This window comes from Zhongshania aliphaticivorans (assembly GCF_001586255.1).
Taxonomy (GTDB): domain Bacteria; phylum Pseudomonadota; class Gammaproteobacteria; order Pseudomonadales; family Spongiibacteraceae; genus Spongiibacter; species Spongiibacter aliphaticivorans.
The window spans coordinates 532,672-590,342 of record NZ_CP014544.1 but is presented as its reverse complement, the minus strand read 5'-3'; the positions used below and the strand labels follow the sequence as shown (position 1 = coordinate 590,342).

Below are 57,671 nucleotides of genomic sequence, written 5' to 3'. Positions count from 1 at the left end.
TTTCGGGCATTTGTAGGTCGCAATGTGCTGTTTACAGTGCTCAATTAGATCTGTTGACGTGTAGTTTTTACTCTGCGCAAGCATTACAACAGCGTGTACACGCTCGCCCCACTGAGAGTCGGGAACGCCAATCACGGCAACTTGCTGAATCCCTGGCATTGTTGATAATACATTTTCAACCTCTGCCGAATAGACATTTTCACCGCCCGTGACGATCATGTCTTTGATGCGGTCTACTATGAATAAGTAACCATCGTCGTCGATATAGCCTGCATCTCCAGTATGGAGCCAGCCATTTACGATAGTCTCTGCAGTTACTGACGGATTTCGCCAATAGCCCGCCATGACACTGGGGCCACGCGCGCAAACCTCGCCAACCTGGCCGGCGTCGAGTAAGGTGCCATCCTCTGCCTTAATTTCGATACTTACCGACGGTACTGCGCGACCAGCGGAGCGCAATAAGTACTTTTTATTTTCCGTTAATGAATGGTCAGAACCCACGAGAAGGCTTATAACCGGGGCCATCTCCGTCTGCCCAAAGGCTTGAATTAAACTGACATTAGGGTGCCCCTCTAAGACTTTCACCAAGAGCCCTTCAGGCATTGGCGAGGCACCGTAAAGCAGGTTATTAACCTGAGCAAAGCCGTGCTCTTGGAAGGCCGGGCTGTCCATAAGCAGTTGAATCATTGTAGGCACTAGCAGCAAATCTGTAATCGCATGCTGGGTGAGGCAACTCGCCACAGACTGAGGCTCAAACATGGGCACAATCACATGCTTGGCGCCGAGCATCGTATACGCAAAACACGAGGTTAGATCCGCAAGGTGAAACATTGGCGCGGCGTGCAGAGCAACGCTTGTACTATTTGCTTCAACGGCGGCAACCACGCACAGCGCACTGCTCATTAACGCAGCATGTTGCAACATAACGCCCTTGGGAAAACCAGTGGTGCCACCAGTGTAAAAGATGCCAGCGAGGTCATTATCATTGTTCGCTAAATCGAGGTATGGCTTAGATGAACTGAGTAAACCTTCCATCGACAGAGCCCAAACTGGGCAATCACCACCATCATCAATAAACACATAGCGAGTGACTGCGGCGCAAGAATGCCGAAGAGTCTCCACAACGGGTAGAAAAGCGCGGTCAAAAATTAGCGTCTGACTCTCTGAGTCCTTAATGGCAAAGTCTATTTCAGCCGCTGCCCAGCGCACATTAAGCGGCACTATTCGTGCCCCAAGGGCCGGAACGGAAAACAGACACTCGAAATAAGCCGCGCTGTTTAGCGCCAAAATCGCCACCTGCTGGTTTGCCTCAACACCTATATGCTTCAGCCCCCCCGCAAAATGCTGCACCCGGCTAAGGGTCTCCTGCCAAGTTCTTGATACCGATTGGAACTCCAACGCCGGAGAATCCCCATGCAGCTGCGCTGCCCGGTATAATATTTGCGTGATATGTGCAGTCATCTTATTTTGCCCCTAAACAAATTATCGGCGCCGCTATTTTCCTGCCGCACCGATACAAATTACAGGGCACAAAGTCTATCTCGATGCCTTACTCAGCTAATATTCGCCTTTGCAATCAGATATTTATCTTTATATATCAATCATGTAGTACTATTCCCGAATAGGTCTATGCTAAACCATTCAACTATTCGTAGGAGCATTCGCGTTTATGCGCCGCCAGCCGAAACAACAGCGATCGAAATTGATTGTTAGGGATATTGTGCAAGCCGCCCGAGAACATTTAAGCGAGCACGGACTTGACGGCTTCAACACCTCAGCCGTGGCCAACCGCACAGGGGTGAGCGTCGGGACGATGTACCAGTATTTTGAGAATAAAGAGCAGCTACTAGATGCTGTATCACTCGCCTTAGCAGAAGAGATTAAAGATCAACTTGACTTAGTGGCGAGCAGTGAAATGCTGAGCGGGTTTAGAGACTTTAGTCACGTCCTTATCTCCAGCGTTATTTTTTACGTCAATTCACAACCACTTCTTATACGTGCACTGCTAAGCTCCGATGGCGAGCGACGCCTGAGCATTGCCGCCGATAAAATAGAAGGGCATTTCACCGATTTATTTAGGAGCTATGCGCTTCAGCACCATGCAGAACTTCCCAACACCAACTTACCCTCTGCTGTATTCGTGGTGTTCACATCAATCCTTGCAGTTGCACTTAGAATGCAACTAGTGAGAAAACCTGGAATAGACCACGAAGCAGTAACATCAATGCTTGTCGAATCAGCGCTCGCCACCGTATTTGGCTCAAGCTATACAGCGCCATGAATTAAGCAATTTCACCCGTAAAGCACTGACGGAAAAGCTAAGCTGATGACAACATGTTTAGGCGGTGTTAATTTGATACCCGCTCTCCAGATATTGTCGCTTGAAATTCGCTAATTAACGATACAAATAGAAGCCTATTAATTTTCCCGAGATTATAAATATGTATTTATAGACAGGGCGGGATCACCCTAGGCATTCGCCACGGAGGGCCGGATTCATGAAAGTATTCACAGGCTCCATCCCAATGTCGAAACTGGCGCAGTTATTGCCCCTCCGGATCATCCGAAAAGTGAGTCTCACTATAATTTTTGTCCTTATAGTTTTTAGCTGCATCCAGCAGTGCATCCGAAGTAACAGGCGAATTCTCAAGGGCCGCGTGCATTTTCTCTGCACCCTGCAAAGTTAACTTTATGCTCGTTTTCTGCCCAATCACCTTCCGCGCCCTCGACACCGCCGCGTCTATGAGAAGCTGAGACATACTGCTACCTGACAGCTCCGCCGCAGACCGAATCAACATGTGAATATCTTCGTTCACTCTGACTACATACCGGGCATGTGACTTTTTAGTTTTCACGTTTTCTCCACTTTTCCCAGCAACATTCCCGAGACATTCCACAAACATGCCTACAACATCTATAGCTGGGCTCTGCGCCCACTACTTCTAGTTCACTTTCAAATGTAAGATACTTTTTACCGATCCTCTTGAGAGCTGAGAAAATTCCTCACAGCCGCTAGGTCGGCAATCGCGCAAGTCAGCAAACGAGATTTTGGTGGTGCTCCATTAAAAAAGGAATTGTCATTCGGCGTGCTTAGCCAGCTATCTGCGATTTGAGGATCGGGCAATAGGGTTTCCAATGATTTAAAGATACCCAGAATATAACTGACCCGGTCTATACGATCGTGCGTCATTTCAACCTTTTCTGGGTGCTCCCTCCAGCTATGCAGCGTCTGCTCTTCGACAAGCCCCAGAATAATCATTTGATCCTTTACACCGAACGACCACTTAGCCAATATTTCAAATATGACCGGCAGCACAATACCGCTGGCGTCTGGGTTAGATTGAAGTTCTAGGAATTTACCTGAAAGATTTGCTGTCACGGGCCCCTCCGACGTTGATATCCGCATATTTCCCATCATTCCCATATCCCCAATTGCTCCAAATCTAGGGATCTAAAATTTGGCGCCCACTCATTTAATGCCAAATCATTGCTGTCCCATAAATCTGACATAAAAAGGGCTTGAATCCCAACAAGTTGTTACAATGGATGTGCGACCAAACACTGTAAAAACAGGGAGATTCAAGCCTTGGCACATCATAACACGGTATTTTCTCAATTGTTAAAACTCGTATCGAGACATGAATTTGAGAATCTCGCCAAACAGCATCACGAGGGTCAAAAACTGCGCAAAATGTCGCGCTGGTCTCAGTTCGTCGCGCTGAGTTTGGCGCAATTTTCTGGCCGATCCAGCTTACGCGATATCGTCAGCAATCTGTCTGCCCAAGCGGCCAGGCTTTACCACCTCGGTACCGGTAATGTGTCGAGAAGCACTCTTTCCCGCGTGAATGAAAGTCAGCCCTATACGCTTTACGAAGCGCTGTTTCATAAACTGCTTTCTCGCTGCCAAGGCGTCGCGCCCAAACATGGATTTCGCTTTGGGAACAAACTGTATTCTCTCGATTCCACAACTATTGACCTGTGTCTTTCCGTGTTCCCTTGGGCAAAATTCCGTCGTGCCAAAGGAGCAGTAAAAGTGCATATTGGCCTAGATCATGACGGACTACTTCCCAGCTTTGTCAGCATTAGCGATGGCAAAAAGCACGATGTCACTGTCGGTCGCGTCCTTGAATTCCCTGCTGATAGCATTGTGGTAATGGATCGTGCCTATACCGATTACACATGGTTTAAGGCCCTGAATGACAAAGGAATATTTTTCGTTACTCGACAAAAACGTAATGCCACGTACCGTATTATCGAACGCCGCGAGGTCATTAAATCCAAAGGCCTGACATGTGATCAGACCATACTGATCACCGGGGCAAAGGCAAAGACTTGCCCAATTCCTTTGCGCCGGATCGGCTTCCGTGATGCTGAAACCGGCAAGCACTATGTGTTTCTGACCAACAACTTCCATCTTGCCGCCAAGACCATTGCTGATATCTACAAATCCCGCTGGAAAATTGAATTGTTCTTCAAATGCATCAAGCAAAACCTGAAAATCAAATCCTTTGTCGGCACGTCCAAGAACGCGGTCATGACCCAGATTTGGATTGCTATGTGCGCCTATCTACTGCTGGCTTGGATTAAGTTCAGTAGCCAAATTGATCGCAGCCTGCAGCAAATGATTCGCCTTTTGCAGCTCAATTTATTTGAGCGCAGAGAGTTGCTGCCTTTGCTAAGAGGTGATCCACCGGAGCCAATCGACAACAACATTCATCCGCAACTATGCTTGATGTGAATATTTATGGGACAGCAATGATGCCAAATATAAATCTTTCGGCTTATGAATTGGGATAGGCTCCATGCACATTGATCGCTCCATAAACCACAATTCAGCAACATCAAAGTCAAATTCAACGATATAGCAGCCAGAGTAGTAGTACCCTGAAGCTTCACCAGCGTCGAGGAGCATGTATCCCGGATCTATTTCAACGAAACCACTACTCGTGCCGGCCCTGTAGATGTGCCATATTAAATTATCAACTAACATCGTCACCTCCTTTTGTTTACGACGATATCAAGGTAACCCAATAAAATCGGCCGTCAAATTAGAGGACATGCTGTAGCTTCAGCCCGAATCGCGGCCCTTTGCGAGCCATATACCCTGATCACTAGACGAACTTAATATCCAAGAAGACAAACATCACACCAATTAGACAGGAGCCTCTCATTCATCACTTAATTTGGGAGTCTTGCTACTTTTTCTAACATACGGCGCTATTTCACCGCGCTCCATTTCATCTTTAGCTAGCAGTGCTTTTTCAATAAATGCATAGCTTAGATCTGGGTTATCAATGGCAATTCGGCCGATCTTGGCATCGTATTCAATTTGCTGTACCACGCTGCGACCACTTACCTTTGCTCGACTCGTCGACTCGCGAATAAAATTCTTGTCTAGTAGAATTTCTTTAGTCATATGCCACCTCAATATATCTCCGTTTCACCATCCAGATAGTCACAACAAAGCTTGTGAACTACGATCTAACGTAACACCCCTAAAATTAGCGTCAAATTAAACGACAACTTTTCGCAAGTCAGGTAGAGGTGAAGGCACTAAGGTGACCAAGCGAACCGGCCGCATTCATCTCCAATCATGGAGGCCATACCGTCGCTGCCGTTATCGGTATGGGTCTGCTTACCTATCCGCTGAAATTGATCTCAGATGTCTTTTCCCAGAATCTTAATTCTCTGTAGACGAATTGTAGTCGTAGAGTTCAAGGCAGCAAGGTGACCAAGCCCCATTGCCACGTCATTAACATGATGGGGTGCCAGATCTTCCTCGATCTTATTCGATTCATCTCGTAATTAACAATTCGAAAATTACTGAAATTTCATCGTAAACAGCTCGGTCACTCCTTAACTGTTAACTGTGTGTTCTAGCTCAGTTAGCGTGAGCCACTCCTTGACCGCTAGACGAGTTTAAGTTCAGGACACGGAGCGCCAGACCTCACTCCGACGCCTTTTATTCATTACTTGAACGGCTTAAAAGTAATTTTCGCTTCATTTTGTACCCTACAAGGTACAACTTTTCCTCCTGATTAAATAATTTCCGTTTTCTTGAGTTATAAATAGTGCATCGACTGAGTAACTGCATGTCGTTTATGTGGAAAGTAAGCAGTAATTTTTTATCAAATATTACATTAGCTATTTTAACTAGCGAAAAATGGAAACGGATATGAAAAAAACAGAATATTCTCTTGGCGAAAAATTTGAGCTCGAATCAGTAAAATTTCTGGGTCGCAAGCTAACAGAATTCGGGATCCCTTTCGCATACCTTTTTCCGCAAAGCTCCTTGGTTACTCATCTCAATGAAGACTGGGTTGCAACCGATGATGATGAAGATGTTGGCTCTCGAGTGCGGAAAAAATTTGCCGGCGAATTAAAATGCATATGTAACGCTGTTATAGAAAAATTTTACTCAGGAGTCGACGTCAGCGTGTCTACTCGAAACTTGACTGCCAAGAATTCTAAGATTAGTCGGAACCAGAGAACGTGTTTATTTTTAGTTGGTTCTGATGAGGCTGGAGAAATAGCGGAGAAGCTATCTCATGTCACTGGATTCGTCTGCGCCAGAGTCCAGCAAAGCCAGCCGGATTTATTCTTCAGAGATGAGTCAACCGGGCTCCTTGCCCCGGAAGTCGTATTTCTTACAGATCAGATTAATGAGCTACGTAAACGCATGTCCGGCATAAAAATCGCACATCCGTTTGGAATTGAAAATCTGAATTCGACTAATGCACCTACTGGATTTTATGATGAGTTTGACAACTTCGAATTTGATCTTCCTCCCGCAGAAAAAGTTTCCGGACTGGCGACAGTCGACGGTTTTCGAGAGTTTCGTAATACGGCGTATCTGAATATTTTTGATTCCGTTGGAATTGTAGAGGCATCCAAAGACTTTGTAATACAAGACACGAAACTTTTCAAGAAGCTCAACGACGCTAAGCATTTTGGCAAGAAAATTCGCTATATCGCCGATAAAGTTTTTGAGAAGCGGCCCGACAAACCAACCTTTACTCTCAAAGACATAGAAGTTCTTGGCTGAATTTACGTTCTACAAGTAATCAAGATGGTGGCCGTCAATTGACAGCCATCATCTTGTTGCAAGTCTCAGAACCCCAGACCAGCATTATCGAAACTGCAAGAAAACCCACCGCCATTTCATAAGAGTTTCTTACAACCCCATCACCGGTCGGCCCAATGATTATCGCTCCATAATCATAAATACCACCTCGTCTTTCTTCAACAGGACGTTTGAATACATCGAGTTGCACACTTTTTCCAGACTCAGAGACTCTTTCAATCGTTTTTACTTGAAATCCCTGTTCAACAAGAAAACTGGTCACTATCGGGTCATCTTCAGTGGCATACACATCATAGCGATTGCTTTCTATGCCGAGTATATCAAACGTGTGCTTTACGATTATACAGTGACGATCATGACTCATTTTTAGCTGTCTGTTCATTCCAAGCAAAAGTGGTAATTCGTCAACGGCAGGGCAGCCTGGTACCGGAAAGATCTCAAATTTTTCAGCTAGCTCTATAAAACGAACCCATGCAGAATCATTAATATAGTGCAGAATCGCATTAGGCGCTGTTTTTCCTTTAAACCACCCGTTCTCCCCACGTTTTTTAAAACGCATGACCTCATTGGCTTTGTCAAAATTCGCTTGGACTGAACATACAAAGTCAGGATGCAATGCGACTAGCTTCCCTGCACTTTGGTAAGATCTCCCTTGAGCAACGAGCCGAAGCAACCTGATAGTCGATAATAGTGTTGGATCTCGAAAAGAAATATCAGGTGCCTGGGGAAACTTCTCCATGTGAATTCGTTCAAATTCCGCCGTATTAAAAATACCATTGATAACAAGTGCTCGTTCAGTTCTGACGGGCGTGAGCGAATCGGCCCATTCGGTCATGAGGTGATTGTAGTTTTTAAGGCCAGACGATGCGCCACTGTGCCCCATCAATCTTGCCAAGCCTATCGATGACCTAATCGATCTACCTTGATGTTGCCCCAACACAACTCCCTGCAATGTATCCGCATCTATGTTTTTGCAAAGCTTACTCCCTGTAGGAGTTTCACATCCAAGCAGTATTGGGGCAATGTGGTTATAGAATGCATGGCGACAATGGTGGGGAGTTAAGGTCTTGCTTCCAGTAATTGTTCGCAAAATAACAGTAAGCGTTTCCTGGATTTCACGGCATGCTGCCCATTGATCAACGCGCCCGCCGCGTACCTCACAAAGCATAGGCGCATTCTTTTCCGTCCCCGCAATACTGTCGTAATTCGCCAACACTTTTTCGATGAGCTCTATTTCATGCGGCGTCAGATTGAATAGCAGCGGTACAGCGCGTCGACTGCTTTTTCGCTTCAGCTGGCGAATTCGGTTATCTCGAATAAGCACCCATGTAAAACTCTGCCACTGACACCAATCTTGGCGACGCAACCCCAAGGCTTCATTTCCTCGCAGCCCAAACCGGAATGTAAGTAGAAGCACAAACCCTAGAAATAATGCGAGTTGGCTATCTTCGCCATAAGCAGCGCGGATATATTCCTGGCAATCTAAGTATTCTTTCTCCGATATACACCCGGGGCTTACACTCCGGTGGTTATCTTCAGTGTCTATTTCAGACCAGTCTGGATTTTTTACTCCAAACTTCACTGCCCAACGATGGAAAGTCCTCAATCGCTCACTAAAATATCCGATTTTCCTTCCACGATCTCTGCGGGATTCCACCATATCATGATAGAGATCGGTAATCGCATCGGAATCCATTGAGAGTAGGTCACAGGAATAGGCTAAGCCCTGAAAAGCTAGCCGTAGACAGCTGAAGTAATCTTGTACGCTATTCATGGCGTAAGGCACATGGTGCTTACCCCGGCCTTTTCCTTTTTCTATGACGTGGCTTATCCAGTAGGCCACCATCAGGATTGACGTACTTACTTTCCCTCGGTAAGTATGACAAGAATTTTGGATTTCTTTAGCGATTTTTTTTGCCTTTTTCTTCTCATAGTTACTAAGAATGTTTGTCACTTCATTGTATAGCCCCTTTGCATTGCCTTGGAGAACTTGGGCGTCGCTCTCAATCGCTACTCTCTGATTAAACCTAAAGTCTTGAAATACGTCCGAGTTTGGTTCCACATTCGGTAGCGTGATGTATACCCCGTGTTGCAACCGAAATATATCCTGCCAATTTAAGCTCGTCGGTGGCACTCTTTCACTGAGCGCGCCAGCCACCATCCCAGGGAGTTCTATAAGGTTAGCTTGTCCAATAATTTTAGTAAGCTGCGTCAAAAACTCTTTCACTGAAAACGCTTCTTTCGCTATGTCTGGCGAAATGCACTTTTTTAACGCATTCAGTTCTGACGGGATTTGCAGAGAGTTTAGATCTGCTAGCCGTGAATTTGTGCAACCGAAATGAAGCAGGGATGCTGTTTTATAACTAATTTCATGGCGCTGGACCGGCGCATCATAATCACCGGTATCCCATTCCTCACTGTATTCAATAAAATATTTCTTCTTATGTTGGATGAGCCGGAAGTTCCGTCCGTTAAGTACATCCAATAACATACCGCGGTAGCTTAGCCTTTTATCGATGCATAGCAGTATCGTACCGACAATCAGCGCGGTAGTTTTATTTACCGAGCCCTTCTGAATGGTGATCGTCGCATGTTTTGCCCACTGTTTTGCGTTCTCATAGCGATCCAAATCTGCAGGCAAGCTTCCCGCAATCAGATTTCGCTCCTCTTCCCGCTTAAGGATTTTTTTCCTAATAGAGCGAGTGTGCTTACTGTCTCTTGATTTCAGGAATTGCTCAAGAACACGAAATCGAATACCGGCGTCAGGATGAGGCAGTCCATTTTCTCGCTTCAGCATGCGATTCCCGAGCTTTTCGATCTCCGTAGGATTTAGATCCTCAAGCTCTTTCTCGCCAATAAACAGTTTAATTTCTTGCTGTGCAATTCTCCGGGCATTTCTATACCTCTGGCGTCGGTACAGAGCTCTTTCTTTTAAGCCATAAATGCTTGGCTCAATATAGCTCCGCTTTTTTGCCCGTGAGCCTAAGTAGCTAGGTAACGCTGCCGGCGCACCTATAACATCAAAACCAAGTGAGTCATAAATGGCGTTATATGCCAGGCGGTACTGATCCGCATCATTGATCCAACACCTAGGCGAATAGTCCCCATAAGCCGCGCCTCCTCGTTCGGAGTGCCCCATCCAACCATCGATAACGTCGCAGGGCACACCAGCGCGGGCGAGTCGCTGCGAATATCGGTGCCGAAACAGGTTTGGTGGAAGTGACCAGCCAATAATGGGCAAGCCGAGGAGGTCGCCGTCAGATGTTTGATGCCAACTAAGTTGCTCATCCAAGAAGAAAAACAGCGGAAGGTCACCGCCCTTACGCTCCAGTAATGCTAGTAATTTTCCAGCCAGCTCAGGGCGCAAGGCTTCTAGATATTTTTGAAGTCGCACAAGATAATCAAGGTAAGCTGCCAGTAGCTTGGCCAATTGCTCGGGAAGCGGCACTATTCGCCCATTGTGACGAGCACCATCCGACTTATCATTAATGTATGCACAAAGATGTTTAAAGTTGAAGTGGTCGAGTAGTTCAAAAGGTGATTTCAAGTACCTGCTAGCAGTACCCGCATACAGCGCCAGCAAGCAATACTGAGTATACCTATTATGAAAGCTAACGAGATCCTGGTCTCCAGCTAACAAGGATTTTGCTTCAGTAATACCTTGAGATAATACCGATTCAATCGGGGCTAGCAAACTGCCAAGCATCAAGGTCGCTAAGTCGACATTGTCTGTGACCACGGGCAAATCGAGCCCTTTAGCAATGGTGCTTACATCCCAGTTGGCATAACCACATGCCGCAGGTAGTCCACTTTGCGGCAATGCAGTCACAATTCGAGCAAGATTATGGTCGCCAGTATTTTCGAAAACTCGCTGCGCTGCTACTTGGGCCAGTTTCCCGCTAGTCACCCTTGGAAACTGCTCTTTTGCTACCCCATCAAACCATGTAGTGATTTTGGTAGTAGGGTTAACTTCATTCCATAAGCTACCTAAAGTAGCTTTGCCCGCGGCTCGCTCTCTGGCGACCCTTCTCAAGGCCGATGTGATGTCTTGCGGGAGCTCTAAGCGGATGATTTCCGAATATGGGTGCACCTCCGCTTGTTCCTGCGGAGATTGTGGGCGCCACGCACTATGTCGACGCGGCGATTGTCGTTGAATATGACGATAATCAGGCGTAATTCGCCAGTCGTCCCCAGCAGTCGCATCGATCTCGATTCTTTGAGCATGGTAAAGCGAGCGCCCGACAAGAGTCCCAATTTTTGCGATCGCGGCGCCGAGGGACTGGACTAGCTCCTTGGAGCTAGCTATGTTTTCCAGCCATGCCTCAAATTGAAGTAATTCCGGCGGCAAGAGCTTATCCCAACTCCAGGGCAAATATTGAGATTCCTCGGCAGAATAGAGAAAGACAGACCGAGAAGTAAGTGCTTGCTCCTCATCAGTATCCGATGAGTCAACTTCCACGAGCGTGCTGTCTGGTTCGTCCTCGTCATTGTCAGCCGTACTTGGGAGGTTTTGTATTACCGGCAGTTCCGGGTCCAGGAGACCCAACGGCAGGCCCTCAATCCTGACTGAACCTAACTGCGGATAGATGCCTGGGGAATCGACGTCCACAGAAATGGGTAATGGGCTGCAATAGCCTCTGGCAATAGGAGAGATCGCGCCAAGGAATCGCTTATCAGAAACATTGGCGTGCGCGGAAAGCCCAGATGCAACCTTTTCTATCGCATAACTGAACCACTGAAACGTGTTTGGAAAGCCTTGAGTTTCATGCCGAGCGTGGGTGAGTAATTCATCAACCTTCTCCCACTTTGGATCAATCCTGTCTAGGGTAATATGGCGTGCCGCCCAGCTGATATTGCTATCGGAGATGCAGCCTTCCTCGGCAATGCGCATAGCTGCCTGAAGGATTAACCAAAGTCGAAGCCTTTGGCGGCTCTCGGCGATTTTGTCCTGATCGCTATGGGACCGGGGGTTCACGATCATAGCAAGCAGGTAATATCTGGAAGTCAGTGGGGAAAACTCAGACTTAGTGCCTTGTGCAGATTTTCCTTTGTGAGAAATGGATGAGTCAGCTTTGGGGATATGTTCGTTGGTATTGCTTAGCGATTTTGAGAATTCCCACAGGCGAGATACTATCGGTTTGTCTGCCCACTCTGCTAATATTGGCTCGGAGATTGGCTGGGTAAACTCGCTAGCAAAATTGTGTATTACTCGAGGATCCTCAGGTCTGCCAAGGCAAAAATAAGCGATCTCCAGCTCATCGTGAAAGCCGGCCTTGTTTGCCCAATCAGATATACCTTCATAGCGCGACGGCAGCCTGAAGGTCACGAGCTTTTCGTCGGTACTGTGCCGATCTTGAGTGTCTTCCTTCACCTTTAAATGCTCTTATTTCCACCGGATAAAATCTCCTGCACCCTTATAGCATAGCTAATAACGTCAAAATAGGTCAATTTAGTACATTTAATAAGTACGTATTTTGGAACTCTCATAACCACCACATTAAAAACGGCAAATCATATTTTGATTTGCCGTTTTTTTTCGCCTGTTGGTTTTAAACTTCGGCGACACTCTTGAGTTTAAACCTACTGCCAACAAGCGCCTCCATGCACTCAAATCAATAAAAGCTGAGACGATCTTGTCGCACTCATTCAACAATATAGGTCTAGTAGACCGCGCCCCTGATTCATAGCAAAACCCTACCGACAAGCAACGGGCTCTACCCCATTATCGGGGGATAGCACTCATTAAACCCTGTTTATAATCCCGTCCCATCCACAATGGGCTAGCACTCTTATCCTGTAATTTTCAAAGTTTCTAAAACCATACGCTCGCCTTGAAATTATTTCCATCTTGCTGTGGAAGCCCTCAGTTATTCCGTTACTTTTACTAAATCGCCACATGGCCACAATGGGCTTCAACCATGAGCGCAATGTGTTAGCTAGCGCTCGTAGCGGGCTCTCAGCGAGCTCTTCAAGCAATCTCATAAATACCGGCAACTTGATGCTGGCTTTCTTGCGCGTCAGGGTCTTGAGCAGCACAAACCGGATCAGCCGTTGTTTGGCTACATACAGTGCTTGCAGCACTGGGTAATCAGCCAAATACTGCATAAGGTTGGCGTGCTGCTCATCCCGCAAATTCCACTGATGACGGCGCATTAAACTGATCAAACCGCGGTTCTTTCTGCCCTCAGGATCATGCTGCTTCCAGACACTTAAAAAGTGCTGGTTAATAAGTCTGACCACATGGAATCGGTCAGCCACGATCGCGGCATTGGGAAAGTAGCGGCGGGCAATGCTGCGGTACGTTTCCGAGAGGTCCATCACCACAACCTGAACGCGCTCTCGTCCCTCAAGGGCCTTTAAATAGCGGCGCAAACTCAATTCTGATCGTCCTAGTTGAACATCAAACACTTTGTGATTCTTGAGGTCGGTAAGCGTAGTCGCATAACCCTTTTTACGGGTAAAGAAATGCTCATCAATCCCCAAGACGCGGGGGCAATATCGGCGATCCCCCTCGGAACGCTTCTGGTTAATATGGTGCTGATACCAACGCTCTACGGTCGCCGGGCTGATGAGGTGGGTTCGCGAGAGCTTGCGCTGGGTCACGCCGCCATCATGGGCCTCGAATACTTCCAGCCGATACGCTTCAGAAGCACGGTAACGCGGCCGAATACCCGTGAAAGAATGACGGAAATAACGTTTACACTCCTGACAATGGTACTTGGGTACTCGAAGGTGCAAGGTCATCACTTGATTCCCCTGACGAGTGTGTTTCACCGTCCTAAGATACGTGGCCTTAATCCTCAGGCCATTGCCCTGACAATGCTTACAAGGCGGCCTGTGCACAGGCTTTGCCCAGACTTCGATCCCTTTCCTGCGAACTACCCGTTCAATCTCAAGGCCAGGTATGCCTATAATTCTTCCTGCGTGGGACATCGGTATTCTCCATCAAACTGTTTCTTCGCAAATTCAGTTTAATGAATGCCGGTGTCCCCCGTTAATGATGAAGAGCCAAGCAACGCCAAGCCACCCCAAGAAATGAATTAGGTGGGCAGCCATATCACAATAGCGGAATTACCATAATCGCAAAGATAGATACGAATCATTTACCGCGTTATGAATTATATAATTTCGTTGGTATAGGATTTATGCGCAGCTCATGGGATTGAGGCGCACGTTTTCTGGAGCAAAAGAGTTGTGAGATCAAACCCACAAGAAGATGAGTAGCGGCAACGGGCGTTGCCGTAAATGCTCTAAATTATATAAATTAGCAGCGAACAATGAGTTTTAGATTATGTGGTGGTTCCAGCCGCTTACTGCCGCCACATAAGCCACACCTGCCTCGACACATCATTGATTTAGCTATTCGGGGCCAGCAGAATATATAAGAATACCTATTGGGGATTAGCCAAGTCCCACATTATTCTTTTGCAGCACCTGCTCAGCGCGGTAACTAGAGCGCACCATAACACCAGAAACCACTTCTAAAAATCCCTTCTCCAAACCTAATTGGCGGTAATTTTCAAACTCAGCAGGCGTTACATAGCGTGCAATCGGCAAATGATTTACCGTTGGCTGCAAGTACTGACCCAGCGTCAAAATATCGACATTAGCCCTTCGCAAATCATCCATTGTCTCTAGGATTTCTTGGTCGGTTTCACCCAGACCAAGCATTAAGCTCGTTTTGCTTAATACTTCTGGCTTGTAGCGTTTAGCATGTGCCAAGACATCGAGGGTTTGCTGATAGCCCGCTCGAGGATCACGCACCGGGTGGGTTAGGCGCCTTACCGTCTCAATATTCTGTGCAAACACTTCGATCCCAGAATCAACCACCGCTTCAACATCGCTTAATACCCCTTCAAAATCTGGGGTTAAGGCCTCAACAGCAGTATCGGGATTTAATTCTTTCACCCGCTTAACACAGGCAGCGTAGTGACCGGCACCGCCGTCAGCCAAATCATCGCGATTGACCGATGTCAGCACCACGTATTTAAGCTTCATCAGCTCGACGGATCGCGCCGTGCGCTCCGGCTCATCAGCGTCCAAAGCCCCTTTGGGGTTACCCGTGTTTACTGCGCAAAACCGGCAAGCTCGTGTACACACATCGCCCATTAACATAATGGTTGCCGTACCCGCGCTCCAACACTCCTGCAAATTTGGGCACTTTGCCTCTTCACAAACCGTCGCGAGTCTATTTTCGGAGACAATTGACGCCACTTTTTTATAAGCATCGCCGCCCGGAATTTTAACGCGCAGCCAATCAGGCTTTGCTAGCCGGGCTTGGGTTTGATTAGTCGCCTTAATACCATCCTTAATCGCCCTAACGCCTCTTTCGGTGGTGAATTTCTCACCACTGTAGATTCGTACAGACGGTATAATATCGCTATCTGACATCTAAATAACTCGCTATAAACAATAGACCGGACTGAAAATGGGATTAACCTAGGCTATTCCAGTGCAAGTATTTTAACATAAATAGCCACACAAGAAGTCAGCCGTAAAACACCGCTGCCTTGCTAGTATTCCAGCTAATAGCTCAGGACTTGCGGGAATAAGCCACCACTAACAATGTAAATACACTCTAAGATGGACCCAAAATAAGCCCCTAGCGTATTAGCACTTACCCCATATTACTTTCCATTTCGTCAACAAGCAGTATTTTGTCAATACTTCTGTCGAACAAGCTCTACTCATCTTCAATAACAATTTCTTGTATTTCAGGCACTTGCAATCTCGCCATCACCATTTCGAAATCAAACTTCTCATAAAACCAACGCCCCCTCTCCCGCTGGCGGTCCAGACTTACCGGTTCAAGACTGCGAATACGAGCACGTAATGTACGGTGAGAAATCATTGGGAACAACAGCAGACGAGGATTTGAGCATAGCCAAAATGCAACAAGAAGGCTTGAACTCGTCGGGCTTTCAGGGATTTTATTTACCCCACCAAGAACGCCGAGTGCAACACTTTCACGAAGTGTTAAATAACTATATGAATGCAGATTAATTAGTTATTTCTTAATTTTCCCATCTCAAAAGCAAAATGGCGGTATAAGTACATTTTACCGCCACAACGCTCCTCTATCACCAAGCTCTTACCTCGGTTAAAATTTTTAGCGCGGTAACCCAGTTACTGACTGGCTTGCCATTTTTATCGCCTGCCACGGTTTTAAATTATTATCCGCGCCTAGCAACCCTGCCCACGACCACATCACCAAACTACCAAACTCAAGATTTAAATAAGCTATACAGTACTTCTCGCCCCTGGGGAATATAATCGCTAAAGCTACAAAACCCATGAATTTGGCCCAGTACACAACGATACTCAACCGCGTTGCCCATGGCTTTAAGCTTTTCCGCATAAAGCCTCCCCTCGTCGCAGAGTGGGTCGTACTCAGCGGTAATAATCACCGCGGGCGGCAGGTTAGCTACCTCTGCGACCAGCAAATCGACGTATGGTGTATTTGTGTTTGCCTTAGTACCAAGGTAATTTTTCCAGAACCATTGCATTTGTTCGCGAGTCAAAAAGTAGCCTTTAGCAAATTTGTGCTGAGAGCCAGTGTCACAACCAGGCGATATTACTGGATACAGTAACAATTGCCTTTGTATTAACGGGCCCTGTCGGTCGCGAGCAAGCAAACACAAAACGGCGGCGAGATTAGCCCCAGCACTGTCACCGCAAACTGAAATGGCATTTACGTCAATGCCTAAGGTCTCCGCTTCTTGTTGCAACCACAGTAGTGCGCGATACGCATCTTCTGGGGCTGCAGGAAATTGCGCTTCTGGTGCTAAACGATAGTCCACCGAAATCACTACCGCTTTGCTGGCATTACACAACATCCGGCACATTCCGTCGTGACTATCCAAATCACACATCACGAAGCCGCCACCGTGAAAAAACAACACCGCGGGCAATAATGCAGCGTCATTTGCACCAGTACTCTCCGGATAATATATCCGCGCTCGCAGCGGATCATTTCGGCCAGGCTCGTTGTCTCTGGCGACGATTGGAATCAGAGTATTCACAACTTGATATACCGGCTCTACTTTACCAGCCACCGCCTTCACACCTTCGCGCATCAATGCGGGCGTGACGTCAGCCATAGGTAACTGAGGCTGACTATTCATGAATTCTAATAGGGCTTTCACTTCCGGGGCTAGCATCATCACTCCGTCATTCTTCTTGTTATATAAAACACTGGCTGTACTCGGTAGCTAATCGCAAAACACTTGCTCAAAACACGGATTACGCTCATTAACCATGGACTGGGCCTTAGAAATATACGCAGACTTAAAGTCAGGATGTGTAAATATCCAAAACGCGCCGCGTTCAATGGCATCAAAAACCAGTTCTGCCACATCACATGGCTGCATACCGTCGCGAATGCCATCACGTAAAAAATCGTTCAATTGCCCTGCTTTATGGAGAACGTTATCGTCGGCATCAATGAGATCCATAATATTGCTGGCTACCTGGGCAGGACATAGTACCGACACACCAATGTCAGCGCCCTGTGACTGCAAGTCATAAAGCAAAGTTTCCGACAACGACACCAGCGCATGCTTACTCGCACTGTACGGTCCCATCATTGGCGAGCTCAACAACCCCGCCAGCGATGACGTATTTACAATATGCGCTGGCGATGCCTGCGCCAGCATTCGCGGCACAAATTCATGTATGCCAAAGACCGCACCCATGAAATTGACGTTCATTACGGTCTGCCACTGCGCAACGCCGCACTCCCAACTCAGACCATTTATCATAATACCCGCGTTGTTGAACAACAGGTTTACACGGCCATAATGAGAATAGGCAAGATCGGCCAATGCTTTAACTTGGCTAGGGTCAGAGACATCACAAACCATAATTTGATGGTCAATATTGCGCTGTAGCAAATCGTGGCTCAGAGACTCGAGCCTAGGCAGACTAATATCTGCGGCAACAAAACGGATCGTTCTAGCCGCACAAACTTGAACTAAGGCCAAACCGATTCCACTGGCCGCGCCAGTGATAACAGCGACCTGCTGCTCTTCTATGTCCATTGATATCTACCCCGTCATTATGTTGCTAGTTTTCACAATGCAACAATGTGCCGATCTTAATCTCAATAATCATCGTCGAGATGGACTAGTACAAACCATCACGATAGGGATATGCTGTATTTTTGCTCTACAATCGCTGCAAACAATGGTGAATATAATAAGCGACCCTATCGACATGAGCTTAGACAACACCCCCGCATATGACTTATGCACCTTTAGCGGCCTTTTAGAGAGCATTTATAAAGGCTTAAACGAGACGCCACTGTGGCAGGGTTTTCTATGCAAATTACGTACGGAAATGAGCGCGAACATTTGTTTTCTTATCCTACGCAACCCCAACCCTGGGGATGCGGGCCTACTCCTGAGTGACGGCCTGCCGCCCGCGCTGTCGGGCAGCCCAAACAATGTCTACAGTGATGGACTGTATGCCATAGACCCTTTTGCAAACCTTCCCTCAGACCAAGTCACCACACTTGAAGAGTTTGTGCCGACCGAACAGCTTTTACGTAGCGAGTTTTATTTGCGCTGCATGCAACCTTTTGATTTATTACATATTCTAGGCGTAGACATGCAGCTCCCCGGCAGCTTGCGGGTGAGCCTACGCATAACTCGCTGCGCCAATGCACGCTCATTTACCGCAAAAGACAAAGAGAAAATTACATTACTGATTCCACATCTGCAGCAGGCAATACCCCTCTACGCCAGACTCCAGCAAATGGAAACCGAGAGGTCGCTTCTCGATCGTACCGTCTCCCAACTATCACTCGGTACGATCATTCTCGACGACGGCCGCCGCGTACTTCACTGCAACGCCGTCGCAGATCGCATTATCACGGAGAAAGACGGAATCTGCAGCAAAGACCGACAAATACTCATTACTCATAGCAGCGAAGCCAACCACTTTAGACAACTAATTAATAATGCAATTGACGCCCATAAACAAAGCAAACCCTACATCGTTCAAGCCATGGCCATTAGCCGTAAAGCTGGACGACTACCCTTAAATATAGTGGTTCGCTCAATGCCGCAAGTGAGTCAGCTTGACGGACAAACCGTGGCTTCGGTCGCTATTTTTATTAGTGACCCAGAATATAAATCTCACACTTCGGCGGAAATATTAGGTCAGCTTTACGGATTAACGCCAGCAGAATCGAGGCTCGCCATGGCCTTAGCAGATGGACATAGCCTAGAAGACGCCAGCAATAGTTTGCATATCAGCCGCAACACGGCCCGCGCCCATTTACGCGCAATCTTTGCCAAAACCGGTGTCACCCAACAAACCATGCTAGTTAGCTTACTATTGAAAAGCGTTGCGGCATTTCTGGCGTCGTCGCGTTAAATTCATATTTAATGCTATTTACTAAATATAGTTAATCTGGACGATTAAAGCCCTCTTAAAGCCACATAAGATCATACCTATAGCGCCTATCGGCTCAGTAAATTTAGGTATGAAGGGTGTCGTTAAAATGACCAAAAATAGCTGCAACACACAGCGTCGTTACGTAATCGTCGGCGCCGGCATGGCTGGCATTTTAGCAGCCATAAAATTACGCGAAGCAGGCAAAGATAATATTCGCGTGTACGAGAAGGCAGATCGCATCGGCGGCACGTGGCGCGAAAACACCTACCCAGGCCTGACCTGTGACGTACCCTCACACTCATATACCTACTCCTTTGAACCCAATTCGGAGTGGACTCGGCATTTACCACCAGGGGATGAGGTTCAAGCTTACTTTGAATCTGTAGTCAAAAAATATCAGCTTGAAGAAATTATATCTTTTAATGAAGAAATCACCGACTGCCAATTTAACAACGAGCAGTGGCAGATTTCTACCTCAAAAGGCAATACCGACTACGCCGATTTCGTCATTGCCGCTACGGGTGTACTACATCACCCACGCATCCCGGCCATAAAAGGAATGGAGAAATTCAAAGGAAAGTTATTTCACAGTGCACGCTGGGATCATTCTGCTGTACTAGATAATCAACGTATTGCTGTGGTTGGCACTGGCTCTACTGGTGTTCAGATCGTAACGGCACTCGCCGATCGAGCAGCCAATTTATGCCACTATCAACGCACTCCGCAATGGATAATGCCCGTAGTTAATGCCGAATTTAGCGAGGCAGAGAAGGCGCTTTTTCGGAATAATACCGCAGCGCTCAAACGCATTCAGAACGACCCAGAATTAGAAGTTAATATCGAGCGCTTTTCAGTCGCGATCACCGAACCCGATTCTGCAGCAATGCATGAAATAGAGAATATTGTTAGACAAAACTTAGAATCATCCGTAAGCGACCCCGAGCTCAGAGAACGTCTTCGGCCTGATTATCGCGCGGCCTGCAAGCGACTCATTTACTCCGAAACATTCTACCAAGCTGTACAAAAGTCCAATGTCGACATACTAACCGAAGGCGTGGAGGTCATCGAAGAGGACGGCATTCGCAGCCTCGACGGCACCCTAAGAGAATTCGATATTATCGTGCTTGCTACTGGTTTCCACGCCGACCGCTTTATGAGACCAATGCAAATTACCGGCGAAAACGGCATTACACTTGAACAAGCCTGGGCAGAGCGCCCAACGGCTTATATGTCGGTATCTATTCCTGGCTTCCCCAATCTATTTATGCTCAACGGCCCCAATGGCCCCGTTGGCAACTTCTCCCTCATTGAGATCGCCGAACAGCAATGGCATTACATTAGCCAACTGATGGCACCGGTGGAAAATGGTGAATATCGGAAAATTAGCGCCACCCAGACAGCCCTAGATAATTTCGACAAAGCACGGATCGCGGCCGCCAAAAAATCGATTTTTGGCTCTGGCTGCCAGAGTTGGTATTTGGATTCTCAAGGTGTACCCGCTACGTGGCCGTGGACCCGTGCGCAGTTTAAAGCCGCAATGCATAAGCCAGACTTTTCAGCGTTCCACATGATCTGAACGCTATTACGGAATCACAAAAATCGGGGATTTAGCATGAGGAACGTAGCTCTTATTACCGGCGCCTGTTCGGGTATCGGCCTAGCCACAGTAGATAGCTTACTCGCCAGCGGTGCCACCGTTATTGCCTGCGATATCATGTCCCCATCGAATTCGCTTTCCACATTATGGCAAGCCAACGGTATACATTTTTTCCAGCTCGACGTGGAAAATGAAGCAGCAATACGTGCCACGCTTACCCAAATTGCCGATGAGTTCGCCAGCATCGACACCCTTGTCAACTGCGCAGGAATCAGCGGTTGGGGCGGCGTAAGCGATATTGATATGGCGCAATGGCAAAAGGTATTAAGCGTTAACCTGACCGGCAGCATGCTGATGTGTAAATACGCACTACCGGTCATGCTCGCCCAAGGCCACGGCAATATCATTAATGTAGCGAGTATTTTTGGTCTAGAGGCCTGCGACAATAATGTTGCCTATAATGTATCCAAGGGCGGCATCATTCAATTAACTCGCAGTATTGCAGCGGACTATGCCAGCTGCGGTATCCGCTGCAACAGCGTGGCGCCTGGCTTGATTGAAACCGCCATGACCAAAGATATCGCCCTAGCCCCGCAACTCCATGAAAAATTTATTAGCTGGCATCTGCAAGGCCGCGCTGGCCGCGCCGACGAAGTAGCCAGTGTGATCGACTTTCTTGCATCTAGTGCAGCATCATTTGTAAACGGTCAAACCATCGCGGTTGACGGCGGATTTAGCGCTGGTCGCAAATTTGCAGCCCATCCCAAATAAGTCTATTGGGCGACCATAAGTGACCATTCTTTTTACTTATATCTTAAATAGTCCATTTCAACGATGTTTCACCTCTATCGCCATGACATAAAGATGTTATTAAAAAGACAGAAAAAAGATAAGCCGCCAAGGCCGCATTTAGCTATTCAGATTATAAAAACAACATTTTAGGAGTACATTATGTCATCACCGAAAAACTACAGTTACGCAGTAAGAGCGCTTATTATGGCCATAGCGGCCATTAATATTAGCTATGCCGAACAATCAAACAACAGCCTGGAACTAGAAGAGGTAATTGTAACCGCCCAAAAGAAAACTGAATCGCTACAAGATGCACCAATTTCCCTAATCGCATTTGGTAGTGAAAAACTCGAACAGCTTGGAATTAGTGATGTTGGCGATATACAAGGCGCGGTACCGAATTTATCCACCGCGCCACACCCCTCAAATCGCAACTCACTCACTGCTTTTATTCGCGGCGTCGGCAACGCTGACTTACAAATCACCAAAGACCCGGCGGTGGGTGTTTACCTCGATGGCGTCTATTTAGGTCGTTCTGCGGGCTTAACTGCCGATATCGCCGACGTGCAAGCGATCGAAGTATTACGGGGGCCCCAAGGCACCCTTTACGGACGCAATACCACCGGCGGTGCGATTTCAATTCGCAGCGCGCAAGCGGACGAGGAATTTAGTCTTAAACAAAAATTTAGCAAGGGAAATCGCGGTTACTGGCGCACATTAACGCAAGTCAATTTACCTATTACCGATACCGTCATGGTGCGTGCCGCGTTTAGCCGCAGCGCTGAAGACGGCTGGGTAGAAAACATCGGCACAGGTAAAGATTTTGGCGAACAACAAAAGCAAGCACTCCGTCTTGCTGTGCGCTGGTTGGTTAGTGACACACTGACCTTAGATTACGCCTTTGACCAATCTGAAATCAATGGTGGCCAACTCGCCTATCAGCTGACTCACATCACCAACCCAAATGGCGCTGGATTAGCTCCGTTTTCTCGTAATACACGTCAATCGGCACTGTCGGTTAATAATTTGGAAAAAAGCAGTGATGACGTTAGTGGCCATAGTCTAACGGCAAGCTGGTTTATTAGTGACGATCTCACAATTAAGTCCATTACAGCCTATCGTGACCTCGATGAGTTCGCCTACCAGGACTATTCTGCCAGCGCGCACCATTTCAGTGGCGGCGCATTCCCATCCATGGTCGCCAGCGGCGCTGAAATTCTCGACACTCGTACCGACAAGGTTCAAGATCAGATCTCGCAGGAAATCCAATTTCTAGGCACGCTATACGGCAAAATAGACTATGTAGCCGGCTTGTATTATTTCAAAGAGAAAGGCCGCGAAGACCAACTCGCTTCACTCAATCTTTTAGCACTGGGCGGATTCCCAGAAATAGCTGAAGAATATAATGAAGTAGACGCCAGTGCCGAATCCCTAGCCGCGTTCTCTCAATTTGAATACACGCCCGACCTGCTGGAGCAGCGGCTTCATTTGACCCTAGGTATGCGTTACACCAACGATAAGCGCGAAGCGAGTAAGTACGACAACTTATTCAACAACCTAAATGGCACCACAGTGAACGGCGAGCAGTCCTCCAGTAAATTCACCCCCAGCATCACCGTGGCCTATGACCTCAGCGACGACATAAATGCTTATGCCAAAATCGCCACGGCCTATCGGGCAGGTGGGTTTAATACTCGAGGCACAGAGTCACGCTTTGCCTCAGGCTTCGACCCGGAGGAATTACTCGCCTACGAAATTGGCAGCAAAGCCGAATTATTTAATCGCCGCGTACGTCTTAACCTTGCCGCCTTCTTATACGAATACACAGACTTACAAGTAGACCAAAGCGATCCTGTCAATATTATTGCAACCGACACATTTAACGCCGGTGAAGCAGAAATGTCAGGCGCAGAAATAGACTTAACTGCCGTATTGAGTCGCGACCTACTACTAAATGCTAGCTACGGCTATCTTGACGCCAATTACGAGTCCTTTATTCAATATGGGCAAGAGGTGTCAAACTCAAAAAATGTTCCGTCTGCGCCTCAGCATAGTTACAACATTAGCTTAGACTACGCTCGAACTGTTTCATTCGGCGAACTCAATGCCGCGCTGAACTACAGCTGGGAAGATGAATATTACTTCAGTTCGCAAGGTGTGGCCCGCAAAGACGACGTTGGGCTATTAGGCGCGACACTCGGCGTCCGCAATATCGCAATGGGCGATGGCGAACTTAGCGTACAACTATGGGGCAAAAACCTAGAAAACAAAAACTACGCTGCGCACGAAATCGACTGGGCTGCCAGCGGCTTCGTAACCACCATCTTTGGCGAACCTCGCAGTTTTGGGCTAGATGTAACATTGTCCTTCTAACAACTCACCAATAAAATAGCCAGCGCCACGCTGGTTGAGTATCCAGCAGGCTACAGTATTAGCCAAACCTGCTGATCATTATTCCCTGTATGTGGGTATATTTACGGCTCAGGGATATGGGAAGTGTCGCAACGCTGTTTGACTAACAGCCCACGCTGCGACTCTTCCTTTACAAACTCCGAGGCCAAATTAGCGGTTACTACCGCAGATAAGCAAGGTCTAAAGGAGATAAGCGAACAACTACTCCTGCGGAAGTCCCTCCGCCCTTGCCACTGTTCAATAGCAACAAATGCTTCGCCGCCCCGAAGCTCCGGTCAATCATGACATTTCCCGTGCTACTCACGCCAACTAAGAACAAGCTTAATTGGAATTAAGTTCTCTCAGGGCAAAAATGCAAAATATAGAAAATCGCTACTAATTCATAATTTCACGCGAGGTAATGCTGCTTAAATTTACCGGCGGTATTTACTTGTTAATTCTCATAACCAACGATTTGTCTCAAAAACAGCTGTACCGCTCGCCAACGGTTCACGAGCAGAGCGAGAAAGATCAATAGACACCCTACTAATTGTATTACTGACATACTCTCTTTGAACCACAAGGCCGCAATCAAGGCAGTCCACACCGGCTCAAGGACCATAATAACCACACCATTACTATATGGAGAAAGACTCTGAGCATATGTCTGTATATAAAATCGCATTGCAGTGCCAATCGTGGCAGAAAGCATTACCCACATCCAAACCATTGGAGATGCGACCAACTTCCCGATTTCCCAGCTTTCCGTAAACGCTGAAAAGATTCCCGTCACAATAGCGACAATCATCAGTACCAACGTTGTTAGTACGAGCACAGGAACTTGCGGCGTGTTTCGTATTAGTCCATCCCTGCCGGTCTGTGAAATGGGATTTGCGGCGCGGGCGTTAAGGTTGAAGTAAATTGCAAAGAAGCTTGCGGCTGCCAGCAAAAGCAACTGTGCGGCCTCCAATTTCAGCTCTTGATTAAGCGACAGTAGTGCTAAGCCGCAACAGGCTATCGGCAACGCCACCCAGGTACTTTGAGGAACAGCTTCTTTAAAAATTAGCCGCGCAATTACCGGCACAAGTACGACAGCTAAGCTAACTAAAAAGGCCGCCTCCCCTACATGGCTTGAGGCGGTGAGGCCGAGCACCCATAGGCTCATCGCCGCACCGAACACAACGCCGACCTTAGCGCAGCGCCACAGGCTAGCTATAGTCAGTACGCGCAATTGGCGCCGTGCTAACAGAGCCAGCAATATTGCAGCGATCAAAAATCGCGCCGACATAAACAATAACGGCGGCATAATCGCCACCGCTTCCTTGGAAAAAATCCAGCTAATGGCGGCAAGTAAAGTAACCGCTACGAATAGCAGATCAGCGGACATTGTGCCTTTAATGCCGCCGCGCATTTTTGTCATAATTTATTGTCTAGTCCCTATTAAAATAAGTGGTACGCTTGGGCGAGCCACTGAACGATACCAAAATGCCCCAGTTTGTAAAATCAAGCAATGACATTCCAGCAAGGATGACGCGATTTCTGATTTATATGACAAAACCTTACCACCGCTGAAATTAAAGGAAAATGCGGTTTTAAGTAACTCCACAACTGCAGGCCTTCCCCCCCCAAACGGAGGTGTTAAAGGCCTTGCCACCTCGTCATACTCGGTGTTGCTACAAACTGCATAGCGAATAAGAACTCGAAAGAGACCACGACATCAGGAGCAAATATGTCTATTACTGAGGCGGTTCACATCGGCGCAGACGAACTGCCGTTCATTGACATTGGCGATGGCAGTCTACTACGGGTATTACAAGTCAAGCGCGGCGAAGGCCTGTGGATAATCGAGAACATCTTCAAAGCAGGCTATGAAGTTGAAACCCACAAACACACTGGACCAGTGTGGGGCTACACCAGCTCCGGCGCGTGGAAGTACAAAGAGTACGACTACGTTAACCGTGCCGGTTCATTCCTTTATGAACCAGCGGGATCAATGCATACCCTGCAATGTATCGAGGACAATACTCGGGTGTGGTTTCAAATGTATGGCGCAAACCTTAATTTGGATGCCGACGGCAATATCACCTACGCTGTAGATGGGCAGATGACCCTCGACTTCTACCTCGCCATGTGCGAAGCCCAAGGCTTAGCAACGCCAAAAGTATTGGTGGAATAAGATGAATATTGATGTATACAGCCCAGACAGTTATCTAAAGGGGATTCCCCACAGCCAGTTTCAATGGCTGCGCGAAAATGCACCGGTGTATCGCCACCCTCATCCTGACGGCAGCAGCTACTGGGTGATTAGCAAGCACGCCGACGTCATGGCGGTGTCACGGGACTTCAAGACTTTCTCTGCCGAACGGGGTTTTGTGCTTATTGATGACCTGCCGGACAGCACCCTAGAAATGGCCCGCAACCAATTACTCGGGATGGATCCGCCGCGTCACGCCAAGCCTCGCCGCGCCGTCATTACCCGCTTTACATCGAGCCGACTCAAGGCACTTGAGCCACAAATACGCGCCATAGCCCAAGAGATTATGCGCTCAGCCCAAGGCCGTGACACCGTGGACTTCGTCGATGATTTGGCCGGCGATCTGCCCACCGCGGTCATCTGCGAGTTAATGGAAATCCCCCGGGACATGTGGCCGCAGATCCGGCGCTGGTCCGACATGCAAACTTCTGCCTCGGACCCCGACCTAGGCGGCACCGAGGAAGACGTTCTGCAGGCCAGCATCGAAATGGGCACCTACGGTTTTGAGCTGGCCTGTGAGCGCAAGGGCAAAGACGGCGACGATCTGATATCCCTGCTGATTAACCAAGAAGTCGACGGCGAGCTCATTTCTGAAGCGGAGTTCGCCAGCCTATTTGTGCAGATCGCTGTGGCAGGCAATGAAACCACCCGCGGCTTAATCAGCTCCGGCATGTACCAGCTCCTGCAGCAGCCTGAACTGTATCGGGAGCTCGAAGCCCAGCCAGAGAAATTGCCTAGTGCCGTAGAAGAAATGCTGCGCTGGACCTGTCCTTTGCACTACTTTCGCCGCACGGCGACCTGCGACACGGACATCGGCGGCACGGCGATTAAAGCAGAAGACAAAGTGGTCATGCTGTATAGCTCAGCCAACTTTGACGAAGCGGTTTTCGATCAGCCGATGCAATTCAACATTGAGCGCAAGCATAACCCTCACATGGCCTTCGGACACGGTATTCATCTCTGTCTTGGCGCAAACTTAGCACGGATGGAGGCAAGGATATTCTTTGAGGAGTTCTTCAAGCACTTCGCCAGTATCGAACTGTTGGGCGAACCCAGTTATATACGCTCAAACTCTATTCATGCCTTTAAAACGATGCCCGCGAAGCTGCTACCGCGTTAATGCGGTAGCCCAGCGAGCCAAAGCAGTACCATCACCCCCAGAGTAAAAATATTCTGCTAGGCTAATAACAATTTTGCTAAAGACGCTGCGCATTACTGCCAGTAGAACACCATTGCCACCTGAAGATTGGCGAGCAAAGCCATGGCCATCTCGCCCATAACCGACGCACCTATAGAAGTAATCACTGCTAACACGCTATAGTTAAGCAGAAACCAACTCACCAGCGCCTTAAAGGACATAAACCCATGACACTGGAAACCCCCACCACAGGCCTACAATTACGCTCGCTCGTTACCGACGACGGACACCTGAAATTACTTCTACAATCAGCCCCGATCCCTGAACCCGGCGAGAATGAAGTGGTGGTGCGAATTGAGGCAACACCAATCAACCCATCCGACCAAGCGACACTGATCATTCCCGCTGATGTCTCCACCGGCGAAACCACAGGAACGGGCGCTGACACGGTATATACCGCCAAATTACGCAAGGGTATCGAAAGCCGTGTAAAGCCACGTGTTGGCAAACCACTGCCCATCGGTAACGAGGGTGCTGGCACCGTTGTAAAAGCGGGCAGCAGCGACGCCGCACAAGCATTACTCGGCAAAACCGTTGCCGTTCTCGACGGCGCACTGTATTGCCAGTATCGAAAAGTAAATGTTATGCAATGCATGACACTGAACGAAGGCACGACAGCAAAGGCAGCCGCCTCCTGTTTTGTTAACCCGCTAACCTCGTTAGGATTTGTGGAAACCATGCGCATGGAGGGCTACAAAGCCATTATTCACACCGCTGCGGCATCAAATTTGGGGCAAATGCTCAACCGAATTTGCCAGGATGACGGCATCGACCTGATTAACATTGTTCGCAAAAAAGACCAAGCCGAGCTCCTCAAAGCGCAAGGCGCGAAGTATATATGCAACTCCAGTGATGATACTTTCATGGACGACCTTACCGCCGCGATTGAAGCAACCGGCGCATACATTGCGTTTGACGCCACCGGCGGCGGCGACCTTGGCAGCCGAATTCTAAGCTGCATGGAACGCGCGGCACTGAAAGATGTGGACTTGCCTGGACCGTACGGCTCTACCACCTTTAAACAGCTTTACATATACGGCGGCTTGGATATGTCGCCAACGATTATCAACCGCAACTTTGGCTTTAGCTGGGGAATTAACGCCTGGCTGCTCACCCCATTTTTGCAAAAGGTCGGCATGGAAAAAGGCATGGAACTGCGCAAACGCGTGGCGGATGAATTAGACACTACTTTTGCGAGCCACTACAGTGATGAAATCTCACTGGTCGACGCACTTAACAAAGATATTGTCACCGCTTACAGCCAGCAGGCGACAGGCAAGAAATTCCTAATCAATCCATCAAAATAACGGCGGCGACGGGAAATGCAATGGCGCTTTTCCCAAGACCAGCACCGAAACATGATCAGCATCCCTAGTCAGGTTTTATTAAAACCGCCTAGGGATCTGCGCTCATCCTTGAATATCCGAATAAACCTAGACTCGCACATAAGGCAGCGACGGCCCGCTACTGTAATCGCAATCCAAAAACTCCGTATAACAATAAATAACGAGAATACTGAACATGGATGCCGACAAACAAAGAAACGATAAAAATCAGGTATTAGATTCTAAGATCCCCGGCGCTGCGTACTATGCCCTCGGGGTCCTGACGATGGTGTATAGCTTTAATTTCATTGATCGCCAATTACTCGCCATCTTACAAGAGTCGATCAAAGCTGACCTAGGCTTAAAGGATGCTCATTTAGGCCTGCTGACAGGCTTCGCTTTTGCCGCCTTTTATGTCACTGCCGGGATTCCGATTGCACGCTGGGCAGACCGTGCCAACCGTCGCAATATAGTCGCACTCGCAGTATTTACCTGGAGTTTTATGACCAGTATTAGCGGCCTAGCGCAGAATTTTGCGCAGCTTTTACTTGCTCGAATTGGGGTTGGTGTCGGTGAGGCTGGCGGCAGCCCACCCTCCCACTCGATGATTTCAGATATCTTTCCACCCCAAAAGCGCGCAACAGCAATGGGGCTTTATTCCTCTGGCGTCAATATTGGCATTCTCTTTGGCTTTTTACTTGGTGGCTGGCTAAATGAATTTTTTGGCTGGCGCGTTGCCTTTGTCGTCGTGGGCCTGCCCGGCATACTGCTGGCGATTATCGTTAGATTCACTATTACAGAACCAATGCGAGGCCAATCTGAAGCGCGAACAGCAAGCGTAACGCAAGCACCACTCACTGAGGTGCTTTACGTGTTATGGAGTCGGCACTCATTTCGCTACCTCTCTATGGGCGCCGCGCTCAACGCCTTTGCAGGCTATGCAACGGCAAACTGGACCGCCTCATTTATGATTCGCAGTCATGGCATGACCACCGGCGAACTCGGCACTTGGTTAGCCCTGATACTGGGCTTAGGAGGCGCGATTGGCGTAATTGCTGGAGGCTATATCTCTGACAAACTCAGCAAGCGAGACAAGCGCTGGTATATGTGGATGCCCGTACTCGCGCTTGTCGTTGGCCTACCCTTTACCGCCGCCGCGTTTACCGTTGACGGAAAATACATGGCCTTAGCGTGCCTTATAATTCCCGGCATAATAATGAACAGCTATCTCGGCAATGTCATTGCCATGAGCCACGGTTTAGTGGGCTTGAGTATGCGAGCCACCGCGTCAGCCATTCTGTTTTTCATCATTAACATTATTGGTCTAGGGCTAGGGCCTTGGAGTGTAGGCTTACTCAGTGACTTACTCACACCAAGCTTTGGCGGCGCCGCACTAGGTATGGCACTGCTTTACATCGTGCCAGCAATAATGATGATGTCGGCCTTGTTTTTCTATGCCGCATCTCGCAATCTGCAAAGGGATTTATCGCTAGCGCCAGATTAAATATCAAGCCGGTACCGTGCACAGTGAAAACAGGCATAGCCAATTAAGCTCATAGGGAAATGAATGAAACGTTACGAAAAACTGGCGCAGGATATTCGTAATTTGATACACAGTGGCGCGCTGGCATCTGGCGAGCGAGTTCCGTCAATCCGACATGCCAGCAAAACCTATCGCGTTAGCCCTTCGACCGTCTACCAAGCCTATTTTCTGCTAGAAAATCAGGGGCTAATCCGCTCGCAACCGCGTTCAGGATATTATGTGTGTAACACTCTAAAGCGCCAACCAGCGCTTACCAGGCAGGTTTTAAGCCCGACCCAAGTCGATGTGAGTGAGCTGGTTTTTTCGGTGCTTGGCTCACTCAGCAACCCGAGTATTATCCCCCTAGGCTCAGCCTTTCCCTGCCCAAGCTTTTTCCCTATGACTCGGCTGTCGCAATCACTCGCAAAAGCCAGCCGCGAGATGGATATACACTCACTGGTCTCATACCTACCAGAAGGCAGCGTCGCGCTTCGTCGACAACTTCTTCAGCGTTATGCAATAGCCGACGTACACCTTGGCCACGATGAACTTGTCATTACCAATGGCGCTCTGGAAGCATTAAACCTAAGTTTACAGGCCGTTACCGAGCCGGGGGATCTCGTCGCGGTTGAAGCGCCAGCCTTCTATGCCAGCTTACAAGCACTCGAACGTCTGAAGTTAAAAGCCATCGCCATACCGGTAGACCCAGTTAATGGGATTGACCTGCCTACAATGACAGAGGCACTCAAAAAGCATCCAATTAAAGCAGGCTGGTTTATGAGCAATTTTCAAAACCCAACCAGTGCCAGTATGTCTGACCCCAAAAAGCAGGCGCTTGTCGCCTTGTTCACCAAACACAAGGTCCCCCTGATTGAGGACGATGTTTACCAAGAACTGTACTTTGGCAATATCCCGCCCAAATCGCTCAAATCCTTTGATACCGATGGCTATGTACTGCATTGCAGCTCCTTTTCAAAATGCCTGGCCCCCGGTTATCGAATAGGCTGGTGCGCGGCAGGAAAATACAGCACAAAAATACACCGCCTTAAGTTAATGACAACACTGTCAAGCTCAATTCCCGCGCAACTAGGCATCGCCAACTACTTACAATACGGCGGCTATGATCGACACTTGAGGAAACTGCGAGATACCCTAGAACTTCAGCACGGCTATATGACGGCCGCTATTGATCGATATTTTCCGAAAAACACAAGGCTTTTGTCCGCAGCAGGAGGCTATTTTCTGTGGATTGAGCTGCCTGAACACATTGACTCACTGCAGCTCTTCCGCGCCGCGCTAAACAAAAACATCAGCATTGCTCCCGGCCCTATTTTCTCAGCAACACAAGGATTCAAAAACTGCATAAGGCTCAATTACGGCTGCAGCACATGGACAAGTAAACTCGAAAATGCGATAAAAACGCTCGGTACACTAATCAATGAGCATTAGCCACACCTTAGCAATTGCCCACCTCAGATAACTGACCCGTTAGAATCGGGCCCATCTGTACCTGTTTTACCTTTCAGAAGTAGACTAAAGTATAAGCTCAGCGATAACAGCAATTGAGAAAATGGCAATGATGAATCAGCAAGACCCAAACACCGTCTCAAAGCAAACACCAAAACCACTTGGTATCGTCGAAACATTAAAGCAGGGCCTATCTTTATTATTTGCCCTTCAAAACAAATCTGGTCGAAAAAGACTCATGGATCAGGCGGAGTCTAATCCGATGCCAATACTGTTTGCTGGCGTATCGGCAATGCTTATTTTTTTCTTGGTTTGCTTTATTACCTCACAATTGGTTATTAAGTTTATTGTTTAACTGAAATGATCCATTGAATCTTTAGCCATGTAATAAACGCGATAGCCAAACTCGCGGTACAACAAAGCCTTAAATTCATAAAATGCAATCAAGCCCCATACGTATCAATGACTTCTCGCGCTACGCGCATTGCGGACAGGGCTGCAGGGTAGCCGCAATAAGCCGCCGCATGCATAACGATTTCACGAATTTCCTCTGGGCTAACGCCATTATTTAACGCCCCTCGCACATGACCTTTCAGCTCACCATGTGCCTGTAACGCAATAAGCATAGACACCGTCACAATGCTGCGCGTTTTACGATCAATGCCTTCGCGGGTCCACACTCCGCCCCAGGCATGCTCCATCGCCGCCTCTTGCAAAGGCATATCAAAATCTGATGCATTGCCTAATGATGTATCAACATGAGCACTACCCATAACTTCACGACGAATAAGCTCACCGGCATTTCTATCTTCAATACTCATAAAATTTCACCAATAAAAATTATATCTAAAATCGCATCAGCTGCCGATTAAATCAACACCCACCCCCAACGAACTGATCACAACACCGTCAAAGCGCCTAATGAGACCTCGCTTTATCCGTTTTGCTCTAGCTGTAGTCGCCTAGCAGTATATACTGGACAAAGTATAGGCATCGAAGATTAAGCATTATGGAACTGGAATGGGACAAAAAGCGCAAAGCACTCATCACTCGCCTGAAACGAGTTGAAGGACAGCTGCGCGGTATACAGAAGATGATGGAAGAGGAACAGAGCTGCGAACGGGTCGCCCAACAACTATCGGCAGCCCGCAAGGCCTTAGACAAAACGTTTTTCGAAACAATGGCCTGCGCGATGCAACAGGAACTGTCTAAAGGCGCTGGTGCCGGCGACAACGCCGTAACGAACGATCAAATCAGTCACATCACGGCGCTGTTAAGCAAATACGGCTAAGGCCTAATGCGCAAGCCCATCGGCGCCGACATTTGACTGACCGTAGGAGTTTTTTCCCGACGGGCACCCGAAGCGAGTGCTCGCTATCTGCCTTTAAATTGTATCGCTGCCTAACCAGCGCGCCGCGACTCCGCAACAATAAAGAACAATGCAGACATAATGAAGCCAGCGCCAAGCCATTCTAGCCTGCTCACCGACTCATCCAATATAGCCACACCCGCAACCATGCCCACTACCGCCCCCTACGGAGCAACTCGGCTAACCTGATAACGCGCCAACATATTAGCCGGCACCGTTAACAACGACGCCCAAGTGAAGTAACGACAACCAGGTACTTACCGATTCATTAAGCCAATTTTTCTGAATAGCTCCGCCCTCCGATAGCAACGTTGCTAGCAGAAACTGTATGCCTGAAATCAAGCCCGACCAAACGACGATACTTAGTGGATTGTAACTACCACCAGATAAATTATTTTTTTAATTACAATATTGGATACTGACCACATCGCGGCGGCCGTAATAGTGAGCGTAAATGCCAGCACGCGGATCGCATGCGAGTCGCTAGACGAATAAACCGAGAAGATAAAGCAACACCGACCGACACACAAGCACTATCACCATGACAATAATTTTTTGCTAGTTTAGAATCACTAGCTAGAAAAAAAATTCAATATTAATGACGCGTGGCGACCAATAAGCCATACACTAGAGACAAGTTTCTCCAAAAAATAATGCAAGGCAATACACCCAATGAGCAAGCTTAAGATACGAAGAAAATCCCGTGCCGAATCCGGTAAAGCCCTCTATAACGACCGCAAAGATATTATCCGCCGCGCCGCTGGTAATGTGTTTTTAAAGAAAGGGTTTCTCGCCACTAAACTAAGTGACATAGCCGAAGAAGCGAATATGGACCGCGCCAGCCTTTACTACTATGTCGGCTCTAAACAAGATCTTTACGAAGACATTTATTCAACGGTGGTTGGCGACAACATCCAGCAAGCACAGATAATTGCGGAGGAAAATATTCCCGCACCTGAAAAACTTGCCAAATTAATGACCGCGCTCATGGCGTCGTTTGAAGAGAAATACCCGTATTACTATATTTTTGTGCAAGAAGACCTGCGAAAAATAGAGTCAATGAACGACCCTAAAAACGAGCAGTGGCTGGAGACGAGCAAAAAGCTCTCAAAAGAGTATTTTAGCCTCATCAATAACGTTGTTACCGATGGCATGGCTAGCGGCGAGATTCGGTCAATACTACCCCCTAGACTGATCACTCATTCGCTGATCGGCATGCTGACATCGTCGTCGCAGTGGTTTCGTCCCAACGGCATCATGAAATCGAAGGAAATTGGTGCTGCGCTGGCAAATATGGTACTCGATGGGCTCAATAAAAAATAACTTAATGTGAATGAATCAAGAGTTCAGCAAATCTAGCGAGCAAGAGTCAGGGTTATTTATACAGCCTTCATCTCAGCTACTATTAGCTCCTATGCCAATTGCGCCGCAGCCGATATTTCACCACGGCGGAGCTAATTAGCGTGAATAAAGCTCATGTGCTGGGCTTAGTTTCTGAATTAGTAGAGCCAAAAGAGCTTCAGGCGCACGTGGCGAATATTGTAACCAATCTACTTCGCAATGGCCCAAACGCGATAGCTGAAGCCAAACGCCTAGTACTAGATATCGCAGGACGTGAAATTGACGCCGCGATGATTGCCGACACCAGCGAGCGCATTGCTCAAACTCGTGGCTCCGACGAAGGCAGGGAAGGACTTTCTGCAGTTCTGGAAAAGCGCAAACCCAATTGTATTCAATAGCCGAATAAATCGAATATAAAAATGAGAAGCATGGCCTACAAAGCCTTGCCTCTCTCAGCTGTCAGGGAACTCGCTTTTATCTAGCGCAACAACAGTAATGGCTGACGATTTTTTTGCAGCATTTTAGCGGTAAAGCTACCGAGTAACATATTGCGCAAAGGATGATGGCTGTATGCCCCCATTACCGTCATATCAATTTCGTTATCAATTTGATACTGGCATAACACTTCGTCGCCACGCCCTTGCAAACACACTGTAGTATGTTGAATATTTGCCTTTGCAAGTATGCTCGACGCCGATAACAGCAAATCTTCGCCAAGCTGTTCCTCACCGACATAAACCAAATGACACGAAATATCTTTAAATAGAGGGCTATTGACCATCATATCAAGCGCCTTTTGCGCTGCGTCCTGACCATCATAAGCTAGCATCACTTTCTTCGGTGCAGTAAATTCCTTATTCACAACCAATACCGGTTTGTGTAAAGCGCGAATAACTGTTTCCAAATGAGCACCCAGCTGCCCCTCGCGATGCTCGTCACCCCGTACCCCCATAACGAGCACCCGAATTTCTTCTTCGTGCTCAACCAAGGTCTCTTGAAGACTTCCGTTACGCTGCCATGTCTCAATATTACTTACGCCATCGGCCTCCACACGCCGGCGTGCAGCATCGAGCATTAGCTTACCTTTTTCCATCAAGAGCCGACTGCGATGCTGTTCAACTTTAATAAGCTCCTCTAACAACTCTTCCTGGCTACCAAGGCCAATGCTGCCACTCAAATCAGCAAGCGGCGCTTGAGGGCGATGCTCCAAGTTGTGCAGCAGTTTTACCGGCGCACCTGTTTTATCAGAGAGCCAGGCAGTGTAGTCACACACCGCTGTGGTCAGACTCGCGCCATCAATGCATCCCAATATGTAATTATTATTCATTAGTGCCCTCCGAGAACTTTTTCGATTTCTTCCGGCTTATCGTGAACGCCAAAACGGTCGACGATGGTTTCACTGGCTTCATTTAAACCAATTAGCTCGACTTCTGCGCCTTCACGGCGAAACTTTAACACTACTTTATCAAGCGCAGCCACCGCCGACACATCCCAAAAGTGAGCGCGACTCAAATCGATAACCACTTTTTCGTTGGCTTCCTTAAAATCGAAAAACGCGACGAACTTATCGGCTGAATTGAAGAATACTTGGCCGATCACTCGGTAATAGCGAGCGGCGGTCTTTTCATCAATTTGACTGTCGACATACATAAAGTGGCTAACTTTATTTGCGAAGAACAATGCGGCTAACAAAACGCCAACAAATACCCCAAAGGCCAAATTATGCGTCCATACCACCACCGCAACAGTCGCGATCATAACCACATTGCTCGAAAGCGGGTTTGATTTTAGATTGGTCACTGAGCCCCAATTAAAGGTACCAATCGACACCATAATCATTACCGCGACAAGGGCTGCCATTGGGATAATTGAGACCAAATCACTCAAAAACACCACCATAGTCAGCAACATTACCCCAGCAACCATAGTAGATAGACGACCGCGACCACCCGATTTCACATTGATCACTGACTGACCAATCATGGCGCAACCGGCCATACCACCCAGTAAACCTGAGAATATATTGGCGATGCCTTGGCCCTTACACTCGCGGTTCTTATCACTACCTGTGTCAGTAAGGTCATCAACGATTGTCGCCGTCATTAATGACTCCAACAAACCTACCACGGCCAATGCCGCGGAGTAGGGAAAGATAATCGCCAAGGTTTCCATATTCAACGGGACTTCTGGCCAGAGAAAGATGGGCAAGGTATCCGGCAGCTCGCCCATGTCGCCGACGGTGCGGATATCCAAACCCACTAACAGACTAAACGCCGTCAGACTCAGAATACACACCAGCGGCGAGGGAATCACTTTGCCAATCACCGGCAAGAGTGGGAACAAATAGATGACCCCGAGCCCCGCTGCCGTCATCGCGTAAACGTGCCACGTGACATTAGTCAGTTCTGGCAACTGCGCCATAAAAATGAGTATCGCCAAGGCGTTTACAAAACCGGTAACCACCGAGCGCGAGACAAAGCTCATCAATTGCCCCAGTTTGAAATAGCCCGCAACAATCTGAAAAGCCCCGGTTAGCAAGGTCGCGGCTAGCAAATACTGCAAACCGTGCTCTTTAACCAAGGTAACCATCAGCAGGGCCATCGCGCCAGTCGCGGCCGAGATCATGCCTGGGCGCCCACCGACGATGGCGGTAACCACCGCGATACAAAACGAGGCGTAAAGACCTACTTTTGGATCAACGCCCGCGATAATAGAAAAGGCTATGGCCTCAGGGATCAGCGCTAGCGCGACGACCAAACCGGCGAGGACGTCCCCGCGGATATTACCCAGCCAGTCTTCTTTCTTCGATAACAACAGCATAAAAATTCCGATATAGACGATTAACAGGCAAGCCTGCAAAGGCAAAGCCGAACATTATAACACCGTATGACACTCTGACTCTGACCGCTGTGAGTATTGCCAAGGACAAGCAAGCCGGCCTACAGATTGGGCCGCGAAATCAGCGGGACCATGAGCTCACTCCGCCGCCAAGCAGCGCAAACCGCTCTAGGCAAAATAACGCTGTGTAAGCTCGACGAAGCGTTTCACCGATGCAAGGGATTCATTTTCCATCGCATTAAGGTGCCCACGCACCCGGTCCTGGGTAGCACGAGCATGCGCGACATCTTCTTCACCGTAGGCAACCCCTAACTGCAATGCAGGGTTCTTCGCCACCCATTCTTCACGCGAGGCATAATGTTTTGGCAACACTACGCTCGTGCAGCCACACATCGCGGCGTAACAGGAATACATGCTAGCGTCGTCAAAGGAGTAAAAGACTTCACAGCGATTAAAAATCTCCGCAACCTCAGGATGAGGCAGCCCGTCAATTTTAGTGGCACCCGCTAGGCGAGCGTCAATTTCGACACCTTCGCCCTTACGAACAAGGTAGCAGGCTCCTTTCCGCTCAGCTAAACCATGATTTCGATAAACGTCGTTTACCGAAAAAACAAAAAGTCGTTCAGCCTTCCCACCTGTTACAACTGGGTCATCAGCAAAATCAGCATACTTAAAAAAAAGATCCCCATCATTGTAATCGACAATACCGGTATGAAAGCCTGGTCTATGCAAAAGCCAACGCACCACATTGCGATTACCTAAGGGGTTCCCCGCAACCACTTCTGGATATACAACAATATCTCGCGCCCCCACCCCCCAAAGCTTCGCTAACGGTGTATTGAGGTCGGGATGACAAGAAAATGACACACCACGGATTGCGTCCTTTAGGTTCAGGCGAAATTGTTTCAGAAGGCTATATGCCTTCTTACGCTGCACCCACTTATCTGGCCAAATGACCGCCGTCGCGCCCAGCTGATTCAATTCATGACACAGCTTGTGCAGCGCAATACGTCCACCAGACGTGTCGTCGTAATCTGGAGTTACAATAATATATTTAGGCTTAGCGCGCATTTACTTCACCCAATGATGCTTGGGACACTTATAAAAAAAACTCGTCAACACCCTAAAGCTCATATCTGCAAAGATGCCATCAATGCTTGCTCTTTCTCTAGGCACTGCCGTGATCGCGCACCAATCTTTCGCGCCGGCACCCCAAAGTACGAACCAAAAGAACTCAGACTTTTCGTTACTAAACTAAGCGCACCCACGGAAGCACCATCTTCTACTACCACTCCGGGCAACACGACTGAACCCGCACCAAAAATTACATGACGACCAATGCATACATCAGCGTGATGCACATTGCTGAACTCTGAAGGAACCTGGGGCCCAACTAAATACTCGCCACTATAATCGTCACTACTACTATAGATACTTACTCTTGACGACGTGCCGCCAAAATCTCCAAAGGATATCTTGCCCGCGCCGATCATTGAGGTGAAAACAGCGAAATGACAATAATTGCCGATCATTATGCCGCCCTCACCGGCAGACAGAACACAGAAATCGTCGATTCTGACGTTATTGCCAATAGTAATTTTTCCGCAATTATAATAAGAGGCCTTATCAGATAGTGCGACGTTATCACCAACACGCGCAAAGCCCATCTCTTTGATCTGCTCTTTCGACAAAATTCCCATTTCAAACTTTCCTTATTACATCAACAACGCGCTGAACATCAGCGTTCTCCAGCGCCGGGTAAATTGGCAAACACAAAATTTTCCTGGACACCGAACTTGCCACGGGGAGGTTATTTGACGAAGCCGATGGCAATCCTCGGTACATCGGAAATTCGCTAATAAGCGGATAAAAATAGCGACGAGTATAAATATCATCACTTAGCATCAATTCGTATAGTTCATCTCGGGACATGCCGAAATCACTTTCAATCAAAATGGGGAAATACGCGTAATTATCCACTACTTGTCGTTCGCGGCTTGGTATGGCAATACCACTGACACCCGCCAGACCACGTCGATAATAGGCATCAATATCCTTTCGACGCTTAATAATCTGATCGAAATATTTTAATTGCAGCAAACCCATAGCGGCGTTTACCTCGCTCAACTTCCCGTTGATCCCGGGAGCAACCACTGAGACCTCGTTCTGAAAGCCAAAATTCTTTATATAGTCTAGGCGCCTCTTAGACTTGGCATCCGGACAAATAACAGCGCCACCTTCAAAGGTTGTAAACACCTTTGTTGCATGAAAACTGAGCACACTTAGGTCACCATGGTTCAAGATACTACCCGCTCGATCCTCAACACCAAAAGCATGTGCAGAGTCATATATAACTTTTAAATTATATAAATCTGCTATTGCCTTAATAGCGTCCGTATCACATGGATTGCCATAACAATGCACCGGCATGATAGCTGTAGTTTGCGGCGTGATGGCCGCTTCGATTTTTTGAGGATCAAGATTCAAACTAACGGGATCAATATCAACAAATACCGGCTTTGCTCCTTTCCATAAAAGCGAGTGACTGGTTGCCACAAAAGAATAGGGAGTAGTAATAACCTCGCCGGTAACACGCAATTCTTGCAGCGCTGCAAGAAGGGCGATGGTGCCATTATTGAACAAAGAAATATGCTCAACGCCCAAATGCTCACACAAAGCACGCTCGAAGCGCTGATGCATCTGCCCTCCATTCGTCAGTATCTTACTGTCCCATATTTCTTCCAGATACGGCACATACTCATCTAGCGGGGGCAAAAATGGTTGCGTAACAAAAATTGGCTTATCGGGCATTTCTCTAACCTATGTCGACATATTGCTTAAATAAAATTGTTTCAGTCAAACGATAGCAAAAGGAAAAATTCCGAATCAGGTTGTATCACTTTTGCCTAACTGCTATGCGAATACCTAAAATCCTTTCCAAAAATCGACAAACCCATTTTTGCAATGAAACCACTGGCACTGTAGCTCTAGATTCATATCCGCAACCAGCCGCTCAACATGACTTACATCATCCCGAAGCAACACCCAGCACTTACTTTGCGGACAATATAGTGACGATTTAAACCCCCACTGGGCCATCAATATTTCCATGCTCTTATTTGTATGAAATGCAGTGTGAACAGGAGGACGCAAATAAAACCAATCTGGGTCGCTTGGTACACGCTCACACACAAGAGTGTGAACAATCATGCAGCCATCGCTCGTAACGAGCGAGTGCACCCGATCTAAATCATCTCGGCTTCTTACATGTTCAAACATTGCAGAATTGATCACCGTTTTATAAGTTCCCAACTCTTCATCTTTCAAATAGGGACGATCGCCGCCTTTATTCACATAAGGATCATATTTCGGCAAACTCATACCAAAATACTTATTTAACAAATGACTTAAACTGCCATACCCGGCTGCATAATCCAACATGCTGCTAGCATCAACAATATTACTTTTACTTAGTATAGCCAACATCGCAGCTTGCTCTAGATACGGAGGCTGGTTAATCTCGCCATCAAACCCTGCTCTTTCATGAAAATGGTGAAACTGGTAGTTTAGCTCTCCCCACACCTCATCCGACATTTCAACATGAGTTCGAGATATGACAAATCCACAACTATCACATCGACAATAATGCACATCACCAATATCAGTCATTAATTTTACTATATACGGATCGGTATACCGCTTAGAAAAAAAGTATCTTGACTTTCCGTTACAAACAATACAATTCATATAGCAGTCGAAACTCCCTAACTAATTTGACTGTTCGATCCGCTACCAGAAAGCAACAATCCTATGAAAACTTAAATCCAGTCATCTCCACAATCTCGCAACAAAATGGAAAATCAGACCTCAACGAAGAAATGGTAGCACCACTGCCCTAACAACCGGTTTACGCCCAGACTTTGAATTGGAAATAAAGCAAAGAAAACCAATCTCACTCACTTATGAATACTAGAATTGTCGAAAAATATTATTTAAAAAACTCCTTACGTTTTATCACCAAAACGCCAAAAATATAAAATACCACTTGCCGCGGCAAATCCTGCGACGGTATTTTTCTTGCTGTAAAAATAGAGCAAGAAAAGTATCTCCGTGCTTTTTAAGAAAAAGGCGAAGCTTAAAATTATAAAAAACGCGATCGTAACGTGAATAGTAGACATAAAACTCTTCAAGCAAGTCCTGATCGCGTCCGATCAAGATATTTGCTGCCAATACGGTGCGAATAAACTCGCACACCCGCTCCACATCTCGCAAGGTCTTTAGGTACTTAGCCTCGGTTCGTTTAGATTTCGTTTTCCAGACCGCATTATTCTCGTGCTGTCGATAGAAAGACAAAACCTTATTACTCGCCTTGAGCTTGCCTCGCGACGCAGCGACTATCGCTAGCCATTGATCGTGAAAGGGCATTTCACTCATTGCCGGCATTGCAAGATGTAATAACTCCCGCCTTATTAAACTTGCGTGACCGGTAACACAATTATTTAGCATTAGCGCCAGCGGACAACGACCTTCAAGACGATTAACATTTGGAAAGCTGATATCCAAAAGATTGCCTTCAAAATCGACAGGGCTAACCTCGGAGTAAATTAGCCAGTTTTCACCAATTTCACTGTATAGCGTTTCAATTTTTTCGGGGAACCAGATATCGTCTTGATCTGCCAATGCAATGAATTCGCCACTACATGCCCCCATCGCTTTTTCAAAGTTCCGTACAAAACCAATATTCTCGCTATTACGAATCACACGGATACGCCCATCGCGCGCAGCATACTCATCAAGCAACCGCAATGTGCCGTCGGTTGATACGTCATCTACAACTACCAGCTCAATATTCTCATATGTCTGATTTAAAATAGAATCCAATTGCTCCGCCACAAAGCGCTCGCCATTAAACGTGCACATCGCTACAGATATCTTAGGAGGGGCGCTTAACACGCTTGTGGTCCACAACGATCTACGGTGGACCCGGACAAACACATTTTAGCAGGGACCAAAAATTTCACTCGCAATATTCGCGTCACGTTCATTTAAACATCCGAATCCAAATAGCCATAAAAAACTGCTGCCTCTGTATACCACCAGGCCCAAATTAAATCGAAAAAAGAGATCTTATGACGAGCTTAATCATTTGGCATGTGGCGACTCAAATCCAAACGTGACATCCCGCTTGTAGATTCGGAGCTATGAAGCAAAATATGCACATGACATCAAGGCTGCCCCACTATAGCCTAAGTATAAAAACCGGCCACTATTTATAATTCAGCGCAAAGCACCATACTTAAATTAGAAGGAGCATTATACACTCATAGCAAACAACTAGAGCCTTTTTACAACCTTAGCCGGAGAGCCAGCCACTACACAATTACTTGGCACATCTGAATTAACGAATGCATTAGCACCAATCACTGAATTCTCGCCTATCGTCACGTTTGTTGCTATAACTGCGCCCGCTCCGACCCACACATCGTTCCCAATACTAATATCCCCTTTGACCAACGGTCTGTGCAAAGCCCCGGGCACACCGTATTCGTGGGTACTGGAAAATATTTTAACATGAGGGCCCATTAGCACTCGATCGCCGATGCGAACCGTTCCAAAAGCCTCAATGAAGGAACCAACCCCAACCACAGAGTTTTCGCCGAGGGAAAATCCGCCGCCAACCTGAATATCAACCAAACGCCGTAATTCAGAGCGAGCGCCAAGCTCAAAAAAACCAGCACCCTTACCGATAAATATTCGAGTTTTCTCTTGTATACGCGCGCTACTACTAAGCCCAATAATAGGGGTCCTCTTTTTTTTCAAACGAGACCCAAGCAAATAGCGCCGAAACCAAAAATCAAATCTCATTAGACACCCATTATTATTCAAACATACCCATTAAATATGATTTACTGACATAGCGAGTATTCATTAGATTTCTAACCGCTAACTGCTTATTTCTCAGCATATAATCGAAAAATTTTGCCGACGAATGAACGTCGTACACAATGTCATCAAGTTGGCTAGGCAATTGGTCGTATTCAAGGTCGAAGTATGCCCCACTCCCTGTAGCAACTCCCTTACCCACACCGGCCACCGGCAAACCAAGTAACGCGTACTGCAGAAGCATTGTTGAGTTAATCCCAACTACCCCCCCGTAACGATCAAAATCAGTGTACGGATCAACGGCTGAACTCTGATACGTTACATTATCATGAGCTGGCAAACTCGAATAGCTTGCCCGCGGATGCGGACGTGCAATAAAACTCACTTGTGGGTATTGCTCCGCAAATTTAGATATAAAAAGTGCCATGCTCTTCACTGGCGAGGAAAGCACAATGTTCGTATCGCCTTCATCTTGCAAAGGTAGAAATATAGGCTTTGTCGAATCAAATTTTTTGACTTCATAAAAATTTGGCAATTTCAAACATCGAAAATAGCCAATAGACGCCCCCAGCACTTTTCTTCTAGCTCGCGCAAAACTTGCGGCGTTAAAATGGTGATCTTGAAGCCCTTCCTTTAAAAACTGGGCATTAGCATTAGTACCGAATTCACTAAAATAGCAGGTGCCAGCCTGAGGAAACCAGCCAGCCTCTGCATATATTAATTTTATATTTTCAGGACAACTTCTTCTTAGTTTGTCGTCAGCATCGGTACGCCCACCCCAAACAACAACACACTGAATGCCGTTCTTCAGAAGAACTTCCGAAAAAATATCTTCGCCTTCGAAGTAGTATTTATATTTAGAAGTAACAAATCTTGATTTGACCGACTTCTTATTACAGTAAAACAAAATCTCATGACCAAGCTTAGTAAGCGAATTCGCCAACGCAAAAAAAACACCGTGCTTCGCCGCCCATCGTTCTGGCCGATCTTCTTGATAAACTCCTAAAGTAAATAGGACTTTCATTACACCTTCTCCCGGCCAAATTACGGCAAGTACGCGCGCAGAAAAACTGGCCTAGAAAGCATTTAGACGACTAAGACTACAAAAGCCAAGCCCTCTAACCACCCACACCTTCTATGCAATTTTTTACTCACAGCCGTTCATTTCTAACAAAACTGATGCCACACCTTTAAGTTTGGCGCGGGCACGCAAATAACGACCTCGACCAAAGGTCAGTAGCGCAATAAATTTTCGACGACGGTTATCGCCAATATATTTTTCAACCACACTTGGAGGCAAGTTATGCTTTCTCGCATACAAAACAAATGACCGACCTTTATGGAAGTGAATAAACTCATTCACGGTGCTTGTGCGCTCTGTGGACCCCGCACCGACATGAGGAATACTAACATTACGGCAATGTACAACTTTCAAACCGGCATTATTAGCGCACTTACAAATATCGACATCTTCCTCATAGAGGAAAAACTGCTCATCAAAATAACCCACTGAATCCATTTTCTCGGTATCAAATAGCAACACTGCACCGACCAGCCAATCTACTGCCTCCACGCTACGGTCGTCGCTTGGGTCTAGAGCGGGACCAGCGATTGCGGCATCGCGCGACTTCATCTCGACGAGCAATTGTTGTATCGCCGACTCCGACAGCTCAGTATCTGGGTTTAAAATCAAGACATAACGCGTGTTGCTTGCGGCGATGCCAATATTGCACGCGCTACCAAACCCGAGATTTTCTGAGTTCTTTATTAACTCTACGTCTTGGCCGTATGTGCTCAGCAAGCTATCAGTATCATCTGTACTGGCATTATCAACAATAAACCACTTGGGTAAAGGTCCTGTTGCTGAGCTACGCAGAGAATCGATATGCCCACCTAAAACCTTGGCGCTATTATATGTCACCGTAACCAAGCTTAGTTCTGTAGAGAGATCCTGCATTATTAGGCCCTATAGATTGCCATGGAAAAAATATGCTTCATTACATCCCAGCCTTACAGACAATATGCGCAATGGCCTTACACCAATCGCTCGCATCTACTCCGTAATCATGGCTAAGTTTAACTGTACTCAACACCGAATACGCAGGCCGCTTCGCTGGCGTTGGGTAATCTTGCGTTGCAATGGCATTCACCACCGGTATTTTGACTAACGCACCCTGCTGATGAGCCTCCTCAAATATCGCCATGGCAAAGCCGTGCCAGCTCACCGCCTCGTCGCCGGCATAGTGATAAATACCGTAGCGCGCTTCTGGTAGATTTTGCTCTTCGGCCTCGTGCAATTGCCGAGCAACACTGATTAATGCCTGCGCGATATCCCCAGCATAAGTCGGGCAACCCACTTGGTCGGCAACCACGCCGAGCGTGTCCCGCTCCTTTGCCAGTCGCAGCATGGTCTTTAAGAAGTTATTGCCATATTCACTAAACACCCAGGCGGTACGCATAATAATGTATTTTGTCGCATGGCGCTGTATGGCCAACTCGCCGTCGAGTTTGGTTTGGCCATAGACCCCCGTTGGGCCGGTTGCATCCGTTTCGACGTAAGGCGTTTGCTGATTACCATCGAACACGTAGTCCGTAGAAACATGCAATAAGGGGATATCAAATCGCGCACTGAGTTTGGCCAGCGCAGTGGGGCCGTCAACATTCACTCGCCTCGCCAAGTCTGGCTCAGACTCGGCTTTATCGACTGCGGTATAGGCCGCCGCGTTGATAATGGCGGTAACGCCTTTATCCGCGATGATTTTTTCCAGTACCACGGTGTCGTTAATATCGGCGTCTTGACGACTCAGCAGGGTGTGGGCAATGTTCTGCGTCTTGAGCTGGTCCGCCAAGCATTGGCCTAGCTGGCCATTGGCGCCGGTCACCAGCAGGTGCATTGCGATCTGCGCACTCATTGCTGAAACAGCTCGGCAAAGGTGGGGGCCTTGCTGTCTTTATCCGACAGGGTAGGATTTTTTAGCGGCCAGGTGATCGCCATCGCCGGATCATTCCAAATCAGGCTGCCTTCGTCACTGGGGTCGTAATAGTCGGTGCATTTGTATTCAAAGTCAGCGGTGTCGCTGAGCACCACAAAGCCGTGGGCAAAACCCGGCGGCACCCACAATTGACGTTTATTTTCTTCCGAGAGGATTACGCCTTCCCACTGACCAAAGCTGGGGGAGTCGGGGCGAATATCCACGGCCACGTCATACACCTCACCGCTGACCACCCGCACCAATTTGCCCTGGGGCTTGGTCTTTTGAAAGTGTAGACCACGCAAGACACCTTTGGCCGAACGGGAGTGATTGTCTTGCACAAAGGGCAGACTGATACCCGCCATGTCGCGGTAGCGATCTGCCTGAAAGGTTTCTAAGAAAAAGCCCCGATGATCACCAAACACTTTAGGTTCGATAATCACGCAATCTTTGAGTTGGGTTGGAATGACGTTCATTTATACCCCGCGGCAACCCGCAACAAATACTCGCCATAGCCGGTCTTTTTAAGAGCCTCACCCTGCTGCAACAATTGTTCGGTGCTAATCCAACCCTGTCGGTAGGCGATCTCTTCTAGGCAGGCAACTTTGAGGCCTTGGCGATGCTCAACAGTCTGCACAAACTGTCCCGCATCAATTAAGGAATCGTGGGTGCCGGTGTCCAACCAGGCAAAACCGCGACCCAGCACTTCAACACTGAGATCGCCGCGCTGGAGGTAGGCAAGATTCACATCGGTAATCTCTAGTTCGTCTCGCGGCGAGGGCTTGATATTGCGCGCAATCTCGATCACGTCGTTGTCGTAAAAATACAGGCCTGTTACTGCGTAGGGCGATTTCGGCTTGATGGGCTTTTCTTCAATGCTGATCGCCTTGCCAGCTTCGTCAAACTCAACCACCCCAAAGCGCTCTGGGTCGGTGACGTGGTAGCCAAAGACTGTTGCTCCGGACTCTTTGGCAACGGCACTTTTAAGATTGTCTGAGAATCGCTGACCGTAGAAGATATTGTCGCCTAAGACCAAGCTGACATTGTCGTTGCCAATGAACTCAGCGCCAATGGTGAAAGCCTGGGCCAAACCGTCGGGGCTGGGCTGCTCGGCATAAGAGATATTCGTACCAAACTGGCTGCCATCGCCCAATAGGCGCTGAAAGCCCGGCAAATCAGTGGGCGTAGAGATAACTAAAATATCTTTGATACCCGACAGCATCAGCACTGACAGTGGATAATAGATCATTGGTTTATCGTAAATTGGCAGTAACTGCTTGGAGCAACCCATGGTAATGGGGTGTAAGCGCGTGCCAGAGCCACCAGCGAGGATAATGCCTTTGTATTTCTTGGTCATGGTGTTTCCCTTACCGGCCTGATGTCACAAACATCAGGCCCAATATGAATTTAGTTTCGCCTAAGCACTGAGCTGGCGACTCAACGCTGTCACTGCGTTCAATGGATACCTGCCTTCGCAGGTATGACAACAACTTAAGTCACTCCTGCGCAGGCAGGAGTCTATACCTTGGCCTTGTACCTCGCGCCTCGCATTTACCACCCAACGGCATTCGCTGCGCTCAGGTGTATACCTGTCCCTGCCTCCGCAGGGATGACGCGCAGGTATGACAATAAATTAAGTCACTCCTGCGCAGGCAGGAGCCTATACCTTGGCCTTGTACCTCGCGTCTCGCATTTACCACCTAACGGCATTCGCTGCGCTCACGTGGATACCTGTCCCTGCCTCCGCAGGGATGACGCGCAGGTATGACGACAAATTAAGTCACTCCTGCGCAGGCAGGAGTCTATACCTTGGCCTTGTACCTCGCATCTCGTATTTAGCACCCAACGACATTCGCTGCGCTCACATGGATACCTGCCTCCGCAGGTATGACCCCGTCGCTCCGGCGTAGTCGGCCCCCGCCCCTGCGCAGGCAAGGAGGCTAGCTTTTGCGTCTCCCGCCTCCCCTCCAGCGTTCAGCTGTTTTCAAGCGCTCAGCCCGCGTCGCCTATCCGATCCAGCTTATAGTCTCCCGACAATACCCGCTGCCACCACTGGGGGTTATCTAAGTACCATTGCACGGTTTTGCGAATACCCGATTCAAAGGTCTCTTCTGGCACCCAACCCAAGTCGCGCTGAATCTTGCTGGCATCAATCGCGTAGCGGGCATCGTGACCGGGCCGGTCTTTAACAAAGGTGATTAAGTCTTTAAAACCTTTGCCGCTGGCGCGGGAATTGGCATTCTCGGGAGCGAGTTCTTCCAGCAGTTCGCAGATGGTTTCCACCACCTCAATATTGCACTTTTCATTGTGGCCACCAATATTGTAGGTCTCGCCAAGCTTACCTTCGCGAACCACTTTAAACAGAGCGCGGGCGTGGTCTTCGACATACAGCCAATCGCGGATTTGGCTGCCATCGCCATAGACCGGCAACGGTTTGCCGTGCAAGGCGTTAAGAATAATATGGGGCACCAGTTTCTCGGGGAAATGGTAGGGGCCGTAATTATTGGAGCAATTAGTCACCACGATAGGCAGGCCAAAGGTGCGCCCCCAGGCTCTTACCAAATGGTCGGAGCTGGCCTTACTGGCCGAGTAGGGCGAGCTGGGCTCGTAGGACGTGGTTTCCGTAAACAAGTCGGTGGTGCCGTGAAGGTCACCATAGACCTCATCGGTGGAGATATGATGGAAACGGAACGCGGCCTTTTTGTCGCCCTCTAGTCCTTGCCAGTAGGCGCGGGCCGCTTCCAACATAGTGTAAGTGCCCACCACATTGGTTTGAATAAAGGCGCCGGGGCCGTCGATGGAGCGGTCGACATGACTTTCAGCGGCCAGGTGCATCACAACATCGGGTTGGTGCTTGGCAAAAACGGCGCTCATGGCTGCTGCGTCGCAAATATCAACTTGGGCAAAGGCGTAACGGCCAGAACCTTCCACGCCGGGCAGTGACTCTAGATTACCCGCATAAGTAAGCACATCCACATTAACCACGGCGGCATCGGTGTCGGACAAAATATGGCGAACTACGGCGCTGCCGATAAAACCGGCACCGCCGGTGACTAAACATTTCATATTTAAAAAAACCCAAAAAATATCAGTGCCCAGAAGATAATTCAGTTTATTAAGGCAGCACTTTAAAATTAACGCGCGCGCTCTGTTCTACCGACCTTATGCTCTGGCATTACCGCATCACGAAAGTCTTGCCAATGGCGAAATCGATAGAAATGCCGACGCAGGCTAAACCACAGTTTCACCGGATGAAATACCACGCGATGCCATAGCAGAGGCTTCTCGGTAGCGGTATTTGACGACTTAGCCACACTGGTTTCGTGAACTAACTCGTAGGCAACATGAGGCTCAACAGCGAAAACATTTAGATCAAACAGGAAAAAGTGGTCAAATACTTTATCAACGGGCTCATATATGTTCTGAGCATAATCAATAAATTTTTTCATGCCAGCGCGATTCAAAACATAGGCCTGCGTTCCCAGCCCACCGCGCTCGGGGCGAACCAAGCGGTGCTCGCCAATAAGGTGTTCAAGTACGGTTCGTTTACGAATTCGCAGCGACATCAATCGAACCATGTCCAGGCCTTTATCAAGCACCGAGCGATACACATCGCCAAAACGATCTTCAATAACAACATCGTCCTCAATGACGCAGACGTAGTCATGACCGTCACGATAAGCCGATTTTATCGCCCGCAAATGCGACAAATAACACCCTAACTCACTCGCCGTTAAGCACTTACCATGACGCACCATCGCCAAATTGCCAAGAATTTGCTCGTCACCTTCTAAAGCAGGCATACCCACTCGGCCATCGATCGCCGGAAAAATATCCGCACTAACCCCCTGAGACTGCAAGTCGGCAAGCAGCTTTTGGGAATTTTCCGACGTGGGATTAAGGCTTATCACCCAGCATATGCATTTTTTTTGCATGTAACCCTCTTTCTTCGCCTTTCATCAGCCCCAAGCCGAGCGCAATCCACCCTCGACAAGCGGCTAGTCACGCCCATTAAGTAAAATTTCAAAGGGACAGCAGCGCCTTGTATGATTCCAAGCGTCCGTTTATATTCACCCAGCGCTTAATTGGCCATCATCTCGACCTCAATTTGGCGACTATTGTAACATTTAAAATAGAATAGAACGCAGCAAGCCGGCCAAACTGAATACAATGGCTTAACCACATAAACCAGCACCCCGAACTGGATTTCAGCGTAATGCCAAGCCACAATATTATTATTAGCACCCAAAACTACCCCCCCGCCGCTGGTGGCATTCAAAATTACATGCATGAACTTGCCCTAGCGCTGCACCAGCTCGGCAATACCGTGCACGTTATTTGCGACGCACCAACAGTAGATGGCCAAGACCCTTTTGACAATGAACTAGCATTTTCAGTGAAACGACTAAGCGGCCCCAAGATCCTGCGCCGCTACCGCAAAGCCCATAAAGTTTCTTCTCAGCTCAAAAAGCTGAATCAACCCATATTAATTTGCGATAGCTGGAAAAGCTTGGAACTCCTCAATACCGAGAAATTAACCAATACCTACTGTATTTGTATTGCTCATGGCATGGAGTTTCCTGCCCAGCTCGAAGCCAAAAAGCACCAGCGCATCACCAAAACCTTGGCGAGAGCAGATTTAATTTTAGCTAATTCAGCGTTTACAGCCCAAAGAGCAAAGCCCTACACCCCTGATTTTACGCGACTTCACACATTGCATCCGGGCGTAAATCCGCCAATTCAAGCCAATAGTCATGAGCAGGCAAAAGCCAAAAGCTGGCTTGGCGAACACACCCCTATTTTAATCACCGTGGGCCGCATAGAAGCCCGAAAAGGGCAGGACAAAATCATTGAGATCATGCCCAAGCTGCTTGCGGAGTACCCCAATGCGCTATATCTGATCGCGGGCAGCGGCCCCCTGCAAGATAGTCTCGTTGCCCGCGTTAAAGAACTCGGCCTCGGTGCTAACGTTAAATTCTGCGGAAGAGTGAGCGACGGCGAGCGATCAGCGCTACTACAAAAAGCCGATGTTTTTGCCATGCCCTGCCGCGCGGTTGGCGATTCGGTTGAAGGTTTTGGAATTGTCTATATAGAAGCCGCCATGCTCGGCCTACCCAGCTTGGCCGGACGTGTCGGCGGTGCTGGCGACGCCGTGATCGACGGTCAAACCGGATTACTGTGTGATGGCGACAGCGAGGACGATATTTATCTGAACATCAACAAAATGCTTGGCGACCAGCAAGCCTTGGCAAGCATGGGACAAAGAGCGTTGCAGCGTGCGCAAACTGAATTACAGTGGCCCCAGATAGCAAAAAAATTACTGGGATACGTAGCCGAGCAACGGGTAGCAAACTAAACCTAACCACATCAGCTACTCTTGCCCGCTATGAAATAAAAAGCCATGCATTCCTGGGCCTTTGCCCTGGGCTTTATCGCTGAGCAGGTCGTCAATACGCTGGTGGATATTGGCCACTTTGCGCTGAGCTTTCTTTATTTGCATAAACCCAGGCATTGCATGGCCTGGAATGACACCGGCACTACCAACGCCGTCAATCACCACTAAACGCTGTATTTGTGGCGCATCAGGCACGCTAACATCACGCTGCACCACAACATTGTGCAAAATCAAATCCCGCGAAGGCACGCGGTATGCCAACCAATGCTCACACAAGGCATTCACCGCATTGCGACAATCATCATCATAGTCATTTTCCCAAAGGTACTGCTTTAGCGATAGCGAGACCTCTCCGCCGCTGTCACGAATCAACTCCGAACACAGCCCCCTGCCCATATCGGTGTCAACAAAACCAAAGCAGCGACTGATATGCGCAAAAATCTTGTCATCATAGTGGCGCTCGAGGCTCGCCATAACCTTGAATTCATCGAGATTATCGTCGAAGCTCGACAGGGGCTTTAAGTTTTTCGGGAAGCCCTTACTACGGCGCCGCTCCGCGATACTAAAATCGGGGCGTCGCACTTTAATACACCGCGCGGAATCACTCGGATCAACATAGCACCAGCGATTACCACCCGCGGCAAACGGCTTTAAGGCCTTGAGTGCAATCATGCCTTGTCGCTACCGTCGGGGTTGATGTTCCGCGCCCAAACATAGTCGTGACTAAAGGGCTGAACCATCGTTGCCTCAACAATATAGCGTGAGTACAAGGTCGAATTTAATTCCTGCTGGAAAAAAGTGCGCGCCCGCGCGGCCCAATCTTGGCGCTTAGCATCGTCGTGATGAAATTCCCGAATCTTAGCAATTAAATCTTCTTGGTCATCAAAATACACCAAGGTTTCCGGCGGCACGTATTCCGAAAAATTGCCGCTGCTGTGAGCGAATTGCAGCACCCCGTTACCACCAAGCTGAGACATACGGTCTGAGGTATACCAGTGATCGCCTTCCTGGCGGTTTAAATTAAGCGCCATTTTTGTCTTTGACAAAGCAAGATCGTAATCCCGCCCCCACACTGGAGCCTCACCAAAACTACCGTAGGTTTTAAAATTCATTTCACCGTCTACAGCGTCTTTAATAGCTTTAACCATTTCCAAACGCTTAGTGAATTTTGTGGCATTACTGCAAAACAACAGATCGATGGGCAAATCGGTTTTAACGGAGTTATCTAAAACTTCAACCGTGGGCTCTACCGGATTGGGAATATAGTAAAGCCGTGCACCCAAGCCAGCGTAACGTCGCAAATCACGCAGGCCAGTAGTGACAAATACCGCGTCCACCACCCCCGCAAAAGCAGCAATGCGCTTGCTGTTATTGGGCACAAATAAGGGATCGCAATTGCAGTGAATCAATACGCACTCGGGGCGACGCTGGCGCACCAATTTAAGACTGTCTACAGTGATAATATCGCTGTGCCCAATAATAATAAGGTCGGGATCATTGTGTTCTACAACCTCAAGAAACCGCCTATTAGCAGCCTTTTTGCCCAGCTCGCGAATACCTAGAGGCGACTCAAACGCCGCGACATCGCGATCGGAAAAACTGCGCACATAGTGATTATTGCGGATTAAGCCGTATTTCATCTTCTCGGCCCAGCTAATCCGGTTAGCGCCATAGCTGCGCAGGCGCTCGTAATCCACGTGAAGCACTTTCATTCTCAAACCTCGTCTTAACGCTGCGCTATTAAACGCCGATACACACCAAGGGTACTGGCCAACTGACTACTCAAATAATAACTTTCTGGCAGCTTAATTTCCGCATCGGCGTCGATTAAATCGTCAACCCGAACCGCAAAGGCCACAATATCATCTGCCGGCACCAAACCCTGAGGAAAGCCCGCATTTAAAGATTCACTTGCGCCACCGCGATCAAAGGCCACCACCGGCGTACCGGTAGCCAAAGACTCCGGTACGGTTCGTCCAAAGGGTTCTTCTTTATTAGACATATGGCAAGTCACCGCTGCCAGTGCGTAAAATGCCGGAATATCGCTGCGGTGCCCAACAAAAGTGACCTTATCGCTTAAGCCTAACTCGTCGCGCTTAGCCAACAACTCTTCAAAGTAATGCTGCTTACCCGGCTCGGCATCACCCACCACCACGCCGTGACAGTCCTGCCGCAGACTCACCAGACGCGCCATCATATCTAAAAAAGCCTCTTGGCCTTTCCAGCGGCTCAGCCGCCCCGGCATCAGAACAATATGTTTACCTTGCAGCTCAGGATAAGCCGCATACAACTCCGCTCTCCACTGCGCACTGCAAGCGTCGCGATTAAACGCGGCCGGGTCCAGCCCTCGCGGTATCAAGGTGATTCTTTCCTCTGGCACATGGTAATTGCTGCGCATGTATTTTTTAACGCAATCAGAAATAGCAATCATATGCTCGGCGCGGGCCATCACTGCACTATAGAAGTTAACCGAGTACATACCATGAAAAGTACTGACCAACTTCGGTCGGGTAGCGGGGTTCATACGCCGCCAAGCGAGCCACACAATCCACGCTGGGGCGCGCGAACGGACATGCACAATATCGGCTTGCAGCTCGGCTAATAAGCGACGCATTGGCCGCACCTGCAATAACGACATGAGTGACTTGCGATGCACGGGCATTGTTATATGCTCGCTACCTTCGGCAACCAGCCCTTCAACCATTCGCCCTCCCGCAGATATCACCACCGACTGATGGCCCCCGCGCACCAGCTCTCTGGCCAACTCCACGGTGCCGCGCTCTACGCCACCGGAGTTTAGCGCCGGCAAAACTTGCACAATTTTTAAGGGCGGACTTTGATCAGCCATGCGCTCAAACGCTCCCGTGTAATGTCAATAACCAATCCGCCGCGCGGTCAGCCTCCCATAACGGGTAGGCCGCTTCTGGCAAGACTTGATGTAAATTTGCAGTTTCAAAATCCGAGGCCAAGCGGGCAGCCAAGACCTGCCCCATACTCTTAGTGACACGAGACTCCCGCAGCGGCGGCAGGCTCAGCAAGCCTGTAGGCGCGCCAGAACTAATGCTTTCGTAGACCATGGATACGCTGTCACAGCTCACCCACGCCTGACCTACCGCCGCCAAATTAGCCTGCAGCCAACCGGCCGCGGTTTGCTGATAGGGAATGGTCTCAATATTTGCCACATCGAGTTCCGCCACTTTCGCCAACAAATCGGCAGGAGTGCGCGGCGAATCAGACACCAGCCACGCCACCCCCGGCGACGCAGCAGCAATTTGCTGCACTTGCGCCAAAACAGCGTCGTTATCCCAAGCAAAATGCTTATTAATACCGCCGAGCAAGATCAAACCCTGGGCAGAATTTCGCCCCTCGGTAACCGGCACAATGTGATTCATCACTCCCTCTGTTGCCAGTACATTTTGGCGCTTTGGCGGCGCGTCGTGACGAGGCATGCAAACTGCGTCAAACAAAAATAGCGGCCAGCTCGGTCGCATTAACACCAGCGTTTTACCACCAACAAACCATTTAAGCCATAACAGAGGCAGGTGCGTGCGGCTGCCTGCGCCAATGATCCAGTCTGGCGATTGCTTGCAGCCAAACTGCGCCTGCAAACCAGTGCGACTAGTGTAGGAGAATCCCTGCTCTGCGATATTCAGCCAAGACACAGCAAGCGCCGCCTTCGCTTGCAAGCGTGCCACTAAACCCTTGAGCTGATTGAGATGACCAAGCCTGCCGTCGGTAAGCACCCACACCTGCAATGCCGCCATCAGTAAACCCCCGCCTCGCCTTCTGGGCGAGTCTTAAAGCGGCGATGCACCCACATATATTGGTCTGGCACCATACGAATATTGTCTTCCAGCAGCGCATTTATGGCCCGCGCATCCGCTGCGGGATCACCGCTGGGAAAGTTACTCATCGGGATTATCTCCACCCGATAACCTCGCCCGCCTGGCAAGCGCTGCTGCTGGGCAAACACCACCCGCGCCCGACCGCCCTTGGCCAGAGTACTAGTACCGATAGTCGTGGCCGCCATAACGCCAAAAAACGGCACAAACTCGGCGGACTTACGACCGTAGTCTTGATCCGGCAGGTAGTATAACCGCCGTCCTTCACGCAAGCGCCGCAAGGCGCGCTTAATATCTCGGCGATGTATAGGTTCACCGTAACGCCCACGTGAGCGGCTCAAAATATATTCGAACACTGGGTTTTTATGTTTGCGATAAAAGGAATCAGCAGGGTAGCGATAGCCTATCAAGGTACCGCACACATCAAGCGACGTAAAATGGGTGCCCAATACAATGATGCCCAGACCATCTTCACCAATCTCCAGATGCTCCCCGCCCACCAACTCAAAACCAACATCGAGCTTGTCTGGCGCCAAAAACCAAACTCGCAGGGTCTCCATTAAACCAACCCCTTGATTGCGCATGGTCCTGCGAATAAGGTCATCTCGATCAGCGTCGTTTAATGCCGGGAAACACAAGCGAAAATTTGTTTCGCAGGTGTGACGTCGATCGCCAGCAAAGCGATAGAATAAATTACCAATACCCGCACCCAAGGCATAACTCATACGCCGAGGCAGGTGCGCCAACAGCCACAGCACGCCAACACCCAGCCAAACCGGCCAATATTTGGGGTAAATTAATTTACGCTCAATTGTCATCGTTAGAATTTACACTATTGTTACAACAAGTATTACAAGCTCGCGCAGCTACGCAGCGGCGATAGATCATTTAATTTAACGTGCTGCATTGTACACTGATTAGTCACGCCAATTGCCACTGCGCCACAATAGAGATCGACACACTTCATGATGAACAAACCGAGCCGTACCGGAGTGGCCCACGTCCTCGATGCCTACAGATACTCGCTTAAGGGGCTGCGCGCGGCCTGGCGGCACGAGGTGGCATTCCGACAGGAAATTGCCCTCGCCGCACTTTTGCTACCTCTTTCACTATGGCTTGGCACCAACGCTAGCGAAAGAGCGCTACTGATTGGCAGCGTGGTCATTGTTATCGTTGTTGAACTACTCAACTCAGCGATCGAGGCCATTGTCGACCGAATCAGTACCGAGCTACACCCACTGTCCGGCCAAGCCAAAGATCTCGGCTCGGCCGCGGTGATGCTAAGTATGCTGCTGTGCTTGAGCTGCTGGGTAATGATTGCCGTCCAGCGGCTTTTATAGGCTACCGGCACACAATGAATTATTCTGCCTTTAGGCCCACACCCTATTGACAACACAGTGGTAAACAGGAATAATTCCCGGCCTAAATTTTCAGTACTAGGTTTCAAGGAGTTATAAGGGTGGCGAATTCTCCACAAGCTAAAAAGCGCGCACGTCAGGCGGAAAAAAGTCGTACGCATAACGCCAGCCTGCGCTCAATGGTACGCACATACTTAAAGAAAGTGCTGGTCGCAATCGCTTCTGGCGATCAAGATGCTGCCAAGACTGCTTACGTATCTGCAGTTTCTGTTATTGACCGCATGGCGGACAAAGGCATTCTGCACAAGAACAAAGCTGCTCGTCATAAGAGCCGCTTGAACAGCAAAATCAAAGCAATGAGCGCAGCCGCTTAATTCGCTTTTGATTTAGCCAATAAAAAACCCGCCAAGCGCGGGTTTTTTATTGGCTAAAATTTAAATCCACCTAACACAGACGACCGCTCAACACCCGGGACTCGCATCCGCCTTTATCTTAGCGTCTACCATCTCCCGTCCAGCATTATGCGCAAGCCAAGCCTGCCACCCCACATCAACTGACCAACAAATTATCCCGATGTATTAACTCAGGCTCAGCAATATAGCCCAGCGCCTCAGCAATACGCGCACTCGACAAACCCAAAAGTT

The 57,671-nt window shown here is 48.3% G+C and carries 56 protein-coding genes (2 of these 56 only partly in view); 20 read left to right on the top strand and 36 right to left on the bottom strand.

The features are described 5' to 3' along the window. On the bottom strand, positions 1-1,461 hold the 5' portion of the coding sequence (locus AZF00_RS02600) for a long-chain-fatty-acid--CoA ligase (RefSeq protein WP_082793647.1). 129 nt of this gene lie to the left of the window's left edge; the window shows 1,461 of its 1,590 coding nt (coding positions 1-1,461); its start codon is at positions 1,459-1,461; its stop codon lies off the left edge, out of view. A gap of 208 nt (positions 1,462-1,669) precedes the next feature. Here AZF00_RS02600 and AZF00_RS02595 point away from each other — a divergent pair, with 208 nt between their 5' ends. Then, positions 1,670-2,281 carry a TetR/AcrR family transcriptional regulator gene (locus AZF00_RS02595; protein WP_062383048.1) on the top strand — a complete coding sequence of 204 codons (612 nt, stop codon included), beginning with the start codon at positions 1,670-1,672 and terminating at the stop codon, positions 2,279-2,281. Positions 2,282-2,543: 262 nt separating this feature from the next. Here the strand turns inward: AZF00_RS02595 and AZF00_RS02590 are convergent, their stop codons facing one another. Both AZF00_RS02590 and AZF00_RS02585 read right to left on the bottom strand, forming a co-directional pair. Continuing rightward, complete coding sequence (locus AZF00_RS02590; protein ID WP_197465709.1) at positions 2,544-2,855, bottom strand: type II toxin-antitoxin system TacA family antitoxin; 312 nt, start codon at positions 2,853-2,855, stop codon at positions 2,544-2,546. A 116-nt stretch (positions 2,856-2,971) separates the two neighbouring features. Next, on the bottom strand, positions 2,972-3,379 hold the full coding sequence (locus AZF00_RS02585) for an antitoxin Xre/MbcA/ParS toxin-binding domain-containing protein (RefSeq protein WP_231856183.1): 408 nt from the start codon (positions 3,377-3,379) through the stop codon (positions 2,972-2,974). A gap of 207 nt (positions 3,380-3,586) precedes the next feature. Here AZF00_RS02585 and AZF00_RS02580 point away from each other — a divergent pair, with 207 nt between their 5' ends. After that, positions 3,587-4,738, top strand: a complete 1,152-nt coding sequence (locus AZF00_RS02580) for an IS4 family transposase (protein ID WP_062383042.1) — start codon at positions 3,587-3,589, stop codon at positions 4,736-4,738. Here the strand turns inward: AZF00_RS02580 and AZF00_RS02575 are convergent. Continuing rightward, positions 4,724-4,990, bottom strand: a complete 267-nt coding sequence (locus AZF00_RS02575) for a hypothetical protein (RefSeq protein WP_062383039.1) — start codon at positions 4,988-4,990, stop codon at positions 4,724-4,726. The two genes, AZF00_RS02580 and AZF00_RS02575, sit on opposite strands and share 15 nt — an antisense overlap. 177 nt (positions 4,991-5,167) lie before the next feature. Beyond that, a complete protein-coding gene (locus AZF00_RS02570) occupies positions 5,168-5,416 on the bottom strand; it encodes a TA system antitoxin ParD family protein (RefSeq protein WP_062383037.1) in 249 nt (82 codons plus the stop codon). 759 nt (positions 5,417-6,175) lie between these two features. On the opposite strand from AZF00_RS02570, the gene AZF00_RS02565 reads away from it, so the two are divergent. Then, a complete protein-coding gene (locus tag AZF00_RS02565) occupies positions 6,176-7,045 on the top strand; it encodes a hypothetical protein (RefSeq protein ID WP_062383034.1) in 870 nt (289 codons plus the stop codon). 34 nt (positions 7,046-7,079) lie between these two features. Here the strand turns inward: AZF00_RS02565 and AZF00_RS02560 are convergent, their stop codons facing one another. From AZF00_RS02560 to AZF00_RS19420, 4 genes are all read right to left on the bottom strand, one after another. Then, the gene (locus AZF00_RS02560; protein WP_156474839.1) at positions 7,080-12,410 is read right to left on the bottom strand and encodes a site-specific integrase; all 5,331 of its coding nucleotides are present in this window, start codon (positions 12,408-12,410) and stop codon (positions 7,080-7,082) included. A gap of 416 nt (positions 12,411-12,826) precedes the next feature. Continuing rightward, positions 12,827-14,017, bottom strand: coding sequence for an ISL3 family transposase (locus AZF00_RS02555; RefSeq protein ID WP_008248155.1), 1,191 nt, complete (start codon positions 14,015-14,017; stop codon positions 12,827-12,829). Between the two features lie 468 nt (positions 14,018-14,485). Continuing rightward, the gene (gene lipA, locus AZF00_RS02550; RefSeq protein ID WP_008248156.1) at positions 14,486-15,475 is read right to left on the bottom strand and encodes a lipoyl synthase; all 990 of its coding nucleotides are present in this window, start codon (positions 15,473-15,475) and stop codon (positions 14,486-14,488) included. Positions 15,476-15,767: 292 nt separating this feature from the next. Beyond that, positions 15,768-15,935 (bottom strand): hypothetical protein, encoded by a 168-nt coding sequence (locus AZF00_RS19420; protein WP_197465778.1) that lies wholly within the window; start codon positions 15,933-15,935, stop codon positions 15,768-15,770. Between AZF00_RS19420 and AZF00_RS19050 the strand changes: the two genes are divergently transcribed. Further along, complete coding sequence (locus AZF00_RS19050; protein ID WP_231856182.1) at positions 15,935-16,087, top strand: SRPBCC family protein; 153 nt, start codon at positions 15,935-15,937, stop codon at positions 16,085-16,087. The genes AZF00_RS19420 and AZF00_RS19050 overlap by 1 nt on opposite strands. Positions 16,088-16,308: 221 nt before the next feature. On the opposite strand, the gene AZF00_RS02545 is transcribed toward AZF00_RS19050, so the two are convergent. Beyond that, on the bottom strand, positions 16,309-17,247 hold the full coding sequence (locus AZF00_RS02545; RefSeq protein WP_082793646.1) for an alpha/beta hydrolase: 939 nt from the start codon (positions 17,245-17,247) through the stop codon (positions 16,309-16,311). Between the two features lie 48 nt (positions 17,248-17,295). Further along, complete coding sequence (locus tag AZF00_RS02540; RefSeq protein ID WP_008248169.1) at positions 17,296-18,123, bottom strand: SDR family NAD(P)-dependent oxidoreductase; 828 nt, start codon at positions 18,121-18,123, stop codon at positions 17,296-17,298. A 145-nt stretch (positions 18,124-18,268) separates the two neighbouring features. On the opposite strand from AZF00_RS02540, the gene AZF00_RS02535 reads away from it, so the two are divergent. The 4 genes from AZF00_RS02535 (at position 18,269) to AZF00_RS02520 (ending at position 24,245) form a co-directional block, all read left to right on the top strand. Then, on the top strand, positions 18,269-19,462 hold the full coding sequence (locus AZF00_RS02535) for a helix-turn-helix transcriptional regulator (RefSeq protein ID WP_143829354.1): 1,194 nt from the start codon (positions 18,269-18,271) through the stop codon (positions 19,460-19,462). A 127-nt stretch (positions 19,463-19,589) separates the two neighbouring features. Then, positions 19,590-21,059, top strand: coding sequence for a flavin-containing monooxygenase (locus AZF00_RS02530; RefSeq protein WP_008248173.1), 1,470 nt, complete (start codon positions 19,590-19,592; stop codon positions 21,057-21,059). Positions 21,060-21,095: 36 nt separating this feature from the next. After that, positions 21,096-21,851: an SDR family NAD(P)-dependent oxidoreductase gene (locus AZF00_RS02525; protein WP_008248174.1), complete on the top strand. Its 756-nt coding sequence runs from the start codon at positions 21,096-21,098 to the stop codon at positions 21,849-21,851. Between the two features lie 180 nt (positions 21,852-22,031). Beyond that, a complete protein-coding gene (locus tag AZF00_RS02520; protein WP_082793645.1) occupies positions 22,032-24,245 on the top strand; it encodes a TonB-dependent receptor in 2,214 nt (737 codons plus the stop codon). A gap of 472 nt (positions 24,246-24,717) precedes the next feature. On the opposite strand, the gene AZF00_RS02515 is transcribed toward AZF00_RS02520, so the two are convergent. Further along, positions 24,718-25,683 carry a DMT family transporter gene (locus tag AZF00_RS02515; RefSeq protein ID WP_082793644.1) on the bottom strand — a complete coding sequence of 322 codons (966 nt, stop codon included), beginning with the start codon at positions 25,681-25,683 and terminating at the stop codon, positions 24,718-24,720. Positions 25,684-25,992: 309 nt separating this feature from the next. Between AZF00_RS02515 and AZF00_RS02510 the strand changes: the two genes are divergently transcribed. Beyond that, positions 25,993-26,439, top strand: a complete 447-nt coding sequence (locus tag AZF00_RS02510) for a 2,4'-dihydroxyacetophenone dioxygenase family protein (protein WP_062383021.1) — start codon at positions 25,993-25,995, stop codon at positions 26,437-26,439. Between the two features lies 1 nt (position 26,440). Continuing rightward, the gene (locus tag AZF00_RS02505) at positions 26,441-27,637 is read left to right on the top strand and encodes a cytochrome P450 (RefSeq protein WP_062383016.1); all 1,197 of its coding nucleotides are present in this window, start codon (positions 26,441-26,443) and stop codon (positions 27,635-27,637) included. A gap of 92 nt (positions 27,638-27,729) precedes the next feature. Here the strand turns inward: AZF00_RS02505 and AZF00_RS19275 are convergent, their stop codons facing one another. Beyond that, complete coding sequence (locus tag AZF00_RS19275) at positions 27,730-27,876, bottom strand: hypothetical protein (protein WP_156474837.1); 147 nt, start codon at positions 27,874-27,876, stop codon at positions 27,730-27,732. Positions 27,877-27,882: 6 nt separating this feature from the next. Between AZF00_RS19275 and AZF00_RS02500 the strand changes: the two genes are divergently transcribed. The 4 genes from AZF00_RS02500 to AZF00_RS02485 all read left to right on the top strand — a co-directional run bounded on the left by AZF00_RS02500 (position 27,883) and on the right by AZF00_RS02485 (position 32,384). Continuing rightward, entirely contained in the window at positions 27,883-29,022 is a 1,140-nt protein-coding gene (locus AZF00_RS02500; RefSeq protein ID WP_008248179.1) for a zinc-binding dehydrogenase, read from the top strand. A 214-nt stretch (positions 29,023-29,236) separates the two neighbouring features. Next, the gene (locus AZF00_RS02495; protein ID WP_062383014.1) at positions 29,237-30,544 is read left to right on the top strand and encodes a spinster family MFS transporter; all 1,308 of its coding nucleotides are present in this window, start codon (positions 29,237-29,239) and stop codon (positions 30,542-30,544) included. Between the two features lie 63 nt (positions 30,545-30,607). Further along, positions 30,608-32,011, top strand: a complete 1,404-nt coding sequence (locus AZF00_RS02490) for an aminotransferase-like domain-containing protein (protein ID WP_062383012.1) — start codon at positions 30,608-30,610, stop codon at positions 32,009-32,011. Positions 32,012-32,138: 127 nt separating this feature from the next. Beyond that, a complete protein-coding gene (locus AZF00_RS02485) occupies positions 32,139-32,384 on the top strand; it encodes a hypothetical protein (protein ID WP_062383011.1) in 246 nt (81 codons plus the stop codon). Between the two features lie 88 nt (positions 32,385-32,472). Here the strand turns inward: AZF00_RS02485 and AZF00_RS02480 are convergent, their stop codons facing one another. After that, positions 32,473-32,850 (bottom strand): carboxymuconolactone decarboxylase family protein, encoded by a 378-nt coding sequence (locus tag AZF00_RS02480; RefSeq protein ID WP_008248183.1) that lies wholly within the window; start codon positions 32,848-32,850, stop codon positions 32,473-32,475. 188 nt (positions 32,851-33,038) lie between these two features. Here AZF00_RS02480 and AZF00_RS02475 point away from each other — a divergent pair, with 188 nt between their 5' ends. After that, the gene (locus tag AZF00_RS02475) at positions 33,039-33,320 is read left to right on the top strand and encodes a metal-sensitive transcriptional regulator (RefSeq protein WP_062383010.1); all 282 of its coding nucleotides are present in this window, start codon (positions 33,039-33,041) and stop codon (positions 33,318-33,320) included. 110 nt (positions 33,321-33,430) lie between these two features. On the opposite strand, the gene AZF00_RS19685 is transcribed toward AZF00_RS02475, so the two are convergent. Beyond that, positions 33,431-33,553 (bottom strand): hypothetical protein, encoded by a 123-nt coding sequence (locus AZF00_RS19685; protein WP_257722008.1) that lies wholly within the window; start codon positions 33,551-33,553, stop codon positions 33,431-33,433. A 517-nt stretch (positions 33,554-34,070) separates the two neighbouring features. Between AZF00_RS19685 and AZF00_RS02470 the strand changes: the two genes are divergently transcribed. Together AZF00_RS02470 and AZF00_RS02465 are read left to right on the top strand one after the other, a co-directional pair. Continuing rightward, positions 34,071-34,721, top strand: a complete 651-nt coding sequence (locus AZF00_RS02470; RefSeq protein WP_062383009.1) for a TetR/AcrR family transcriptional regulator — start codon at positions 34,071-34,073, stop codon at positions 34,719-34,721. Between the two features lie 140 nt (positions 34,722-34,861). After that, positions 34,862-35,137 (top strand): Clp protease/crotonase-like domain-containing protein, encoded by a 276-nt coding sequence (locus AZF00_RS02465; protein ID WP_062383006.1) that lies wholly within the window; start codon positions 34,862-34,864, stop codon positions 35,135-35,137. 80 nt (positions 35,138-35,217) lie between these two features. On the opposite strand, the gene AZF00_RS02460 is transcribed toward AZF00_RS02465, so the two are convergent. The 15 genes from AZF00_RS02460 to AZF00_RS02390 form a co-directional block, all read right to left on the bottom strand. Continuing rightward, complete coding sequence (locus tag AZF00_RS02460; RefSeq protein ID WP_008248187.1) at positions 35,218-36,066, bottom strand: universal stress protein; 849 nt, start codon at positions 36,064-36,066, stop codon at positions 35,218-35,220. Beyond that, the gene (locus tag AZF00_RS02455; RefSeq protein WP_062383003.1) at positions 36,066-37,559 is read right to left on the bottom strand and encodes a SulP family inorganic anion transporter; all 1,494 of its coding nucleotides are present in this window, start codon (positions 37,557-37,559) and stop codon (positions 36,066-36,068) included. Before AZF00_RS02455 ends, AZF00_RS02460 begins: the two co-directional genes overlap by 1 nt. A 186-nt stretch (positions 37,560-37,745) precedes the next feature. Beyond that, entirely contained in the window at positions 37,746-38,648 is a 903-nt protein-coding gene (locus tag AZF00_RS02450; protein WP_062383000.1) for a hypothetical protein, read from the bottom strand. Positions 38,649-38,707: 59 nt separating this feature from the next. Beyond that, entirely contained in the window at positions 38,708-39,277 is a 570-nt protein-coding gene (locus AZF00_RS02445; protein WP_062382997.1) for an acyltransferase, read from the bottom strand. Position 39,278: 1 nt separating this feature from the next. After that, positions 39,279-40,388, bottom strand: a complete 1,110-nt coding sequence (locus AZF00_RS02440; RefSeq protein WP_062382992.1) for a DegT/DnrJ/EryC1/StrS family aminotransferase — start codon at positions 40,386-40,388, stop codon at positions 39,279-39,281. A gap of 114 nt (positions 40,389-40,502) precedes the next feature. Continuing rightward, the gene (locus AZF00_RS02435; RefSeq protein WP_197465707.1) at positions 40,503-41,246 is read right to left on the bottom strand and encodes a methyltransferase domain-containing protein; all 744 of its coding nucleotides are present in this window, start codon (positions 41,244-41,246) and stop codon (positions 40,503-40,505) included. Positions 41,247-41,591: 345 nt separating this feature from the next. After that, entirely contained in the window at positions 41,592-42,530 is a 939-nt protein-coding gene (locus AZF00_RS02430; protein ID WP_156474835.1) for a glycosyltransferase family 2 protein, read from the bottom strand. A gap of 381 nt (positions 42,531-42,911) precedes the next feature. Continuing rightward, positions 42,912-43,442, bottom strand: a complete 531-nt coding sequence (locus AZF00_RS02425; protein ID WP_062382984.1) for an acyltransferase — start codon at positions 43,440-43,442, stop codon at positions 42,912-42,914. Positions 43,443-43,455: 13 nt separating this feature from the next. After that, positions 43,456-44,484: a hypothetical protein gene (locus AZF00_RS02420; protein ID WP_062382982.1), complete on the bottom strand. Its 1,029-nt coding sequence runs from the start codon at positions 44,482-44,484 to the stop codon at positions 43,456-43,458. Positions 44,485-44,607: 123 nt separating this feature from the next. Continuing rightward, entirely contained in the window at positions 44,608-45,417 is an 810-nt protein-coding gene (locus tag AZF00_RS02415) for a glycosyltransferase family 2 protein (RefSeq protein WP_062382980.1), read from the bottom strand. Between the two features lie 40 nt (positions 45,418-45,457). Further along, entirely contained in the window at positions 45,458-46,372 is a 915-nt protein-coding gene (rfbD, locus tag AZF00_RS02410; protein WP_082793643.1) for a dTDP-4-dehydrorhamnose reductase, read from the bottom strand. After that, the gene (rfbC, locus tag AZF00_RS02405; RefSeq protein ID WP_062382978.1) at positions 46,369-46,908 is read right to left on the bottom strand and encodes a dTDP-4-dehydrorhamnose 3,5-epimerase; all 540 of its coding nucleotides are present in this window, start codon (positions 46,906-46,908) and stop codon (positions 46,369-46,371) included. The genes rfbD and rfbC overlap by 4 nt, the downstream gene beginning before the upstream one ends. After that, complete coding sequence (gene rfbA / locus AZF00_RS02400; RefSeq protein ID WP_062382976.1) at positions 46,905-47,789, bottom strand: glucose-1-phosphate thymidylyltransferase RfbA; 885 nt, start codon at positions 47,787-47,789, stop codon at positions 46,905-46,907. Before rfbA ends, rfbC begins: the two co-directional genes overlap by 4 nt. 635 nt (positions 47,790-48,424) lie before the next feature. After that, complete coding sequence (rfbB, locus tag AZF00_RS02395; RefSeq protein ID WP_062382973.1) at positions 48,425-49,498, bottom strand: dTDP-glucose 4,6-dehydratase; 1,074 nt, start codon at positions 49,496-49,498, stop codon at positions 48,425-48,427. Positions 49,499-49,566: 68 nt separating this feature from the next. Next, positions 49,567-50,367 carry a glycosyltransferase family 25 protein gene (locus tag AZF00_RS02390; protein ID WP_062382971.1) on the bottom strand — a complete coding sequence of 267 codons (801 nt, stop codon included), beginning with the start codon at positions 50,365-50,367 and terminating at the stop codon, positions 49,567-49,569. 281 nt (positions 50,368-50,648) lie between these two features. On the opposite strand from AZF00_RS02390, the gene AZF00_RS02385 reads away from it, so the two are divergent. Continuing rightward, positions 50,649-51,788, top strand: coding sequence for a glycosyltransferase family 4 protein (locus AZF00_RS02385; RefSeq protein WP_062382969.1), 1,140 nt, complete (start codon positions 50,649-50,651; stop codon positions 51,786-51,788). A 15-nt stretch (positions 51,789-51,803) separates the two neighbouring features. On the opposite strand, the gene AZF00_RS02380 is transcribed toward AZF00_RS02385, so the two are convergent. Genes AZF00_RS02380 through lpxL form a run of 5 tightly spaced genes read right to left on the bottom strand, consistent with a single transcriptional unit; the run spans position 51,804 to position 56,487 of the window. Further along, on the bottom strand, positions 51,804-52,499 hold the full coding sequence (locus AZF00_RS02380; protein WP_062382967.1) for a YrbL family protein: 696 nt from the start codon (positions 52,497-52,499) through the stop codon (positions 51,804-51,806). Continuing rightward, positions 52,496-53,539: a glycosyltransferase family protein gene (locus AZF00_RS02375; protein ID WP_062382964.1), complete on the bottom strand. Its 1,044-nt coding sequence runs from the start codon at positions 53,537-53,539 to the stop codon at positions 52,496-52,498. Before AZF00_RS02375 ends, AZF00_RS02380 begins: the two co-directional genes overlap by 4 nt. Positions 53,540-53,553: 14 nt before the next feature. Continuing rightward, positions 53,554-54,675 (bottom strand): glycosyltransferase family 4 protein, encoded by a 1,122-nt coding sequence (locus AZF00_RS02370; RefSeq protein ID WP_062382961.1) that lies wholly within the window; start codon positions 54,673-54,675, stop codon positions 53,554-53,556. Positions 54,676-54,679: 4 nt separating this feature from the next. Next, positions 54,680-55,591 carry a mitochondrial fission ELM1 family protein gene (locus tag AZF00_RS02365; protein ID WP_062382958.1) on the bottom strand — a complete coding sequence of 304 codons (912 nt, stop codon included), beginning with the start codon at positions 55,589-55,591 and terminating at the stop codon, positions 54,680-54,682. Then, positions 55,591-56,487 carry an LpxL/LpxP family Kdo(2)-lipid IV(A) lauroyl/palmitoleoyl acyltransferase gene (gene lpxL / locus AZF00_RS02360; protein ID WP_062382955.1) on the bottom strand — a complete coding sequence of 299 codons (897 nt, stop codon included), beginning with the start codon at positions 56,485-56,487 and terminating at the stop codon, positions 55,591-55,593. Before lpxL ends, AZF00_RS02365 begins: the two co-directional genes overlap by 1 nt. Before the next feature lie 147 nt (positions 56,488-56,634). Between lpxL and AZF00_RS02355 the strand changes: the two genes are divergently transcribed. Next, the gene (locus AZF00_RS02355) at positions 56,635-57,009 is read left to right on the top strand and encodes a diacylglycerol kinase (protein ID WP_062382952.1); all 375 of its coding nucleotides are present in this window, start codon (positions 56,635-56,637) and stop codon (positions 57,007-57,009) included. 119 nt (positions 57,010-57,128) lie between these two features. After that, entirely contained in the window at positions 57,129-57,401 is a 273-nt protein-coding gene (gene rpsT, locus AZF00_RS02350; RefSeq protein ID WP_008248230.1) for a 30S ribosomal protein S20, read from the top strand. 175 nt (positions 57,402-57,576) lie between these two features. Here rpsT and proB read toward each other — a convergent pair whose 3' ends face one another. Next, on the bottom strand, positions 57,577-57,671 hold the 3' portion of the coding sequence (gene proB / locus AZF00_RS02345; protein ID WP_062382949.1) for a glutamate 5-kinase. 1,033 nt of this gene lie beyond the right edge of the window; 95 of the gene's 1,128 nt are visible here — the last part of the coding sequence; its start codon lies off the right edge, out of view; the stop codon is at positions 57,577-57,579.

Coding starts and splice junctions, on each gene's coding strand:
- AZF00_RS02595 (WP_062383048.1), top strand. CDS start 1,670: ATGCGCCGCCAGCCGAAACAACAGCGATCGAAATTGATTGTTAGGGAT.
- AZF00_RS02575 (WP_062383039.1), bottom strand. CDS start 4,990: ATGTTAGTTGATAATTTAATATGGCACATCTACAGGGCCGGCACGAGT.
- AZF00_RS02570 (WP_062383037.1), bottom strand. CDS start 5,416: ATGACTAAAGAAATTCTACTAGACAAGAATTTTATTCGCGAGTCGACG.
- AZF00_RS02565 (WP_062383034.1), top strand. CDS start 6,176: ATGAAAAAAACAGAATATTCTCTTGGCGAAAAATTTGAGCTCGAATCA.
- AZF00_RS02555 (WP_008248155.1), bottom strand. CDS start 14,017: ATGTCCCACGCAGGAAGAATTATAGGCATACCTGGCCTTGAGATTGAA.
- lipA (WP_008248156.1), bottom strand. CDS start 15,475: ATGTCAGATAGCGATATTATACCGTCTGTACGAATCTACAGTGGTGAG.
- AZF00_RS19420 (WP_197465778.1), bottom strand. CDS start 15,935: ATGATTTCTCACCGTACATTACGTGCTCGTATTCGCAGTCTTGAACCG.
- AZF00_RS02545 (WP_082793646.1), bottom strand. CDS start 17,247: ATGATGCTAGCCCCGGAAGTGAAAGCCCTATTAGAATTCATGAATAGT.
- AZF00_RS02540 (WP_008248169.1), bottom strand. CDS start 18,123: ATGGACATAGAAGAGCAGCAGGTCGCTGTTATCACTGGCGCGGCCAGT.
- AZF00_RS02535 (WP_143829354.1), top strand. CDS start 18,269: ATGGTGAATATAATAAGCGACCCTATCGACATGAGCTTAGACAACACC.
- AZF00_RS02530 (WP_008248173.1), top strand. CDS start 19,590: ATGACCAAAAATAGCTGCAACACACAGCGTCGTTACGTAATCGTCGGC.
- AZF00_RS02525 (WP_008248174.1), top strand. CDS start 21,096: ATGAGGAACGTAGCTCTTATTACCGGCGCCTGTTCGGGTATCGGCCTA.
- AZF00_RS02520 (WP_082793645.1), top strand. CDS start 22,032: ATGTCATCACCGAAAAACTACAGTTACGCAGTAAGAGCGCTTATTATG.
- AZF00_RS02515 (WP_082793644.1), bottom strand. CDS start 25,683: ATGACAAAAATGCGCGGCGGCATTAAAGGCACAATGTCCGCTGATCTG.
- AZF00_RS02510 (WP_062383021.1), top strand. CDS start 25,993: ATGTCTATTACTGAGGCGGTTCACATCGGCGCAGACGAACTGCCGTTC.
- AZF00_RS02505 (WP_062383016.1), top strand. CDS start 26,441: ATGAATATTGATGTATACAGCCCAGACAGTTATCTAAAGGGGATTCCC.
- AZF00_RS19275 (WP_156474837.1), bottom strand. CDS start 27,876: ATGTCCTTTAAGGCGCTGGTGAGTTGGTTTCTGCTTAACTATAGCGTG.
- AZF00_RS02500 (WP_008248179.1), top strand. CDS start 27,883: ATGACACTGGAAACCCCCACCACAGGCCTACAATTACGCTCGCTCGTT.
- AZF00_RS02495 (WP_062383014.1), top strand. CDS start 29,237: ATGGATGCCGACAAACAAAGAAACGATAAAAATCAGGTATTAGATTCT.
- AZF00_RS02490 (WP_062383012.1), top strand. CDS start 30,608: ATGAAACGTTACGAAAAACTGGCGCAGGATATTCGTAATTTGATACAC.
- AZF00_RS02485 (WP_062383011.1), top strand. CDS start 32,139: ATGATGAATCAGCAAGACCCAAACACCGTCTCAAAGCAAACACCAAAA.
- AZF00_RS02480 (WP_008248183.1), bottom strand. CDS start 32,850: ATGAGTATTGAAGATAGAAATGCCGGTGAGCTTATTCGTCGTGAAGTT.
- AZF00_RS02475 (WP_062383010.1), top strand. CDS start 33,039: ATGGAACTGGAATGGGACAAAAAGCGCAAAGCACTCATCACTCGCCTG.
- AZF00_RS02470 (WP_062383009.1), top strand. CDS start 34,071: ATGAGCAAGCTTAAGATACGAAGAAAATCCCGTGCCGAATCCGGTAAA.
- AZF00_RS02460 (WP_008248187.1), bottom strand. CDS start 36,066: ATGAATAATAATTACATATTGGGATGCATTGATGGCGCGAGTCTGACC.
- AZF00_RS02455 (WP_062383003.1), bottom strand. CDS start 37,559: ATGCTGTTGTTATCGAAGAAAGAAGACTGGCTGGGTAATATCCGCGGG.
- AZF00_RS02450 (WP_062383000.1), bottom strand. CDS start 38,648: ATGCGCGCTAAGCCTAAATATATTATTGTAACTCCAGATTACGACGAC.
- AZF00_RS02445 (WP_062382997.1), bottom strand. CDS start 39,277: ATGGGAATTTTGTCGAAAGAGCAGATCAAAGAGATGGGCTTTGCGCGT.
- AZF00_RS02440 (WP_062382992.1), bottom strand. CDS start 40,388: ATGCCCGATAAGCCAATTTTTGTTACGCAACCATTTTTGCCCCCGCTA.
- AZF00_RS02435 (WP_197465707.1), bottom strand. CDS start 41,246: ATGACTGATATTGGTGATGTGCATTATTGTCGATGTGATAGTTGTGGA.
- AZF00_RS02425 (WP_062382984.1), bottom strand. CDS start 43,442: ATGAGATTTGATTTTTGGTTTCGGCGCTATTTGCTTGGGTCTCGTTTG.
- AZF00_RS02420 (WP_062382982.1), bottom strand. CDS start 44,484: ATGAAAGTCCTATTTACTTTAGGAGTTTATCAAGAAGATCGGCCAGAA.
- AZF00_RS02415 (WP_062382980.1), bottom strand. CDS start 45,417: ATGCAGGATCTCTCTACAGAACTAAGCTTGGTTACGGTGACATATAAT.
- rfbD (WP_082793643.1), bottom strand. CDS start 46,372: ATGAGTGCGCAGATCGCAATGCACCTGCTGGTGACCGGCGCCAATGGC.
- rfbC (WP_062382978.1), bottom strand. CDS start 46,908: ATGAACGTCATTCCAACCCAACTCAAAGATTGCGTGATTATCGAACCT.
- rfbA (WP_062382976.1), bottom strand. CDS start 47,789: ATGACCAAGAAATACAAAGGCATTATCCTCGCTGGTGGCTCTGGCACG.
- rfbB (WP_062382973.1), bottom strand. CDS start 49,498: ATGAAATGTTTAGTCACCGGCGGTGCCGGTTTTATCGGCAGCGCCGTA.
- AZF00_RS02390 (WP_062382971.1), bottom strand. CDS start 50,367: ATGCAAAAAAAATGCATATGCTGGGTGATAAGCCTTAATCCCACGTCG.
- AZF00_RS02385 (WP_062382969.1), top strand. CDS start 50,649: ATGCCAAGCCACAATATTATTATTAGCACCCAAAACTACCCCCCCGCC.
- AZF00_RS02380 (WP_062382967.1), bottom strand. CDS start 52,499: ATGATTGCACTCAAGGCCTTAAAGCCGTTTGCCGCGGGTGGTAATCGC.
- AZF00_RS02375 (WP_062382964.1), bottom strand. CDS start 53,539: ATGAAAGTGCTTCACGTGGATTACGAGCGCCTGCGCAGCTATGGCGCT.
- AZF00_RS02370 (WP_062382961.1), bottom strand. CDS start 54,675: ATGGCTGATCAAAGTCCGCCCTTAAAAATTGTGCAAGTTTTGCCGGCG.
- AZF00_RS02365 (WP_062382958.1), bottom strand. CDS start 55,591: ATGGCGGCATTGCAGGTGTGGGTGCTTACCGACGGCAGGCTTGGTCAT.
- lpxL (WP_062382955.1), bottom strand. CDS start 56,487: ATGACAATTGAGCGTAAATTAATTTACCCCAAATATTGGCCGGTTTGG.
- AZF00_RS02355 (WP_062382952.1), top strand. CDS start 56,635: ATGATGAACAAACCGAGCCGTACCGGAGTGGCCCACGTCCTCGATGCC.